The sequence below is a fragment of the Fimbriimonadaceae bacterium genome, from assembly GCA_023957775.1.
Taxonomy (GTDB): domain Bacteria; phylum Armatimonadota; class Fimbriimonadia; order Fimbriimonadales; family Fimbriimonadaceae; genus JAMLGR01.
The window spans coordinates 57,672-112,759 of record JAMLGR010000010.1; the positions used below are offsets into that span (position 1 = coordinate 57,672).

Annotated in this window: 59 protein-coding genes and 1 tRNA gene (1 of these 60 only partly in view); 28 read left to right on the forward strand and 32 right to left on the reverse strand. The window is 63.4% G+C overall.

The features are described 5' to 3' along the window. The 4 genes in view from M9921_09835 to M9921_09850 are tightly spaced (each overlapping or abutting the next) and all read right to left on the reverse strand, a layout consistent with a single transcriptional unit that may run on beyond the window. Positions 1 to 327 carry the 5' end (the start) of a hypothetical protein gene (locus tag M9921_09835; protein ID MCO5297144.1) on the reverse strand. 651 nt of this gene lie to the left of the window's left edge, so only the first 327 of its 978 coding nucleotides appear in the window; the start codon lies at positions 325 to 327; its stop codon lies off the left edge, out of view. Then, on the reverse strand, positions 327 to 1,235 hold the full coding sequence (locus tag M9921_09840; protein MCO5297145.1) for a hypothetical protein: 909 nt from the start codon (positions 1,233 to 1,235) through the stop codon (positions 327 to 329). The genes M9921_09835 and M9921_09840 overlap by 1 nt, the downstream gene beginning before the upstream one ends. Next, positions 1,232 to 2,164 carry a hypothetical protein gene (locus M9921_09845; GenBank protein ID MCO5297146.1) on the reverse strand — a complete coding sequence of 311 codons (933 nt, stop codon included), beginning with the start codon at positions 2,162 to 2,164 and terminating at the stop codon, positions 1,232 to 1,234. Before M9921_09845 ends, M9921_09840 begins: the two co-directional genes overlap by 4 nt. Continuing rightward, the gene (locus M9921_09850; protein ID MCO5297147.1) at positions 2,137 to 2,460 is read right to left on the reverse strand and encodes a hypothetical protein; all 324 of its coding nucleotides are present in this window, start codon (positions 2,458 to 2,460) and stop codon (positions 2,137 to 2,139) included. Before M9921_09850 ends, M9921_09845 begins: the two co-directional genes overlap by 28 nt. A gap of 170 nt (positions 2,461 to 2,630) precedes the next feature. On the opposite strand from M9921_09850, the gene M9921_09855 reads away from it, so the two are divergent. Then, positions 2,631 to 2,807: a hypothetical protein gene (locus M9921_09855; protein MCO5297148.1), complete on the forward strand. Its 177-nt coding sequence runs from the start codon at positions 2,631 to 2,633 to the stop codon at positions 2,805 to 2,807. A 57-nt stretch (positions 2,808 to 2,864) separates the two neighbouring features. On the opposite strand, the gene M9921_09860 is transcribed toward M9921_09855, so the two are convergent. From M9921_09860 to M9921_09870, 3 genes are all read right to left on the reverse strand, one after another. Next, entirely contained in the window at positions 2,865 to 3,806 is a 942-nt protein-coding gene (locus M9921_09860) for a ribose-phosphate pyrophosphokinase (protein ID MCO5297149.1), read from the reverse strand. Between the two features lie 17 nt (positions 3,807 to 3,823). After that, positions 3,824 to 5,206 carry a bifunctional UDP-N-acetylglucosamine diphosphorylase/glucosamine-1-phosphate N-acetyltransferase GlmU gene (gene glmU / locus M9921_09865; GenBank protein ID MCO5297150.1) on the reverse strand — a complete coding sequence of 461 codons (1,383 nt, stop codon included), beginning with the start codon at positions 5,204 to 5,206 and terminating at the stop codon, positions 3,824 to 3,826. Between the two features lie 100 nt (positions 5,207 to 5,306). Next, the gene (locus M9921_09870) at positions 5,307 to 8,492 is read right to left on the reverse strand and encodes a S41 family peptidase (protein MCO5297151.1); all 3,186 of its coding nucleotides are present in this window, start codon (positions 8,490 to 8,492) and stop codon (positions 5,307 to 5,309) included. Between the two features lie 111 nt (positions 8,493 to 8,603). Here M9921_09870 and M9921_09875 point away from each other — a divergent pair, with 111 nt between their 5' ends. Continuing rightward, the gene (locus M9921_09875; protein ID MCO5297152.1) at positions 8,604 to 8,819 is read left to right on the forward strand and encodes a hypothetical protein; all 216 of its coding nucleotides are present in this window, start codon (positions 8,604 to 8,606) and stop codon (positions 8,817 to 8,819) included. Further along, positions 8,816 to 9,658, forward strand: coding sequence for a hypothetical protein (locus M9921_09880; GenBank protein MCO5297153.1), 843 nt, complete (start codon positions 8,816 to 8,818; stop codon positions 9,656 to 9,658). The genes M9921_09875 and M9921_09880 overlap by 4 nt, the downstream gene beginning before the upstream one ends. Before the next feature lie 109 nt (positions 9,659 to 9,767). Here M9921_09880 and M9921_09885 read toward each other — a convergent pair whose 3' ends face one another. The 5 genes from M9921_09885 to M9921_09905 form a co-directional block, all read right to left on the reverse strand. After that, complete coding sequence (locus M9921_09885; GenBank protein ID MCO5297154.1) at positions 9,768 to 10,556, reverse strand: dihydrodipicolinate synthase family protein; 789 nt, start codon at positions 10,554 to 10,556, stop codon at positions 9,768 to 9,770. Between the two features lie 176 nt (positions 10,557 to 10,732). After that, entirely contained in the window at positions 10,733 to 11,482 is a 750-nt protein-coding gene (locus tag M9921_09890; GenBank protein ID MCO5297155.1) for a class I SAM-dependent methyltransferase, read from the reverse strand. 23 nt (positions 11,483 to 11,505) lie between these two features. Then, positions 11,506 to 12,741, reverse strand: a complete 1,236-nt coding sequence (locus M9921_09895; GenBank protein ID MCO5297156.1) for a hypothetical protein — start codon at positions 12,739 to 12,741, stop codon at positions 11,506 to 11,508. A gap of 55 nt (positions 12,742 to 12,796) precedes the next feature. Then, positions 12,797 to 14,008, reverse strand: a complete 1,212-nt coding sequence (locus M9921_09900; GenBank protein ID MCO5297157.1) for a DUF4349 domain-containing protein — start codon at positions 14,006 to 14,008, stop codon at positions 12,797 to 12,799. Beyond that, the gene (locus tag M9921_09905) at positions 14,005 to 14,484 is read right to left on the reverse strand and encodes an RNA polymerase sigma factor (protein ID MCO5297158.1); all 480 of its coding nucleotides are present in this window, start codon (positions 14,482 to 14,484) and stop codon (positions 14,005 to 14,007) included. The genes M9921_09900 and M9921_09905 overlap by 4 nt, the downstream gene beginning before the upstream one ends. A gap of 141 nt (positions 14,485 to 14,625) precedes the next feature. Between M9921_09905 and M9921_09910 the strand changes: the two genes are divergently transcribed. The 3 genes from M9921_09910 to trmFO are packed head-to-tail and all read left to right on the forward strand — an operon-like array spanning position 14,626 to position 16,813. Next, complete coding sequence (locus M9921_09910; GenBank protein MCO5297159.1) at positions 14,626 to 15,036, forward strand: secondary thiamine-phosphate synthase enzyme YjbQ; 411 nt, start codon at positions 14,626 to 14,628, stop codon at positions 15,034 to 15,036. Positions 15,037 to 15,042: 6 nt separating this feature from the next. Continuing rightward, complete coding sequence (locus M9921_09915; protein MCO5297160.1) at positions 15,043 to 15,453, forward strand: VanZ family protein; 411 nt, start codon at positions 15,043 to 15,045, stop codon at positions 15,451 to 15,453. Then, the gene (gene trmFO, locus M9921_09920; GenBank protein ID MCO5297161.1) at positions 15,446 to 16,813 is read left to right on the forward strand and encodes a methylenetetrahydrofolate--tRNA-(uracil(54)-C(5))-methyltransferase (FADH(2)-oxidizing) TrmFO; all 1,368 of its coding nucleotides are present in this window, start codon (positions 15,446 to 15,448) and stop codon (positions 16,811 to 16,813) included. Before M9921_09915 ends, trmFO begins: the two co-directional genes overlap by 8 nt. A 14-nt stretch (positions 16,814 to 16,827) precedes the next feature. Here trmFO and M9921_09925 read toward each other — a convergent pair whose 3' ends face one another. The 3 genes from M9921_09925 to M9921_09935 form a co-directional block, all read right to left on the reverse strand. Next, positions 16,828 to 17,526, reverse strand: a complete 699-nt coding sequence (locus tag M9921_09925) for a hypothetical protein (GenBank protein MCO5297162.1) — start codon at positions 17,524 to 17,526, stop codon at positions 16,828 to 16,830. A 4-nt stretch (positions 17,527 to 17,530) separates the two neighbouring features. After that, positions 17,531 to 18,331, reverse strand: coding sequence for a hypothetical protein (locus M9921_09930; protein ID MCO5297163.1), 801 nt, complete (start codon positions 18,329 to 18,331; stop codon positions 17,531 to 17,533). A gap of 100 nt (positions 18,332 to 18,431) precedes the next feature. Further along, positions 18,432 to 19,184: a DUF2071 domain-containing protein gene (locus tag M9921_09935; protein MCO5297164.1), complete on the reverse strand. Its 753-nt coding sequence runs from the start codon at positions 19,182 to 19,184 to the stop codon at positions 18,432 to 18,434. 36 nt (positions 19,185 to 19,220) lie between these two features. On the opposite strand from M9921_09935, the gene M9921_09940 reads away from it, so the two are divergent. Then, positions 19,221 to 19,778, forward strand: coding sequence for a superoxide dismutase family protein (locus M9921_09940; protein MCO5297165.1), 558 nt, complete (start codon positions 19,221 to 19,223; stop codon positions 19,776 to 19,778). 120 nt (positions 19,779 to 19,898) lie between these two features. Then, positions 19,899 to 20,111 (forward strand): hypothetical protein, encoded by a 213-nt coding sequence (locus M9921_09945; GenBank protein ID MCO5297166.1) that lies wholly within the window; start codon positions 19,899 to 19,901, stop codon positions 20,109 to 20,111. A 145-nt stretch (positions 20,112 to 20,256) separates the two neighbouring features. Here the strand turns inward: M9921_09945 and aat are convergent, their stop codons facing one another. Next, entirely contained in the window at positions 20,257 to 20,874 is a 618-nt protein-coding gene (aat, locus tag M9921_09950; protein ID MCO5297167.1) for a leucyl/phenylalanyl-tRNA--protein transferase, read from the reverse strand. Beyond that, complete coding sequence (locus M9921_09955; GenBank protein MCO5297168.1) at positions 20,871 to 21,593, reverse strand: class I SAM-dependent methyltransferase; 723 nt, start codon at positions 21,591 to 21,593, stop codon at positions 20,871 to 20,873. Before M9921_09955 ends, aat begins: the two co-directional genes overlap by 4 nt. A 58-nt stretch (positions 21,594 to 21,651) precedes the next feature. Between M9921_09955 and M9921_09960 the strand changes: the two genes are divergently transcribed. After that, a complete protein-coding gene (locus tag M9921_09960; GenBank protein ID MCO5297169.1) occupies positions 21,652 to 22,071 on the forward strand; it encodes a DinB family protein in 420 nt (139 codons plus the stop codon). Here the strand turns inward: M9921_09960 and M9921_09965 are convergent. Continuing rightward, positions 22,068 to 22,958 carry a hypothetical protein gene (locus tag M9921_09965; protein MCO5297170.1) on the reverse strand — a complete coding sequence of 297 codons (891 nt, stop codon included), beginning with the start codon at positions 22,956 to 22,958 and terminating at the stop codon, positions 22,068 to 22,070. The genes M9921_09960 and M9921_09965 overlap by 4 nt on opposite strands. Before the next feature lie 29 nt (positions 22,959 to 22,987). On the opposite strand from M9921_09965, the gene M9921_09970 reads away from it, so the two are divergent. Continuing rightward, positions 22,988 to 24,256, forward strand: a complete 1,269-nt coding sequence (locus M9921_09970; protein ID MCO5297171.1) for a dicarboxylate/amino acid:cation symporter — start codon at positions 22,988 to 22,990, stop codon at positions 24,254 to 24,256. Here M9921_09970 and M9921_09975 read toward each other — a convergent pair. Beyond that, positions 24,238 to 25,164 (reverse strand): hypothetical protein, encoded by a 927-nt coding sequence (locus tag M9921_09975; protein ID MCO5297172.1) that lies wholly within the window; start codon positions 25,162 to 25,164, stop codon positions 24,238 to 24,240. The genes M9921_09970 and M9921_09975 overlap by 19 nt on opposite strands. Positions 25,165 to 25,430: 266 nt before the next feature. Here M9921_09975 and M9921_09980 point away from each other — a divergent pair, with 266 nt between their 5' ends. The 6 genes from M9921_09980 (at position 25,431) to uppS (ending at position 29,683) form a co-directional block, all read left to right on the forward strand. Next, on the forward strand, positions 25,431 to 25,904 hold the full coding sequence (locus M9921_09980; GenBank protein MCO5297173.1) for a 2TM domain-containing protein: 474 nt from the start codon (positions 25,431 to 25,433) through the stop codon (positions 25,902 to 25,904). A 107-nt stretch (positions 25,905 to 26,011) separates the two neighbouring features. Next, positions 26,012 to 26,833 carry a 30S ribosomal protein S2 gene (rpsB, locus tag M9921_09985; protein MCO5297174.1) on the forward strand — a complete coding sequence of 274 codons (822 nt, stop codon included), beginning with the start codon at positions 26,012 to 26,014 and terminating at the stop codon, positions 26,831 to 26,833. Between the two features lie 23 nt (positions 26,834 to 26,856). Continuing rightward, on the forward strand, positions 26,857 to 27,681 hold the full coding sequence (gene tsf / locus M9921_09990) for a translation elongation factor Ts (GenBank protein MCO5297175.1): 825 nt from the start codon (positions 26,857 to 26,859) through the stop codon (positions 27,679 to 27,681). A 7-nt stretch (positions 27,682 to 27,688) separates the two neighbouring features. Continuing rightward, a complete protein-coding gene (gene pyrH, locus M9921_09995) occupies positions 27,689 to 28,414 on the forward strand; it encodes a UMP kinase (protein MCO5297176.1) in 726 nt (241 codons plus the stop codon). Next, positions 28,411 to 28,974 carry a ribosome recycling factor gene (gene frr / locus M9921_10000; protein MCO5297177.1) on the forward strand — a complete coding sequence of 188 codons (564 nt, stop codon included), beginning with the start codon at positions 28,411 to 28,413 and terminating at the stop codon, positions 28,972 to 28,974. The genes pyrH and frr overlap by 4 nt, the downstream gene beginning before the upstream one ends. A 4-nt stretch (positions 28,975 to 28,978) precedes the next feature. Then, positions 28,979 to 29,683, forward strand: a complete 705-nt coding sequence (gene uppS, locus M9921_10005) for a polyprenyl diphosphate synthase (GenBank protein ID MCO5297178.1) — start codon at positions 28,979 to 28,981, stop codon at positions 29,681 to 29,683. Between the two features lie 48 nt (positions 29,684 to 29,731). Here uppS and M9921_10010 read toward each other — a convergent pair whose 3' ends face one another. The 4 genes from M9921_10010 to M9921_10025 form a co-directional block, all read right to left on the reverse strand. Beyond that, positions 29,732 to 30,538, reverse strand: coding sequence for a hypothetical protein (locus tag M9921_10010; protein MCO5297179.1), 807 nt, complete (start codon positions 30,536 to 30,538; stop codon positions 29,732 to 29,734). 66 nt (positions 30,539 to 30,604) lie between these two features. Then, positions 30,605 to 31,183 (reverse strand): hypothetical protein, encoded by a 579-nt coding sequence (locus M9921_10015; protein MCO5297180.1) that lies wholly within the window; start codon positions 31,181 to 31,183, stop codon positions 30,605 to 30,607. An 83-nt stretch (positions 31,184 to 31,266) separates the two neighbouring features. Beyond that, positions 31,267 to 32,166, reverse strand: a complete 900-nt coding sequence (gene rfbD / locus M9921_10020) for a dTDP-4-dehydrorhamnose reductase (protein MCO5297181.1) — start codon at positions 32,164 to 32,166, stop codon at positions 31,267 to 31,269. 2 nt (positions 32,167 to 32,168) lie between these two features. Further along, positions 32,169 to 33,194 (reverse strand): isocitrate/isopropylmalate dehydrogenase family protein, encoded by a 1,026-nt coding sequence (locus M9921_10025; protein ID MCO5297182.1) that lies wholly within the window; start codon positions 33,192 to 33,194, stop codon positions 32,169 to 32,171. A gap of 119 nt (positions 33,195 to 33,313) precedes the next feature. On the opposite strand from M9921_10025, the gene M9921_10030 reads away from it, so the two are divergent. After that, positions 33,314 to 34,495, forward strand: coding sequence for a hypothetical protein (locus tag M9921_10030; protein ID MCO5297183.1), 1,182 nt, complete (start codon positions 33,314 to 33,316; stop codon positions 34,493 to 34,495). Between the two features lie 72 nt (positions 34,496 to 34,567). On the opposite strand, the gene M9921_10035 is transcribed toward M9921_10030, so the two are convergent. From M9921_10035 to M9921_10050, 4 genes are all read right to left on the reverse strand, one after another. Beyond that, on the reverse strand, positions 34,568 to 35,044 hold the full coding sequence (locus M9921_10035) for a hypothetical protein (GenBank protein ID MCO5297184.1): 477 nt from the start codon (positions 35,042 to 35,044) through the stop codon (positions 34,568 to 34,570). A 267-nt stretch (positions 35,045 to 35,311) separates the two neighbouring features. Continuing rightward, positions 35,312 to 36,154 carry a ParB/RepB/Spo0J family partition protein gene (locus M9921_10040; GenBank protein ID MCO5297185.1) on the reverse strand — a complete coding sequence of 281 codons (843 nt, stop codon included), beginning with the start codon at positions 36,152 to 36,154 and terminating at the stop codon, positions 35,312 to 35,314. Next, positions 36,139 to 36,924, reverse strand: coding sequence for a ParA family protein (locus M9921_10045; GenBank protein MCO5297186.1), 786 nt, complete (start codon positions 36,922 to 36,924; stop codon positions 36,139 to 36,141). The genes M9921_10040 and M9921_10045 overlap by 16 nt, the downstream gene beginning before the upstream one ends. Positions 36,925 to 37,062: 138 nt before the next feature. Further along, on the reverse strand, positions 37,063 to 38,478 hold the full coding sequence (locus M9921_10050) for a hypothetical protein (GenBank protein MCO5297187.1): 1,416 nt from the start codon (positions 38,476 to 38,478) through the stop codon (positions 37,063 to 37,065). 253 nt (positions 38,479 to 38,731) lie between these two features. Between M9921_10050 and M9921_10055 the strand changes: the two genes are divergently transcribed. After that, positions 38,732 to 39,430: a hypothetical protein gene (locus tag M9921_10055; protein ID MCO5297188.1), complete on the forward strand. Its 699-nt coding sequence runs from the start codon at positions 38,732 to 38,734 to the stop codon at positions 39,428 to 39,430. A gap of 8 nt (positions 39,431 to 39,438) precedes the next feature. On the opposite strand, the gene M9921_10060 is transcribed toward M9921_10055, so the two are convergent. Further along, on the reverse strand, positions 39,439 to 41,628 hold the full coding sequence (locus M9921_10060) for a hypothetical protein (GenBank protein MCO5297189.1): 2,190 nt from the start codon (positions 41,626 to 41,628) through the stop codon (positions 39,439 to 39,441). A gap of 60 nt (positions 41,629 to 41,688) precedes the next feature. Between M9921_10060 and M9921_10065 the strand changes: the two genes are divergently transcribed. Continuing rightward, positions 41,689 to 41,765, forward strand: a tRNA-Met gene (locus tag M9921_10065). A gap of 56 nt (positions 41,766 to 41,821) precedes the next feature. Then, positions 41,822 to 42,739 carry a tyrosine-type recombinase/integrase gene (locus M9921_10070; GenBank protein ID MCO5297190.1) on the forward strand — a complete coding sequence of 306 codons (918 nt, stop codon included), beginning with the start codon at positions 41,822 to 41,824 and terminating at the stop codon, positions 42,737 to 42,739. A 220-nt stretch (positions 42,740 to 42,959) separates the two neighbouring features. On the opposite strand, the gene M9921_10075 is transcribed toward M9921_10070, so the two are convergent. Continuing rightward, the gene (locus tag M9921_10075; protein MCO5297191.1) at positions 42,960 to 43,850 is read right to left on the reverse strand and encodes a DDE-type integrase/transposase/recombinase; all 891 of its coding nucleotides are present in this window, start codon (positions 43,848 to 43,850) and stop codon (positions 42,960 to 42,962) included. Positions 43,851 to 43,927: 77 nt separating this feature from the next. Then, positions 43,928 to 44,230: a transposase gene (locus tag M9921_10080; GenBank protein ID MCO5297192.1), complete on the reverse strand. Its 303-nt coding sequence runs from the start codon at positions 44,228 to 44,230 to the stop codon at positions 43,928 to 43,930. Between the two features lie 194 nt (positions 44,231 to 44,424). On the opposite strand from M9921_10080, the gene M9921_10085 reads away from it, so the two are divergent. The 3 genes from M9921_10085 to M9921_10095 all read left to right on the forward strand — a co-directional run bounded on the left by M9921_10085 (position 44,425) and on the right by M9921_10095 (position 46,838). After that, a complete protein-coding gene (locus tag M9921_10085) occupies positions 44,425 to 45,000 on the forward strand; it encodes a hypothetical protein (GenBank protein MCO5297193.1) in 576 nt (191 codons plus the stop codon). A 537-nt stretch (positions 45,001 to 45,537) separates the two neighbouring features. Next, positions 45,538 to 45,723 carry a hypothetical protein gene (locus M9921_10090; protein ID MCO5297194.1) on the forward strand — a complete coding sequence of 62 codons (186 nt, stop codon included), beginning with the start codon at positions 45,538 to 45,540 and terminating at the stop codon, positions 45,721 to 45,723. 17 nt (positions 45,724 to 45,740) lie between these two features. Next, complete coding sequence (locus M9921_10095) at positions 45,741 to 46,838, forward strand: radical SAM protein (GenBank protein ID MCO5297195.1); 1,098 nt, start codon at positions 45,741 to 45,743, stop codon at positions 46,836 to 46,838. Here the strand turns inward: M9921_10095 and M9921_10100 are convergent. Continuing rightward, entirely contained in the window at positions 46,810 to 47,367 is a 558-nt protein-coding gene (locus M9921_10100; GenBank protein MCO5297196.1) for a hypothetical protein, read from the reverse strand. The two genes, M9921_10095 and M9921_10100, sit on opposite strands and share 29 nt — an antisense overlap. 39 nt (positions 47,368 to 47,406) lie before the next feature. On the opposite strand from M9921_10100, the gene M9921_10105 reads away from it, so the two are divergent. Together M9921_10105 and M9921_10110 are read left to right on the forward strand one after the other, a co-directional pair. Continuing rightward, entirely contained in the window at positions 47,407 to 47,850 is a 444-nt protein-coding gene (locus M9921_10105; protein ID MCO5297197.1) for a hypothetical protein, read from the forward strand. A gap of 715 nt (positions 47,851 to 48,565) precedes the next feature. After that, positions 48,566 to 48,859 carry a hypothetical protein gene (locus M9921_10110; protein ID MCO5297198.1) on the forward strand — a complete coding sequence of 98 codons (294 nt, stop codon included), beginning with the start codon at positions 48,566 to 48,568 and terminating at the stop codon, positions 48,857 to 48,859. A 477-nt stretch (positions 48,860 to 49,336) separates the two neighbouring features. Here the strand turns inward: M9921_10110 and M9921_10115 are convergent, their stop codons facing one another. Continuing rightward, positions 49,337 to 49,546: a hypothetical protein gene (locus M9921_10115; GenBank protein ID MCO5297199.1), complete on the reverse strand. Its 210-nt coding sequence runs from the start codon at positions 49,544 to 49,546 to the stop codon at positions 49,337 to 49,339. A gap of 183 nt (positions 49,547 to 49,729) precedes the next feature. Between M9921_10115 and M9921_10120 the strand changes: the two genes are divergently transcribed. From M9921_10120 to M9921_10130, 3 genes are all read left to right on the forward strand, one after another. Continuing rightward, positions 49,730 to 51,376, forward strand: a complete 1,647-nt coding sequence (locus tag M9921_10120) for a recombinase family protein (protein MCO5297200.1) — start codon at positions 49,730 to 49,732, stop codon at positions 51,374 to 51,376. Beyond that, positions 51,373 to 51,759, forward strand: coding sequence for a hypothetical protein (locus tag M9921_10125; GenBank protein MCO5297201.1), 387 nt, complete (start codon positions 51,373 to 51,375; stop codon positions 51,757 to 51,759). The genes M9921_10120 and M9921_10125 overlap by 4 nt, the downstream gene beginning before the upstream one ends. A 1,969-nt stretch (positions 51,760 to 53,728) precedes the next feature. Then, the gene (locus M9921_10130; GenBank protein ID MCO5297202.1) at positions 53,729 to 54,418 is read left to right on the forward strand and encodes a hypothetical protein; all 690 of its coding nucleotides are present in this window, start codon (positions 53,729 to 53,731) and stop codon (positions 54,416 to 54,418) included. Positions 54,419 to 55,088: the final 670 nt, after the last annotated feature.

Genomic DNA, 55,088 nt, shown 5'->3' on the forward strand with positions numbered 1-55,088 from the left:
CGGGTCGGCGGTCGCGTACACCGCGAACTTGATGTTGCGGCGCATGAGGATCCGAAGCAACGCCTCCATCTCGCCCATGCTTTCGCCGCGCGTCGACTTCGTCCAGTCGCTCTCGATGAGGATCGTGCTCCCCTCGGGAATCGACATCACCATCCGGTAGAAGTCCATCGACGCCTGCACCGGCTTGTTGGGTACGGGCACCGAAACGAACGCCGGAATCGTCGTGCAGACGATCAGCAGCAGGTAAAGCCACTGTCGCTTGACCGACATCATCTTCGCGCCGAGCGACGCTTCCTTCGGGGGAGGAGTGGGATCTGGAATAGCCATCAGCTGCTCACCGCCGTTTTCTCAAGGCTCAGCCAGAGCCGCAGGCCCATCGCCAGCGCTCCGATACCGATGCCGAAGTCGATTCCCCGCAGACTCGGCGTCTGCAAGGTGTTGCTGATCCATTTCACGATCTCCGTCAACTTGAAGTTGTCGGCGAACCCGGGAGCGGTCGTGCCCTTCATCGAGTCGATCGCTCCGTTCCACGCGTACTCGAGAGCCCCCATCAGGCCGAGCATGATGATGAACGCCGTCGCCAGCATCAAGGTGGCTTCGATCGACCGGATGCGGAACGCCCGGTACGCCGCGGAAAGCACGTAGAACGCGATCAGCGAGAACATGCCCGCGTCCATCTCCTGCAGCAGACCGTCGAACAGCAGGTCCTTGAAGCGCGCCGCCCCCCACCCGGCCTCGACCGTGACCGCGGTGCTGTTCGGATTCTGGCTGAGAATCCAGTCCCAGTAGCCCGCGGCCGCCATGGCGAAGATGCTCACCAGAAGCACGGCGCTGAAGAACGCGTCCTTGTGGCCCTTGAACACCCGCTGGCCGTGGATGCGGAGCAGCGAGTAGATGCCGAGTCCCAATAGGAACGCGGTCAACACGTTCGAGAAGTTGCTGACCACCGTGTTGGCGTCTTCAAGCCAGAACCCGACGCCGTCGACCAGCCCCAGCGGCAGATCGCCCGGCTGCCGGTTCACGGGCTTGGGCCAGAGGTAGAAGAGGACCCAGTAGAGGCCCGCGACGAACGTGACCGTCGCGACGACCGGCTTGCGGACCCGCGACGGCGCGGCCATCAGCACGGCCAGTCCTGCAAAGCCGAGGACCAGCGCGATGCCGATCTTGGTCCAAAGCTCGGCCGAACCGTTCGGCGCGTTGAAGAAGGAGTCCGGAATCGCCTGGGCGAACATCATTGGCCTTCACCCTCGTCGCCACCCGGCGCCGGCACGAAGTTCGGGTCCTTCTCGCGCACGATCTGCTTGTCCGCCTCGGCATCGCGCTGCGGGTTGAACATGCGGGAGAAGAACGTGTCGGAGATCTTCATCGGCCGCTCCGGAACGTCCACCAATTTGCCATCCTTCATCTCCTTCGAAGTCATCCCCAACAGCTGCATGCTGTTGAAGAGGGTGCCGATCACGATGGCCACCATCACCAGCACCTTGCTCCAGTCCTGGCCCACGAGGCTGCCCACCAGCACGGGCTCGCGGCTCAGGTACGCGCTGGCCGCGTAGAACTCGTCGCCGATCAGCACGTAGTCGCAAGCGGCGATGAAGAAGGGCGTCTGCGTCTTCTCGGTCGAGCCGGCCACCTGGATCGCGCCGACCGAGTTGGCCGTCTCAGCGAAAATCATCGATTCGGCGAAGAACTCGCCGAGGAAGAACGCCGCCGCGGTCTGCTCGCGGAGGATGATGCCGGACACGCCGGCCGCCATCGCGAACTGGCGGTCCGAGATGAACCGGACCGAGTCCATGTCGTACCGGTCGGCAAGCCCTTCGGAGGCGTACACGTCGCGAATGATCTCCTGCGCGACCGTGTAGACCGCCGCATCGGCGCAGCACAGGCGGATGGGGTTCGCAAACTTCGCCGCGGTGCGCGTCACGTGCGCGAAGATCTGCAGCGCCTGCATCGAAATCGCGTTCAACGTCCCCAAGCCCGGCACCATCAGCACGGGCCGTCCCATCTCCGTCGCACGCCCGATCGCTTCGTCGATCGCGTTCAAACCCGCGATGCGCCGAATGTAGAGGTCCTTCCCTCCCTTCGCGCGAAAGATGTTGAATAGGATGAAGAACACGAGGGTCAGGGTGACCGCGATGCTCACCCATCCTGTGTCGCCGTATTGCATGATTCCTCCGTCTCGTCCGTCCTCCCCTGCGCGATCTGATCGAGCAGACGATCAATCAGCTCGCGCTTGGAAAGAAGCCGAGAATAGTTGTTCACAAAATCGAACCCTAAGAAGGGGACGGTGAATGGCGCGAAAACGATTGCCGCGTGTCCGCCAACGTTGGCCAGGGGTTTGTGCATCTCCAACATCACGGTTGCGGGCACCTCAAGCTTCCGCCTGCGGATCTCCTTCACTGCTTTCTGGATCAGCGCCTCGGATTCCTCCTCCGTCAGCTCGTTCTCCCACAGATTGAACATCTTTGCCCCAGTACGCGCTTATCTTAGCGAGAACCGCCTCTCGATGCGCGCCGAACCGCACAAATACGCCGCGAAAGGGCGCCATTCGCCCCGATTCCGCGAGCGGCGAGAGCTTCACGCCCTCGTCGTCGAGGATCGCGCGCCTCACCTGCTCCCACTCCAAAGACGTCGTGCTGAGCCCCACGGTCACATGCGCGCCCTTCGCGTCCAGCCGGTTTCGGATCGGCATCCAGTACTCGGCGGTCGAAGCCATCACCGCCACGAAGCCGATCAGCGCGAACAGCGCCTGCCCCATCCAGAACCAACCCGCCGCCGCGGCCACCATCGCCGCAGCCCAAACCACGTAACGCTTCCATGGCTCCTTGTCCGACAAACGTACGACCCATCGAAACGGTTCGTCCTCTTTAGCGCCAGTCATCGAACAACGTGCTGACCGATTGGTTCAGGTAGATGCGGCGGATCGCCTCGCCGACGAGCGGCGCGGACGGCAGGACCGTGAGCTTCGGAATCATCTTCTCGTTGCCGATGGGAATCGTGTCCATGGTGATGATCCGCGAGACGACGCTCTCTTGCAGCCGCTGGGGCGCGTTGCCGCTGAACACGGGGTGCGTGCAGCTCGCGATCACCTCGGTCGCGCCGCGTTTGAGCAACGCCTCCGCACCCTGGATGATCGAGCCTCCGGTGTCGATCATGTCGTCGATCATCACGCACTTCTTGCCGTCCACGTCGCCGATGATCTCGACGATGTCCACCTTGTTCGGCTCGGGACGGCGCTTGGCGATGATCGCAATGGGCGCCTTCAGCATCTCCGCCAGCGCCCGGGCCCGGCCGACCCCCGCAACGTCGGGGCTCACCACCACCACGTCCTCCTCCGCGTAGCCCTGCTCGAGCATGTAGCGTCCGATGATCGGCCCCGCATAAAGATGGTCCACCGGCACGTGGAAGAAGCCCATGATCTGCTCGGCGTGCAGGTCCACGGCCACCACGCGTCCCGCGCCGGCCTGCTGGATGAGATCCGCCACGAGCCGCGCCGTCACGGGCTCGCGCGGCTTGATCTTCTTGTCTTGGCGCGCGTAGCCGAAGTAGGGCATCACCACCGTGATGCGGCGCGCCGAGGCCCGCCGGAACGCGTCAAGCATGATCAGCAGCTCCATCAGGGTGTCGTTCGCCGGGAAGCACGTCGGCTGCAGCAGGAACACGTCGTTCCCACGGGCGCTCTCGTCGACCATGATCCGGATCTCGCCGTCGCTGAACTTCGTCGACGTCAAGCGTCCCAACGGAATGTTGAGGTAATCGGCCACGCGCACGGCGAGCTCGCGGTTCGCGTTGCCCGCGAACAGCTTCATGCCGGTCAAGCCGCCGTTTACGTGTTCTTCGCCTTCTTCTCTCGCCAATGTGCTGCCCACTCTTCCCGTACCTCTTGCCTGGATCGCCCCACGGCCAGCGCGTTGGCCGGCACCTCTTTGTTGATCACGCTCCCTGCGGCCACGAACGCCCCGTCGCCGATCTTCAGCGGCGCGATGAGCGTGGTGTTGGAGCCGATGAATGCGTCTTCGCCAATCACCGTTCGGTGCTTAGCGAAACCGTCGTAGTTGCAGGTGATCGTGCCCGCGCCGACGTTGGTGCGCGCCCCGACCTCCGCGTCCCCGATGTACGTGAGATGCGACACGCTCGACTTCGGCCCGAGCGTGGCGTTCTTGATCTCGACGAAGTTGCCGACCTTCACGTCCTCGCCGAGCACGGCGCCGGGACGCAGGTTCGCGTACGGGCCGCAGCGGGCGCGGTCCTTCAGCACCGCGCGGGCCAGATGGCTCATCAGTACCGTGCAGCCGCGTCCGATCGTCGAATCCTCCACGCGCGTGTTGGGCCCGATCTCGCACCCCTCCCCGATGACCGTGCTCCCCTCGATGTTCGTCATCGGCTGGATCGTCGTGTCGGTGCCGATCTCCACGTCGAACCCGATGTAGGTGTTCGTGGGGTCCACGATCGTGACCCCGTTGAGGGCGTGCTTGCGCAGGATGCGGCTTCGAAGGATCGCAGAAGCCTGGGCGAGCTGCCACCGGTCGTTGACCCCCAGCATGGTCTCCGCTTCCTCGAAGGCGTGCGTGGCCACACGTCCGCCGTCCTTGTACACGGCCCCGATCATGTCGGTGAGGTAGTACTCGCCCTGCGCGTTGTCCGTGCTCAGCGTGGGCAGCAGCCGAAACAGGGTCGGACCCGAGAAGCAGTAGACGCTGACGCACACCTCCTTGAGCCGCCGCTGCTCGGGTGTCGCGTCCTTCTCCTCGACGATCTGGCACGCCACGCCGTCGGAGTCGCGAAGGACGCGCCCGTATCCGGTGGGGTCCTCGAACGTGACGGTGGCCATGGTGCACTCCGCGCCCTCGCGCAGGTGCGTCTCGATCAGGCCGTTCAAGGCCTCCGCCGTCAGCAGCGGCGTGTCGCCGGGCGTGACCACCACGGGGCCCACGTGGTGGGCCAAAACGTCCCGCGCCATCATCGCCGCGTGGCCGGTGCCCATCTGTTGCTCTTGGACCGCGTACTCGTAACGGTCGCCGAAGGCCTCGCGAAGCAGTTCCCCGCGGTGACCCGTGATCACCACGGGACGGTCGATCCCCGCGCCGCGCATGGCCCGCCCGATCAGCTCGACCATCGGCACGCCGCAAGCCGCGAACAGCCCCTTGGGCAAATCCGATTTCATGCGGGTGCCCTTGCCCGCGGCGAGGATGATTCCGGCGACTTTCATGGCGAGAGAGAACGAAACCCCCAGCAACCCCGGGGCGCACTCATTCTGCCAGTTTTGGCGCACCCGGGGCAACCACCCTCAACACTCAGCACTCAACGCACTACTTGATCTTCCCGAGGAGGACCTCGATGGCTTTGTCGATCTGCGGGTCCTTCCCTGCGAAGAACTCCTCTGGCGTGATGTCCACCTTGAAGTCGGGCTCTTGCCCCATGTCCTCGAGCGGAGTCCCGTCCATCCGGTAGACGCCCGAGCCCGGCATGCGGGCGCTGGTGCCGTCCACCAGGCGGAAACCACCCGTCCAGATCACGTACCCGGGCGTGGGCATGCCGACGAGCGTCGCGAGCCCGCGCGACTTCATCGCGTACGGGAACATCTCGGCGTTGCTGTAGCTCGTCTCCGCCGCCATCACGACCGTGGGTTTGCCCCACGTCTGGCCGGGCGCCAACTGAGGTTGCTCGTCGCGCGGCACGTAGTAGCTGTGGGGCCGGCGTTCGATGATGTCGATCAACTGGTCGCTGATGTTCCCGCCGCCGTTGTCGCGCACGTCGATGATCACCCCGTCCTTGCCCTGCGTGAGCTGCCAGAACTCGCGCTGGAACTGGTCGAAGTTTCCGCCGCCCATGCCGGCGATGTGCACGTACGTCAGCTTGCCGTTCGATTTCTCCTCGACGTACTTGCGGCGGGCCTCCAGCAGGTTGCGGCGCACGATGCCCGCGAACTCGCCGCCCGACAGGGCGCGGTACTTCACCGTCCGGGCATTGGTCTTGTTGGGAGTCGAATTCACCAGCAGCGTCAGGTCGCGGCCGGTCTGGTTGTTGAGCACATCGCGGAACAGGCTCTCGTCGGGACGCACGTCCACGCCGTTCACCTGAAGCACGTACTCGCCGGGGCGGATCCGGGTCTTCTCGTAAGACCCCGGGGCACCGTCCGGCACGTCCTTGACCTTGATTCCCAATCCGCGATGGCTGTAGTCGATCGTGAAGCCCGGGTGCGCGGTGGTTTCGCCGCTGGGGTTCCCCGGCCCCGGACCCACCTCGGAGTGGCTGGACTCGAGTTCGCCCACCATCATGTTCAGCACGGTGGCCATCTCGTTGCGGTGGGCGACGCCGTCCAAAAGCGGCGCGTAGCGCTCGCGGATCGCGGCCCAGTCGCGGCCGTGGAAGTTGCCGTCGTAGAAACTCCGGTTGTACTCGCGCCAGAACTGATTGAACGCGGCCTTGCGCTCGAGCCGCACGTCGCGCCTCCAATCCGCGCGGAAGCTCACGCCCGTGACGGGCGTGTTGGGTTTGCGGATGTCGATCAGGCTCATCGCACCGCCCTTCACCATCGCGATCTGGTTGCCGTCGGCGGAGAAGTCGAACCTCGTGAGGCCGCCGCCGTTGGTGAGCCGCTTGACCTCGGAACCGTCGTAGCTCGCCTTCCAGAGATCGCCCTCGCTGATGAAGTACAGGTCGCCCTTCTCGACGTCCGCCTCGACGCCGCTCTGCGGATCCTGGCTGACGAAACGCCGCACGCGATCCTCGATCCGATCGAAGTCGATATCGACCTTCACCGGCCCCGTCGGCTTCTCGTACTTCAGCTCGGTGTCCTGACTACGGGCCTCCTCCTTCTGGAGGGGCACGACGAACAGTCCGCCGCCGCCCGCCTGGCGGCCCCGGCCGCCCCCGCCTCCCGAGCGGTCGCTCCGGAAGTAGAGGTACTTGCCGTCGGGCGACCAGCCCGGACTCGAGTTCGGGCCGTTCTCCTTCGTGATGTTCGTTCCGCGCTTCTCCACGGTGTCGTACACCCAGATGTTCGTGCCCGATTCCCAGTAGTAGTAGCCGCTGCGGTCCAACCGGTCCGTGTAGGCGATCCAGCGCCCGTCGGGACTCCACACCGCCTCGCGCGGCTCGCCTCCGGGCATCGCCATCACGAGTTCGGGCTTGGCATTCCCGTCGAGCGCCACCTTGTAAAGACCCCCCTGCGCGCCCGTCACCCAGAACGAGAGGGCCTTCTTGTCCGGCAGCAGTTGCAACTGGAACACGTCGCTGTCGGCCGTCGTGATCTGCTCCGCCTTCTTGCTCTCCAGGTCGAGCCGGTACAGGTGGCGCGCTCCCTTCCGGTCGCTCACGAAGAACACCGATTGCCCATCGGGAGCGTAGAGAGGCTGCTCGTCCAAGCCTTCCCACGTCGTGAGCTGCTCGGCGTCGTTCGCGTTGGGGCCCTTCTCCTTCTTGACCGGCACGCTCCAAAGCTCGCTTCGAACCTGGAACACGAACCGGTCGGCCCTCGGGCTGAGCGTCGCGTCTTCGACTCCGTCGGTCAGGATCAGCCGCTCTTCATTGGTGACCTTGTCGTCGATCGTCGCGGTCAGCGCGATCTTCTGGGGCGCCGAACCGGGCTTCATGGTGTACACCGATCCGTCGACTTCGAAGGCCACGAGGTCCGCCTTGGCGTCCGCGGTCAGGAACCGCACGCCGCCTCCCACGAAATCGGTCAGCCGCCGCGCGCCGCCGCGGCCGTCGACGCGCACCACGTTGGGCGTCCTCGCGGCGTTGTCCGTGTTGCGTCCGTTCGATTTGCCGAGATTCGAGCTGCTGGGCGTCTTCTCCGAGACGGTCACGCACAAGACCGCGTTGTCCGCCGCAGGCGTGATCCACAGGTGCTGGAACCCGTTGTTCCGGATGGCCGTCCGCTTGCCCGTCGCCTCGTCGAAGCGCCAGATCTGCGCGGCGCCCGAGCCTTGGTAGCGCGCCCGGAACCAGGGAAAGCCCATTCGGTTGTAAACGATCGCCTTGCCGCCCTCGGCATAGTGCGGATTCCCGATCGTCATCATGTCCTCGAAGAGGGGTTGGAACGCGAGCGAGCGCACGTCGAGTTCGAAGACGCCGTTGTACGCATCGTCGCGGGTGCTGCGAAAGAGGATCTTGCGTCCGTCCGGCGACCAGTCCGTCGGCACCTCGCTTCCGGAGAACCAGGTGAGCCGCCTCGCCGCGCCGCCCTCGGCGGGCACCGCGAAGATGCAGTTGCCGCCGAAGCGGTTGCTCGAGAAGGCGATCCACTTGCCGTCGGGCGACCAGACGGGGTTGTCGTCCATCTCCACGTGGTTCGTGACGGGCTCGGCCTTGCCCCCCGCGCTCGGGGCGACCCAGACGTCCCCGCGGTAGGTGAAGGCGAGCCGGCTCCCATCGGGACTCAAGGCGAGCGAGCGCGCCCCGATCAGAGGAAGCGGTTTGGGGTCTTCGAGCTGGGCGAACGCGGATCCCGCGCCCGCGAGGAGAACGAGGAGAAGGGGGAGGCGACGCATGATACTGTGAAGATACCGGGACGACGTCGCTTGCTGTGGTGAATGCGCCGACAAACGACAAACGACAAACCACATCGGGCGCGCCGCGCGCGCCCGATGTACACTCCCCCCGTGGAGCGTCTCAACGCCGAAGCCATCCCGCGAAGGTTGCTCATGCAGGCGCTTCTGGACAAGCGCCTGGTCCCGACGTTCCGCCGCATCGACCGGTGCCTGCTCTGCCGTCGCCCGGGGGTCAACGAAGCGGCCCTGTGTTCGGTGTGCTGGGCGCTCCTCGAGGACGACGAGATGCGGCAGGCGCAGCGGTGGCTGAACGGGGGCGCGCCTTGATCGACTTTCTGGTCGGATTCGCCGCCGCCATCGCCCTGATGTGGCTCTTGCGACGCTTCTTCGTGCGCCGCAAGTACCTCGCGGCGTGCGAGTACTGGGTCTACCTCCCCGGTGAGACGATGCCGCCTCAGGACGAGGTCATGCAGCGCCTCCTGGGCTCCTTTTGGCGCGAACGGGGGTCGCAACCCGCTGCGATCCCCATCTCCGCCGCCGAGGGCCGGCTGCTGTCCGACGTCCGCCTCCACGTGGCGCTCATCCTTCGGTCGAAGAACCCGCACGTCTTCCGCCCCGACCTGTTTGGCGATACGGTCGTGCCCACGCCTTCCCTGCTCCGCGCCTTGGCGAACGCGAAGGCGCTCGCCAAGGTGCGCTTCGTCTCGGAAACGCCGCTTCAGGACCGGGTGCAACTGGCCTTCATTCCGGCCATGGCCGGGACCGTGGCGCACCTCGGCGGGTCGGAAGCGGTCTTCGACGTCGTCGGCGAAACGCTGCAGCCCGTCGAGGCGTTGGAGGATGCCCTCCAGGACCGCGCCCTCCTCGATACGGCGGAGTGGAACGCCCGGGTCGTCTGGATCGAGGGGACGGACGGCGGCCACGCCGAGACTCGCGGACTGGTGAAGATCGGGCTTCCCGAAGTCTCGACGCACGACGCCCCCAACGACCATCGGGTGCTGGTGTGCCAGGTGATGGAAGCGGCCGTCCAGGAATTGTGGAAGGCGAGCGCGATCCCGCCCGAGCTCACGGTCGAAGCGTATGGGGACTCGTTTCGGCTCCTTTTCGCACAAGAGGCTCGCGGGCCGTGCCGGGTGCGGATCCAGCGGCTCCACGAGGCGGGGTAGGCAGCTCGCTACGCTCGCAGCCCCTCACCCCGGCCCTCTCCCCCGGAGGGGCGAGGGAGTGTTGTTTGAGTCACTCCGGCCCTCTCCCCCGGAGGGGCGAGGGAGTTTTTTACGCCTCGAAGTAGTTCCGGAGTGCCTGCATCGGGGCGCCGGTCAGCGCCATAACGGGTCCGCGCGTCGGTCCTTGCGAGAGGTTGCGGGACTCGAGCGCGGCCTTCACGAGTCGGGCTCGCGAGAACATGCGCCCGAACTTGGTGAGCAGGTCCAGCGACTCGTTCGAGCCGCCGACGATCTGGAGCATCTTCGCGGGCGCGATCGTCGCCAGCGGGGAGACCACCACCCCTTCGACCGCGAACTCGTCCGTTCCCGTTCGCCCCTCGAGTAAAGCGACCCTGCCCAGCCCCTTCTCCTCCAGGGGAACGGCCCACAGGAGGCTCGGGTTCTCCGCGCCTGCTGCGCGCACGTCCGGGGTGATCGAACCGAAGGGATCCACCACGACGACGGGAATGCCCGCATAACGCGACACCGCGGAGAACAAGCCCGAAACCTCCTCCTCGTCGTACCTGCCGTAGTAGGGCGGCATCAGCACCGCCGCGCGCGCCCCGTGCCGGCCCGCGTGCTGGGCCAGGTCCAGACTGACCGAAGTGCTGAGGCTGCTGACGTTCACCATCGCCTCGGCGCGCCCCCCGCACTCCCGCAGGACCAGCTCCAGCAGCGACTTGCGCTCCTGGATGCCGCACGCCCCGAATTCGCCCGTATCGGTCGCGACCACCACCCCCGCGATGCCTTCGGTCAGCAGCGAGCGGATCTGCCTGGCCAGCCGCACCTCGCTCACCTGGTGGCCGTCGTCCGTGAAGGGCGTAGCCAGCGGCGCAAACAGTCCGGAGATTTTGAGCATTGGAACCCCACCCCAAGAGACGCGCCAAGCCTGCGATAGGCGTCGCCCCGCTAGCGGGATGCCGAAGAACGACCTCGAAGTGGTCGCAGATGGTTGCCCGGGGTCGAACTGCAGCGAGACCCCGGGGCTCAAAGGACGCCCTGGCGCACCTGGAGCCGGGTGCTGAAATCGGCGCGCTAGCGGGCAAGCACGAGAAACTCGTGCAGATGGAACGTGAGGTGGGCGCCCTCGCCGTGCGGCCTGAGGTAGTCGCGCAGCCACCCCTCGGAGCCCGTGATCGTGCGGAGGACGTCCGCCTGCGCCGCGGCCCCGGCGCGCATCCGCTCGAGCCAGTCCACCGCGTTGATCGGTTTGGGAAGGCGGTCGATGGTCGCCAACTCGAATCCGGACTCGACGAGCCATCCGCGCCACTGCGTCTCGGTCCAGTTCCGGACGTGGGAGGGATCCCTCAGCCGCTCGATCCGGTCCAGCTCGTCGTCTGCCGCCGGGTCTTCGATGCCCACATTGTCCACGACGAGGAGCCATCCGCCGCGCCGAACGACCCTGCGGGCCTCGGCCACGAACCGGGCGGGGTTCTCGAAATGGTGGGCCGCCAGCCTGCACACCAGACCATCGAACGAGCCCGTTCCAAACGGCAGGTTCTCCGCATCGGCGTAGCATGGGGCGACGTTTCCGAGCGAACGCGCGGCGGCTTCGGCCTCGACGATCTCCAGCATGGACGGCGTGATGTCCGACGCGACGACGCGATCGACGTGGCGGGCGAAGGTGAAGGCCGCGTGCCCGGCGCCGGTGCCCACGTCCAGCACCAAGCCGCCGGACGGTTTGGCGACCTCCACGAGCCGCCGCAGGGAGGCCTCGTTCGAATGGACGCCGCTCGTGAGATAGGCCGACGCCACGGGTCCGAATTGGCTCTGCGCTGTTCTCACCGCTTGGCAGGGTACCTCCCGCTCTACGAGATGTGGATCCAGATCGTGTCCTTGACGTCGAGCAGACCGATCCTCGCCGATACCTTGATCGGGAACGACCCCTTGGCACCGGCCGGCGCGATCAGTTCGAGCGAGCGGCGGGAGCTGCCGCGCGAGTTGTAGATCAAAAACGAGCCACCCGAACCCGAGGCGATCGTCCACCCCGAGGGTGGCTCCGCCAAGAAGATGCCGTCGATCCGTTTGGCGGTGTGCGACTTCACATAGAGCGTGACGCGGATCTTCTGCTCTTCCGGTTTCGACTTCACTCCCTTGAGCGGAACCACGTCGAACGACACAGGCTCCGACACCTGGTAGCTGCACTGGATCTGCGACACGCGGCCGTTGGCGTCGGTGAGGGTGCCGCGCACAAGTCGGTAGCCCAGAGGCGCTTTGTCGTCGATCTTCGTGTCGTAATCGACGAACGCGCGCCCCTTGTTGTCGAAGTCGGGAAACGGCTGCTGCATGCCGAGCGCGTACTCCCGGCCAAGGCCCTCCGTGCGCACTTCGATGCGCCGCAGGTTGAGGTCGTTCGACCCCGTGAACGTCAGGCGGATGCGGTTGGCGTCCCCCGGCACGACCGAGCGCGCCTGCAGCTCGGGTTTCCACTTCAGCCCCTCCGGCAGCCCGGAGTCGCGCTCCCACCCGAAGGCCACCTTGAACAGAGCCCTTGCCGTCAAGGGATCGACGGACGGGGAGGTCGCTGGCACCCCGTTGAGCCGCAGGGCGAAGGCCGGAACCGAACCCTCCGGAAACAGGTCGTGGCCGGCGTCGCCCAGGGTCAGCTCGACGGTCCAGTCTCCCCCGCTGGAGGCCGCTCCCACCAGCGCGGCGCCCTCCATGGCGGGGTCCTCCACCCATCGAGGCCCGGCGGCGTCCGTCGCGTCGAGAACCCGAACGTGGACCTTGGGCGAGCCTCCGTTCCAAGAAACGCGCGCCTCGATGTTGTCTTTGCCCACCAGCCAGCCGTCGCCCGAGACGTCGAAGCTCGCCACGAAATCCTGGCCCACCGGGAGTTTCGCTGCGGCGTGCAGCTCGCGAGGCTCCCACTGGAAGTAGGTCTGCACCCCGTCCACGACCGCGAACCGATCCCACTCCTCTTCCGAAGTGCGCCCGTCCAGCCGCGGCGTCAGGGGCATCCGCACCGTTTCCTGAACTCGGAGCGGCGAGGTGAACGCGGACGAACCCTGGAGGGCGACGAGGAGGGCAAGGCTGGTGAGCATCTCACCAAAGAAGACGGACCACGCCCTCCGTCCGGATGTGGAAAACCCCCAAACGCTACCGCCGCCAGCGATGGACCAACCATCCGCCCAGCAGCACGATCGGCAGCCAGATCGGCGCGTAAACGAATACGAAGATCGCCGCGCGTCCCAAGGCGGTGAGGGCCGCGCCCAGTCCGTTGACCGCAGAGGACCACGTGTCGCCCGCCCAGCTCTTCGAGGGGGCGGGCTGGCCGACCGATTCCCGCTGTTCGAACGTGGCGACGATCGTCGACAACGCGGCCTGGTCGCGCATGACCTTGCGCTGGGCCTCGAGGCTCTCGATCTGCTGACGCACGTCCGAAAGGCGCTCCTTCACGGCCAGCACGTCCCCGATCTTCCTCGTCTCGCCTAGGATGGTCACGTACTGCTCCTCCTCGCCGCGCAGCACCCGGAGCCTCGCCTCGGTGTCGGCGACCACGCCGGTGACGTCGTCCCCGCTCGTGTGGCTCGAAAGCTCCTCGGCCCCCTCCTCGATGTGCCGGAGCCGGTCGAGCGCGGTTTCAAACTGCCGCGCGGGGACGCGCAGCGTCACCATCGCCACGGGCAACCCCCCGCGTCGCGTCGATTGACCGCTCGACTCCACGTAGCCTCCGAGCGCGGCGGCCATGTCGACGGCCCGCGCCTTGGCCTCGAGCGCATCGTCGACCCGGAGCGTCATGTCGCCGTTCTTGACCACGAGACGCTCGGCCTCGGGAGGGACCGGGGGTTGGGCCGCCTTGGCCCAATCGGCGTCCGCCGGGAGACGGCTCCCTTCGGCTGCCGCCGCTTTCTCGGCGTTCATCCCGTTGGACGGTGCGCCCGCCGCTGGAGCCGCCGGTTGTGCGCCATTCTCGTACGATAGGCCCGAACTGTCCCGCAGCGCGCCCGCCGGCGCCTCTGCGGGAGCCACCATCGCCACCGTCGCCGCCGTGTCGCCTTCTTCGCGCATTTGCGCATAGAAGGGCGTGACGACCGCGACGACCACGATTGCCGCCCCGAGCGTTGCCGCCACGGGAAGCGCGCGGCGCCACCAGGGGGTCCTCCTCCTCACGGCCGAGAGGGTCTTCTCGTACCCCTGCACGGCCGGATTCAGCGCGACTTCGCGGATGCCCTCGCCGATGGCGCGCAACGCCTCCAACTCTTCTCGAAGGGTGGGGTCCGACTCCAGGGCAGCGGCCACGATGGCGGCCCGCACCTCGGAGAGTTCGCCGTCCAGGTAAGCCTTCAGATCTTCGCGCACGTCGTTCACGCCGTCCCCTCCTGGAGCGTTCGCCGCAGGTTCGCAAAGGCGTGGTGCAAACGCGATTTGATGGTTCCTGCGGGTACGCCGGCGACCATGCCTGCCTCCTCGTAGCTGAGTCCCTCCACCTCGTGGAGCAACACCGCCTCCCTATGTTCCGGGCTGAGCTTCGCCAAGGCCGTTCGCAGCGCTTGGCGGTCGATCAACTGGCCCTCTCGGTTCGGTTCGTGGTTCATCGCTTCCCCGCCCAACCACGCCTCGTCGAGACAGACCTCGCGCCGGTGCTTTCGCGACAGGTTCCGGCAATGGTTGTGGGCGATTCCAAAGAGCCAGGTGGAGAGGCACGATCGGCCGTCGAACTTGCGCATCGAGCGCTGGGCGGTCACGAAGGTTTCCTGCGCCGCGTCCTGGGCCAGTTCGGGGCCCACGCGCCTTGCGCAGAAGCGGTACACCGCGGCGTAGTGCTCGCGCACGATCGCCTCCATCGCTTCGCCGTCTTGTCTCAGCCGATTCGCCTCCTTGGTGGCTCTTCGCAGGTATGTGTCGTCAGGGGTGGCGGGCGTTCACTCCTGGTTTGTGGTTTGTGGTTTGTGGTTTGTGGTTTGTCGGGGAGCATACTCATCGCCATGAAGTCGATCACCGAATACCTCTGGTTCCAGACCGACCAGCGCGAGGAGTTTGTGTGCATCACCGACGAGGTGGCCCGCATCGTCGCGGCGTCGGGCATCGAGGAGGGGTTTTGCCTGGTCAGCGCGATGCACATCACAGCCGCTGTCTACGTGAATGACCTCGAGTACGGGCTCATCGAGGACATCAAGGAGTGGTTGCGCGGTCTGGCGCCCACCAAGAACAGCCGCCACCACCAAACCGGCGAGGACAACGGCGAGGCGCACCTGAAGAACCTGGTGATGCACCACCAGGTGATCCTCCCAATCACCGCGGGTGCGCTCGATCTCGGACCCTGGCAGCAGGTGTTCTATGCGGAGTTCGACGGCCGACGGCGCAAGCGCGTGGTGGTCAAGGCGATCGGAGAGTGAGATTCGATGTCCAAGCGCGCCTGGATTCCACCGGTTCTCTGCGCCGCGGTGATCACCGCGATGTCCAACGCGTTCATCAGCGCGACGTCGTTCAAGGGTGCCGTGGGCAAGCGGTTGCCCGTGCCCAACGGCCAGCAGTGGTTCGACGAGTTCTGGAGCCATTACTGGTGGCTCTTCGTCAAGGGCTTCCACTTCCTGGAGTTCGCGCTGCTGTTCTTCCTCTTGTGGGGCGCCCTGCGGCCGAGGCTGGGAATCGCGGCGCTGCTGGCGGCGCTCTTCGCGATGGTGGACGAATACCACCAGTCGTTCATCTCCTTCCGTGGCGGGCGTTGGACCGATGTGCTGATCGACTGGGCGGGCGTCGCCACCTGCGCCGTGCTGGTGGCCGCTCTGGCGCGGAGGCATCGCGATGCCTGAGGCGATGATCACCGTCGTTGGCGCGGGGTTTGCGGGTGTGGAAGCCGCTTGGGCGGCGGCTTCGAAGGGTGTGCGCGTCCGCCTCTACGAGATGCGGCCCGGCAAACAGACCCCGGCGCACACCACGGGCTGGTTTGCCGAGTTGGTGTGCTCGAACTCCCTGAAGTCGAAGGCGCCCGACTCGCCCGCGGGACAGCTCAAGGCGGAGATGGAGGCCCTGGGCTCCATCGTCTTGAGGACGGCGCGGGCGCACGAGGTTCCGGGCGGGCAGGCGCTCGCCGTGGACCGGGACAAGTTTGGGCAGGCCATTACCGACGAGGTGGAGGCGCACCCCCTCATCGACGTGGTGCGGGAGGAGTTCCTGCCCGAGCACGCCAACCCCTCGCCCGCGCAGCCTCTTGTCGTGGCCACCGGCCCCCTGTCGAGCGACCCCGTCTCGCAGTGGCTAGCCGAGCTCACCGGCCGCAAACACCTCTACTTCTACGATGCGGTGAGCCCCACCGTGGAAGCGTCGAGCATCGACACGACCGTCGCGTTCGCGCAGAGCCGCTACGACAAGGGCGGCGACGATTACCTGAACTGCCCGTTCGACCGCGACGAATACCAGGCCTTCGTTCAAGCGCTTGTGGGCGCCGAACGCGTGCCGATCCACGCGTTCGAATCGGGAGGAGTCAGAAAGGAGGGGGACTCCGGGGAGGGCGCCTTCCTCGAGAAGATCAAGTACTTCTCCGGCTGCACGCCCATCGAGGCGATCGCGGAAAAAGGCGAGCGCTCGCTGGCGTTCGGCAACTTCAAGCCCGTGGGCCTCACCGATCCCCGGACCGGGCGTCGCCCCCATGCGGCCCTGCAACTGAGGCCGGAAAACGCCGAGAAAACGCTCTACTCGCTCGTCGCGTGCCAGAACCGGCTGAAGTGGGGCGAGCAAAAGCGCGTGTTCCGCATGGTGCCGGGACTGGAGCGGGCCGAGTTCGTTCGGTACGGGGTCATCCACCGGAACACCTACCTCGAGGCGCCGAGGTGCCTCCTGCCCGATCTTCAGCTTCGGGGCTACGCCGGGCTGTTCGTGGCGGGGCAGCTCACCGGGGTCGAAGGGTACGTGGAGTCCGCTGCCATGGGCATCCTTGCGGGTCTCCACGCGGCCGCGATGGTCCAGGGAACCAACCTCCCCCATCCGCCCCGGGCCACGGCCTACGGGGGCCTCCTCGCCCACCTGCAGGACGCCACTCCCCGCGAGTTCGCCCCGATGAACATCAACTGGGGCCTGTTCCCCGAGCCCGAAGAGCCGATGCGGGACAAGGGTCGGGTGCGGGCGTTCAAGATCGAACAGGCGCGCACCGCCTTGAACGCCTGGATGGCCTAGCGATGGGCGGCTGCCTATAAACCCAGACTTGTCATCACATGGCGGGCGACCATCTCGTAGGCGTTCCCCCAGGCCTCGTGGCGGAAGAAGGTCGTCGGCTCAGCGGGGTTGCCGATGAACGGTCTCAGCACCCAGCCCATCTGGATTCCCACGAACGCGAAGATCCCCAACCATGCGCGCATCATCGCCCGATGCCGCGGATCACGCCGGATCAAGGGCCTGTACAGCCGCCTCAGCACCTGCTGGACGGAGAGGCTGGCCACTCCGAACATCGCGGCGTTCAGCAGAAGCGATCCGCTGTAGTCCGCGCTGGACGCATACCAGAGCAGCGTGAGCGGAGCGAACGAGGCGAGCACGATCGCGAGCGCCGCTTGCGTGGCCATCAACGCCCGAAGACAAACGGCGAAGTCGTTGCGCAGTCCCATCAGCGTCATCGTCACAAAGAACGTCGGAACGCTGAGGGCGAAGGTCACCCCCAGCAGCAGCGGCACCTTCAACGCGGAGTAGAGCATCTGCTGGACCCTTGGACCCGCGTCCCCGCCGAAGGAGCCCATCACCGCCCCATAAAACGCGCCGAACACCACGAGGATCGCGACGAGGCGCCGAAGGGTAAACGACCCCAGGGTCTCGGGACCGACGGCGAGCAAGCCTTCGACGCCCGAGAGCAGACGCTTCGCCCGAGCCAAGGGTCCCGACGCGGTGTGCGATGTCAACGGCTCAACCGCCTCCCAACACCGTCTGGATCATGTGGAAGACGGCCACGAAGAAGTTGTCCTCCTTGGGGCGGAACCACTCGAATGGGAGGTTGGGGCTTCCGACAAACGGACGCAAAACCCAACTCATCTGTGCGCCTACGAGCGAAAAGACCAACACCCAGATTCGAAACACGCTCCGGGCATCGGCCCGTTCGGCAAGGCCGTCGGCTTCCAGTGCACCAGGCTTGGCCGGGATGGCGACCTTCGGGAGCGGTGGCGGCCGGTCTCCGACCGGTTCCGGTTCGCGCTCGGTCCTTGCGTGCGCCAGGCGGTTAAGCGTCCGGAACAGGAACTTGAGACCCAACGTGCCTGCCACCGTCGCCGCCACCACGTTGAGAAGCACCATGAACGGATGACTCGTGGTGCTCAGCGAGAAGAAGACGACGATCGGTCCCAGGGAAGCCAGCACCGCGACGATGACGGCAAGGCTCGCCACCAGGAGATTCACCACCGAGAGAAGGCTCAAGCGCGCGCCGACCAGGGTGTTGAACACGTACAGAGACGGCAGGGTCACCACCAAAGTGAGGAAGAACAGCAGGGGCAGCTTGATCGTCGAGGCAAGCATCTGCAGCCAGCCGTCCACGCTTCCGCCCGACCGCATCACGGCAAAGAGGCTCATGCAGATGCCATAGGCTCCGGCAAGGAGCACTGAGGCCGTGAGAATCCCCCTTGCGGGAAACTCGATCTTCCCGGTCTGAAGGGCGTCCGGTTGGGTCGCCTCTCCACGGAGCAGCTTGTCGAGCTGCCGCATCCATCGCATCATCAGCGTGACTCCCGGCCCGTCGGAGGGCCTCTTGTGCTAAGGACGCTTCTACGCGCCCGTTACGGATCGCAACATTGGCTTGTCGAGAACCGTTCCCCGTTCACTCCTCCACGCGGGCCACCGGATAGACCCGAACGTCCACTCCTTCGCTGAAACAGACGTGCTCCCAGGGGCCCGCCGCGATTCCCGCCCGTGCCAAGAGCTGCTCGGAGCAGGAAGCCACGGAGGCGGACCTCAGCGCGTAAGGCTCGTGGGCCACGCGTCCGGTCACCATCGAACCACGGTGCATCGAATAGAGCAGGTAGCGCTCGACGAGAAAGAACTCGAACGATCCGGGTTCTGGTTGCGGCAGACGAGGGCCAAGGACCGCTTCGATGGCGAGCTCCGCCGGCTTGGGCGCCTCCAGGCGGCGTCCGCGGTAAGTGATGCGATCCCCCTCTCTCGACACCTGCATCCGGGCGTGCCTGTAGTTCAACCCGAACGTGGCCCGCGCGAAGCGGCACGCCAGCCACCGGGCGGCTTCGAGGGAGAAGAACCAGACCCCGGGGTCTCGGCCGTTCCGGTGGACATAGGTGCGCACATTCGTTTCGGGAAAGGCGCTGAGCCACGGCAGCGCGGGCAGGCCGCGCGGCCGAATCCCGCTCATTCGAAACGGAACCAAACCCACCCACGCCTTCTCGCGCCCCTCCGCATCGGGATACGTGTCCAAATCCAACCCCGCGGGAAGCAACGGGCGCACGACCTCGGGCTCGAGCGACGCATGCAGAAACAACAGGTCGGTCCACCGTTGGTGCATCAACGGAGGACCCGCGGGAGTCTCGCGCATCCTCAGGTACTCGTCCGGCGCGACCATGCGACGATTCTGACTGGAATCGGCATACTGGGGGCTATGGAAGTCACCAAAGCAGTCTCGACATCGATCGCCGTCCTCGCGGTCGCCGTCATCGGATGGCAGGCCCACGCCCAGAACCCCGCTGCGGCGCCCACCCCGCAAATCGGGCGCGCCGTCGCCGTCGTGCAGCCGACCGCCGGAAACCAAGTGAAGGGCATCGTCACCTTTACCGTGGGCGCGCACGGCGTGCTCGTCCATGCGGAAGTGACGGGGCTCCCACCCAACTCCACCCACGGTTTCCACATCCACGAGTTCGGGGATCTCCGCTCGGACGATGGGAAGAGTCTGGGCGGGCACTACAATCCCGGGGGGCACATGCACGCGCTTCCCACGACCTCCATGCGGCACGCGGGCGATCTGGGCAACCTCAAGGCCGACGCGAAGGGGGTCGCCACACTCAACCAGGAGTTCGACACCTTCACGATCGACGGTGAAAAGGCGCCCATCCTCGGTCGCGGCCTCGTGATCCACGCCCTTCCCGACGACGGCGGGCAGCCCACCGGCAACGCTGGAGGCCGCATCGCGGTCGGCGTGATCGGAGTCGCGGGAAGCTAATCCTCGCGAATCCGGTATTCCTAACGTAGCGCCCCCCTGCTCGGCGATCCGACATGAGAACTAGCTCGGCAGATTGCCAGCCCGCACGGAAGCGGGCCTTGTGCCGGGCAGGGGCAAAGGATGGCAAAGCGACAGTTGAAGATCGTGCGTCTGCTCGAACCGGAGATGTGTTTGGATTGCCGGTTCGCCAAGATGGCAGACGTGGAGAACGCGGAAGGGGTCGTGCAACGCATGATCTACTGTCGCCGGCTCGACTGCGACAACTGGGACTTCTCCTCCGCCGAAACCGCGAAGAGCGTCCACACGGACGACGAGGACACGGAGGCGGCGTAGGGTTGGGCCTTGGGCCTTGGGCCTTGGGCCTTGGGCCTTGGGCCTTGGGCTTTGGGCTTTGGGCCTTGGGCCTTGGGCTTTGGGCTTTGGGCCTTGGGCCTTGGGCTTCTGGTCCCCCTTTGCGTCCTTTGCGTTCTTTGCGTGACTAACCCCCAAACTTCCGCGGCTTGCACTCTTGCCACGAACGGTGCGGCAGGGGCTTCTTCAGGGCCTTTCGCAGCCGCTCCATGTACGCCCCGTGCGGGACCTCGAAGGCGCCTAGAGACGCGAGGTGCGGGTTCATCACCTGCGCGTCGAAGAGGGTGAACCCCTCCTCCCGGCAACGCTCGACCAGCGCCCACAATGCCGCTTTCGACGCGTCGGTCACCCGGTGGAACATCGACTCGGCGCAGAAGCACGAGCCCACTTGCAGGCCGTACACCCCGCCCACGAGTTTCCCATCGAGCCACGCCTCGGAGCAGTGCGCCCAACCGAGGCGGTGGACCTCGCCGTAAACCCTGATGAACGCCTCGCTGATCCAGTTGTCGTCCGGCCGGAGGCACCCCCGCATCACGCTCTCGAAAGACGTGTCGAAACGGAACTCGAATCGCCCGGAGCGCAACGTCCGCTTGAGCGAGCGAGACACGTGGATTCCCTCGATGGCGAAGAGCGCGCGCCGGATGGGCTGAAACCAACCCACCGATCCATCGTCCAGCGTCATCGGAAATGCGCCCTGCTCGTACGCGTGCCGCAGGAGGAAGGGCGTCAGCTCGTCGCTGTTCACGGAGCCTTCTCCCACTCCAACACATGGAAGTAGGGGACTCGCCAAAAGTGGTCCCACTCCGGGTGCGCGGCCCGCAGGTCGTCGGGCGGCGCGGGTTCGAGATACTGCTTGAGCGTCAGGCCGCAAGTCAAGAACGCGCCCATCGTCGCACTCATCGGCCGGTGCCAGTTCTCGACGGAGATTCCTTTCCACGCGACGCGGTTGGGGCGCTCCTCAAGGTAGCGATCGACGGGAAAGTGCAGCTTGTTCCCCGCCTCGTCGTGGAGCCAACCTCGCGGATCGGCCGTGCAGAACGCGTTGATGTTCGCGACGACCAGCCGCCCCCCCTTCCGCAGCGCGCGCGCCATCTCCGCGATCGCGGCCCGGAAATCCGGAATATCGATCAGGGTGAGATACGAGACGACCAGATCGAACGCTCCATCGCACACCGGAAGCTGTTCTCCGCTGCCTCGGAGGTAGAAGCCGGCCCGATCCCTGGCCGAGGCCTCTTGGACGAGCCGCGGGATCGGATCGACGCCGAGCACCCACGCGCCCCGTTCGCGCAGCATCCTCGCGAAACGCCCCTCGCCGCAACCGACATCGAGCACTCTCCGCCCCTCCAGCGAGCCGCAAACGTCCAGCATGACGCGGTCGAGCAGGACCGTTCGGCTCGGGTCCCCCTCATCGACCGAGGCTATCCACGCATCGGCCGAATCGCTCCAGCCGCCATCTCCCCTCACCCCAAGAGTCTAACCCTCTTGCCCAAAACGCGTATCGTCGGGAGGCTAGAATCGGGACATGACCGCTTCCGAGCTCCTCGCCTGGCAAATCGACGACGTGGGAAACCAAATTCTGAAGACGCTCGAGAACCTTCCCGCCGAGCATCGGGACGCGCGGGTCGTGCCCGGTGCGATGAGTCCCAACGACGTGATCGAGCATCTTTGCGAATGCTATGAGGCGGCAGCCGCCGTGGCGGAGGGACGCAAGCACCCGTGGGGCAGGTTCGCCTTCTCCGGGGAGACCTGGGAGGAGCGTCTCGCGCGGTGGAGGGAACTTCGATCGCGAGCGAAGGCGCTGGTCACCGGAGGCGACGACCCGAAGCGGCTCACGGAAGGGTACGAGTACATCGTCGGCCACGATGCGTACCACGTGGGCCAATTGTGCCAGCTCCGCCTGCACCTCGATCCCAAGTGGGACTCGATGAGCATCTACGGCTAGGTGCGTCCGTGGACGGACTCCCAGACGTCGGCAAGGTGCCGCGCGTGCGTCATGTGCGCCTGGGCGTCCTCGCCGCCGTATCCCCACAGATGCGCCCCGCCCGCATCGGCGCGCTCGAGCAGCGGAAACTGCGCATCCAGCGTCGCGGACAGGGTCCCCCGCTCCACCGGCTCCATCGCCATCCCGGCCGCGCGGGCAAGCGCGCGCGCACATGCGGTGCTGTTCGCATACGTGTCGGTCGGCACCTGGGAGTAGGTGAACACGAACGTTCGCTCGCCCGCCATGGCCGAGTGCACAAAGGGCAGCCAGACGTCGATTTGGCTGGGTTCCGGTACCTTCTCGTCCGCCGCGTAGGATGCGTACATCGAGTCGAGGAGCAGGATGCAGCGCACGCGTTTCCACTGCTCCGGGTCCCGCACGATCTCACGCACCGCGCCGTACCCGGCGCTGAAGCTGGTGATCGAGACGGTTCGCACCCGGTAGTCGCGGCGCCCGCGCGCCCGCACCGCCTCCTCGACCAGGCGTATCCAACGCGCCAGCCGCGTCCGATCCTCGAACGGAGCGCGGTAGACGCTCGAGCCTTGCCCGTTGTTGAACACGATCAGCGGCCCGCGCAACTCTCGCGCGACGTGCTCGTCGATCGCGAACCAGGCCGCGCCGTGGAAGTGGATGGCCAGATCTTCGTCCGGTTCGCCATCGGGGATCAGCAGTTGGAACGAGACCTCTCGATCTTGGATCGTGAGCGTCTTCGCCGCGACATCCCAACCTGGCCCGATGTCCCGGTGGAACATCGGCGGAGGAATGGGCGGCGCGAGCAACAAGAGACAGGCGAGGGCCGTGACCATGCGTTTCCGTTCGACCCCGATGGCGCGTTTCCCTGCGGACACCGGGCGGACCGAGCGGTATAACGAGCGTCATGGCAGACGCCCGCCCACCGGCGCGAACGTCCCGCTGGATCCTCATCGGGGGGCCGCTCGGGTTGGCGCTCGGATTCGCGATCGGCTCCTTCGCGGACACCTCCTCCCTGCTGCCGATCTTCCAGCCGATCGGCGCGCTCTGGATGAACGCGATGCGGGTCGCCGTGGTGCCGCTCACCGTGTGCCTGCTGGTCCTCGGCGTCTGCTCGCTGCCGCGCGGAAAGGACCTCGGCCGGTGGGGGAGCGCGATGTTCGCCTGCTTCCTCGCCTTGCTCGTCGCCGGCGCCGCGATCACGCTCCTGATCGGAGTTCCCTACCTCGCCGCCTACGGTCCCGCTCCCATCGATCTGCCGCAGATCGCGGGCAGGGTTCCCGCGGAGACGCCGCCCGCGAAGCCCTGGACCGACATCCTGCTTCCGTCCAACCTCTTCGCCGCGGCGGCGAGCGGCGAGCTGCTCTCGCTCTGCGTTCTTGCGATCCTGTTCGGGTTCGCGGTCAGGTCGCTCCCTTTGGAGAGCCGCAGACCGCTCGAGCTCCTGTTCGCCTCGCTGCGGGACGCGACCCTGACGTTCGTGCGGTGGACCGTCGCCCTGCTGCCCATCGGCGCCTTCTCGCTCGCGCTGGCCTTCGGTGCGAGCTCGGGCTTCCGGGTAGCGCGCGAGATCGTGCATTTCACTGTCTTCGCCACCGCGCTGATGCTCCTTCTGTGCCTTTTGGTGATGATCGCGACGCGATTGGCGGGACGGCTGCGATGGGCCGACTACTTCCGGGTGATCCTCCCCATTCAGGCCGTCGCCGTCGGAACGCGATCGTCGATCGCGACCCTGCCTTCGGTCATCGAAGGAGCCCAGCGACTCGGCTTGCCGGAGCCGGCCATCGACCTGGTCGTGCCCGGCTCCTCGAGTCTGTTCAAGGCCAACCGCATCGTCTCGTCGACCGCGAAAGTGCTGTTCATGGCCGCCCTGTTTCACGTGACCCTCGACCCCGCCACGATCGCCGTGTTTCTCGGAACGATCGCGATTCTCGCGTTCGCCTCCCCCGGGATTCCCAGCGTCGCCACGGGCTCGACGTTCGGCGCGTACCTCGCCGCGGGTATTCCGGCCGAGGGCATCGTGATGTTCGAGGTCGCCAACTCGCTGACCGATTTCGCCAAGACCGCGCTCAACGTGACCGCCAACCTGGCCGTAGCGGTGCTCGCGTCCCGGTGGGTCGCGCGAAGCGAAGCGAAGGCCGCGTCGGGACGCCCCCTTCAGTCCAGCCCGATCTGAAACGCGAGGGGAGCGCCCGCAAGGTCGAGCCCGGCGAGGAGATCTTGAAACGCGGCCTTTCGCCTCGGCCTCATGATGCGGCGCGCGCGCGTCCGAGAGAACCAGCGGCGCTTGAAGAAGGTGGTCCCCATCGACGGATTGTCGTTGATCTCCCACACCTGGACCCGACCCTCCTTGAGGGCATAGTCCATCCGGCCGTACTCCAAACGCGCGACTTGGAACGCGGCCAGGACCTGGTCGCGCTCGGCAAAGCTCTGGAGCCACTCGACTTCGCGACTTCCGACCAGATCGCGCCGATCCGATTCGCGCTTGGCGTTCCAACCGACCGAAGCGAACATGTGGCCCGCCACCACGTGGGGGCCGAAGCGGAACGCCCCATACTTGGCGAACACGCCCTCAGGGTCGGACGTGTCGAGGTACTCGACGGCCAGGAGGCGGTCGATCGGATGGCCCGCTTCCACGAGCTCCGACAGTGCCGCGTCCAGCTCGGCACGGGAGTGCAATAGGGACGTCAACGGACCGATGTGTCGATCCGTGTAGCGAAGGAACGCGGGATAGCGCATCTCCTCGCCAACCTCCGACGCCCGATAGACGTTGAAGTCGTTCACACCTGCCTCGTAGAGGGTTCGCAGCAGTTCGAACCGCTTGAGGTGGTCCGTGGGGTGGTTCAAGGTGCGGACCGCCCCTTCGTGGGCTTGGAGCACGCCGTGCAGTTTGACGGCGAGGCGCGTCTCCTCCGACGTGGCCCGCTCCATGTCGGTGAACAGGTAGAGTCCCCGAGGCCACGACGATCGCTCGGGAATCTGACGGTACTGGACGACTTCGATCGCGCTCCCCAGGGGTTGGGAGCGGTCCGAGACGTGCGCGAGCGTCCTGCGCCCCGCCTCCGTAGCCAAGTGCACGATCACGAGGGAAGTCTACTTGGCGGGCCTCGGCAGCAAAAAAAAGCCCCGCCTTTGGCGGGGCAGGCGGAGGCGCCTGGCCTCCCTTATTGAGCTCCTTGCGGTTGTCCGCTCGTTGGCGGACGGGTTCTTCCGTGCCTTCTCATTCAAGGCACTTAGTGGAAGATACGCTATCTTGGACGCAAGAAGTTTCCCAAAGATTCGACTGATTCGAAAGACCTAGCAAGAAGTGCCCCGAAACCTGTCCGCCCGCTGCCCCGTCGTTCATGGGGATGGGTGATTTGCGCAACGATTACCAGGAGGAGGATGTCGAGGAGATCCTCAGGCGCGCGGCACGCATCGAGTCTGCGGGAGCGCGCCGCGAGCGCGAGACGCTCGTCCGCACGGCGGCCGAAATCGGAATCAGCGAAGAGTCCCTGGCTCTGGCCGAGGCGGAGTACGCCAAGGATCGGTCCCACCTCGGGCTGGAGGACGCGTATCGCACCGAGCAGCGGCGCGAGTTCTTCGAGCACTTGTCGGCCTATGTGGGCGTCAACGCCTTCCTCATCGCGATCAACCTGCTCCGGTTTCACGGCTCGTTCTGGGCGATCTGGCCCTTGCTCGGATGGGGCCTCGGGCTCTATTTCCACGCGATGCGTGCGCTCAACCCCAACAACAGCGAATACCAGGCTGGATTGAGGCGGTACCTCAAGCGAAAGGGCCGCAAGGCGCGCGAGGCGCCGCATCCAGAGTCCCCACAGGTATAATTCCCTCCGTTACGAACGACGCACGGGCTCGGCAGCGCAGCCAGGTCCCCGGAAACGGGGTTGCCGCGCAAATCCAACCGGCCCGGAGGAACAACCTGGAGGAAACCATGGCTCAGCTCAGCATGAAGGAGCTGCTTGAATCCGGCGTGCATTTCGGGCACCAGACCCGACGCTGGAATCCGAAGATGAAGCGCTATATCTATGGCGCGCGGAACGGCATCTACATCGTCGACCTGCACCAGACGATCAAGCTCTTCGAAGAGGCGCTCGACTACGTCAAGAAGGTCGCCGAGGACGGCGGCACGGTACTGTTCGTCGGCACGAAGAAGCAGGCGCAGGCGGCGGTGAAGGAAGCCGCGCAGCGCTCGGGACAGTTCTTCGTCTGCGAGCGCTGGCTCGGCGGCACGCTGACCAACTGGAAGACGATCCAGCAGCGCATCGGCCGGCTCAAGGAGCTCGACCGGATGGAAGCAGACGGCTATTTCGACCGGCTCCCCAAGAAGGAGATGCTCAAGCGACGCGAAGAGCGCGAGAAGCTGAACCGCTATCTCGAAGGGATCCGCGATCTGCCGGGGATGCCCGCGGCGATGTTCGTCGTGGACCTCAACAAGGAGGCCATCGCGGTCGCCGAGGCGCGCAAGATGAACATCCCGATCGTCGCGATCGTGGACACGAACTGCGACCCCGACATGGCGGAGTACGTGATCCCCGGCAACGACGACGCGATCCGCGCGATCCGGCTGGTCACCAGCAAGATGGCCGAGGCGATCCTCGAGGCGCGCCCGTTGGACGAGTCCGTCACGGAAGGCACGCTCACCGAAGAGGGCGAGATCGCCGAGGATGGAGCGGAGTCGTACGGCGCGGTGGACGAAGAGCTGCTGCGCGCGTTCTCGGTCGATGACGAGTTGGATACGGAGGAGAAAGTCTAATGGCGTTCAGCGCATCTGACGTAATGAGGCTTCGCAACGAGACCGATGCCCCGATGATGGAGTGCAAGGCCGCGCTGGCCGAAGCCGGCGGCGATTTCGAGAAGGCGAAGGCGCTCCTGCGCGAAAAGGGGAAAGCCGCGGCCGCCAAGCGCGCCGACCGGTCCACCGCGGCGGGCGTCGTCGCGTTCGCCTCGAGCCCCGACGGGAAGACCGTGGGCGGCTTGGTCCTTGAGTCCGAGACGGACTTCGTGGCCAAGAACGAGATGTTCATCGAGGCGGCCCAGAAGCTTGCCGAGATGTTCCGCGACAACGATCCCGGGCAGGACCCCTACGCCGTGTCCGCCCAGGGCACCACGGTGCGGGACATCGTGGACGAGCTGGTCGGCAAGATCCGAGAGAACATCCAGGTCACCCGGGCCATCCGCCTGACGGGCTCCAACCCCATCGCGACCTACGTGCATCACGACAAGACCAAGGGCGCAGCCGTCGAGCTGGCCGGCGATGCCTCCAACGCGCTGGACGCGGGCTTCAAGGTCGCGGTCCAGACCGTGTCGAACCCGCCGCAGTTCATCGCGAAGGACGAGGTGCCGCAGGAGAAGATCGATCGCGAGATGGAGATCGAGGTTCAACGCGCGCTCAACGAGGGCAAGCCCGAGAACATTGCAAAGAACATCGCCATGGGCCGCATCAACAAGGAGTACCTCAAACAGGTGGTCCTGCTCGAACAGCCGTTCTATGCGGACGCCGCCAAATCGGTCGCGCAGTACCTCCAGGAGGAGGCCAAGGCCGGCGGCGGATCGTTGAGTGTGAAGTCGTTCACCTATCTCGCCGTCGGCGGAGGGTCTTAATCCTCCGATGATCGAGCGTCGCCCCTTCAAGCGCGTGCTCGTCAAGCTCAGCGGCGAAGCCCTCGCGGGCGGTCTGGGCGCGGGTCTCGACTCGGAGACCCTGGCCTACATCGCCCGCGAACTGGCCTCCGTCCACTCGAAGGGCGTGGAGGTGGCGGTCGTGGTCGGGGGCGGCAACTTCATCCGTGGAGACGTGTTCTCCTCGGAGGGAGGCATCGACCGCACCGTCGCCGACCAGATGGGCATGCTCGGCACCCTGATCAACGCCCTGGCCCTCCAATCGGCGATCGAGAGCGCGGGGGTCCCCACGCGGGTCCAGTCGGCGATCGAGGTGAGCCAGGTCGCGGAGAGCTTCATCCGCAGGCGCGCGATCCGCCACCTCGAAAAGGGCCGCGTCGTCGTGTTCGCGGCCGGAACGGGCAACCCATACTTCACCACGGATACCGCGGCGGTCCTGCGGGCCCTCGAGATCGAGGCGGGTTGCCTCATCAAGGCCACGAAGGTGGACGGCGTGTACGACAAGGACCCGAACAAGCACGAGGGGGCGACCCGGTTCGAGACCGTGCAGTTCACCGAGGCGATCAGCCGCCGCCTGGCGGTGATGGACCAGACCGCTTTCACGATGTGCCGGGAGCACCGCCTTCCGATCATCGTGTTAGACTTCAACACTCCCGGATCCATGGTCCGGGCCGTCCAGGGAGAGCCTGTGGGCACTCTCGTAGGGGGTGAATGATGACGCCAGATCAGATGCTGAAAGATGGAGACCACCGCATGCAGCAAGCCATCGAGGCGATGCTGCACGACTTCGCGAGCTACCGCACCGGACGGGCGAATCCCGCCGTCCTCGAGCGCGTTCACGTCGAGTACTACGGCGTCGAGACGCCGATGAACCAGATCGCCAACATCAGCATCCCCGAGCCGCGCCAACTGATGATCACGCCGTACGACAAGTCGTCGCTCGCCAACATCGAGCGGGCGATCCTCAAGAGCGATCTCGGCATCAACCCGACCAACGACGGCCAGAACATCCGCCTCAACTTCCCCGCAATGACCGAGGAGCGGCGCAAGGAGATGGTCAAACAGGTCAACACGCGCTCGGAACAGGCGTGCGTCGCCATCCGCAACGTCCGCCGCGACGTCATCGAGCACCTCAAAGCCGCTGAGAAGGAGAAGGAGCTCAGCGAGGACCAGCTCCGCTCGTACGAACACAAGGTCCAAGAACTCACCGACAAGCACGTCGCCCACGTCCACGAGCTTCAAAAGCAGAAGGACGCGGAATTGATGGAAGTTTAGGGGAGTGTCGACACTCGACACTCTCCCCAAGCATGTTGGGATCATCATGGACGGCAACGGCCGATGGGCGCGGTCGCGCGGCCTCGGGAGGCTGTTGGGCCATCGAGAAGGCTACAAGACGCTGCGAGGCGTGCTGCTCGACGCCTCCGAGCTGGGCATCCGCTACTTGACCGTGTACGCCTTCTCCGCCGAAAACTGGCGCCGCCCAGAGGAGGAGGTGTCCGGCCTCATGAAGCTGATCGAACGCGCCGCGCGCGACGAGCTGCGCATGATGCACCAGAACGGGGTTCGGGTCGAGGCGACCGGGCGGATCCACGAGCTGCCGTCCGGACTCCAGGAGGCGCTTCGCGAAGGCATCGAGACCACCCGCCACAACACAGGGATCACCTTCACCCTCGCGGTGAACTACGGCGGACGCGCGGAGATCGTCGATGCGGTGCGCACGTTGATCCACGACGGCGTGGAGGAAGAGGACGTCGACGAGGGCGCGATCTCCGAACGCCTCTACCACCCCGAACATCCGGAGCCCGACCTGATCATCCGCACGGCGGGCGAGATGCGCACGAGCAACTTCCTGCTCTGGCAGGCCGCCTACGCCGAACTCTACGTGACCGACACCCCGTGGCCCGAGTTCGGCAGAAAGGAGCTGGAAGCCGCTCTCGAGGCCTACGCCAAACGCACGCGCAAGTTCGGCGCCGTCGTGGAGTAACCGATTCCCGATTCCCGGGTGCCACGCCCGCCAGACGGGCGTGCCATCCTACCCCCCGAACACCATGGCCGATCCGAAGTGGCCGGTCGCTCCCACCAGAAACGAAGCCAGGGCCAGCAACAGCCAATAGCCCCGGCTCGACAACGGACCGCGACGTCGCCACAGCACCACACCCGCCATCGTGGCCGTCGCGGCCAAGGCCAGCGTCACGTGGACGCGAACGAAGTCGAAGCTGAACCCGAGTCGAAGGAATGCCGCCAATCCGGTGGGCACCACGACCGCCGTGGCCAACGATCCGCCCACCATGTTCCAGAAGCCGGCTTGTCGCAGCGTCGGGTTCCGTCGACCGGCGCCGAGCGCATCGAGGAGCGCTCCGAACAGGAAGAGGGCGATCGGAAAGTGCACCAGCGCCGGGTGGAACGAGTGCGGCGGAATGAGAGGCGGCGGAGCGCTGGGAGTGGCCCTTGGGGCCGGAGTCGGCGGGGCGACCGTCGTCGAATCGGCGGGAGGGTCCCAAGGGGGCGTTTCCGGATGGCTCTCAGGATCGCCGGGAAGGGTGCCCTGACGAATCTCGTCCCCGTTCAACCAGCCATCCTGATCCGAGTCCTTCGACTCGATCGACGCGAGCATCGCGACGGTCAGCTCTCTCGTGTTGTTCGCGCGAAGTGCCGCCTTGAGGTCGAGCCCATAGCTGTTGTGCTGAGGAGGCGTCGTGTGGCAGATGCGGCACGCCGCCGCGCCGGTGGCACTATCCGCCGAGACCTTGTAATGCTCGACGAAAAGCGCGAGAAACTTCGGGCGGGCGTGAACCTGGCCAAACGCGGCAAGCAACGCGATGGTGAGAAAGACCCGCATGGTGCCGCCCGGATTGGAGGGTGAGCGGGGTGCAACGTCGAGGCACCCCGCTCGGGACCCGGGAGGCTATTTGCCGCCGGCGCGAATCGCGGCGGGCGTCTTCACCGACTTGGCGACGCCCTTGGCGTACTCGGCTTCCTTCCCTTTGAAGGAGCCTTCGCAATCGGCGCAGCAGATGTAGTAGCGCACCCCGTTGAAATCCGCGTAGAGACCCGCCTTGTCATAGTTGGCGATCGTCTCGTGGGACACCGGGCAGACCAAGGACTCCTTGGCCGGTACGGCCGCATACTTCTTCATGTTCTTGTCGAAGGTGGCCTTGTTGGCTGCGGTCTCGAAGTAGTAGCGCTGGCCGCCGAACTCGCTCATCCCCTTCGCCTTCATCGCCTCGATGCGGTGGTGGGACACGGGGTCGAACAGGAACACCCCGACCGTCTTGCCTTGGATCTTCTCCGCTTTAAGGGCGCCTGCCGGGTCCTTCTGGAACGTCGCATCGCAACCCGCGCAGCAGAACTCGTACTTGGATCCCGCGAATTCGACCACCGGTCCCTCTTTCGCAGCGGGTCCTCCCATGATCGGGCACATCGTCGGTTTGGCGTCTTGCCCGGGCGCAAGCATGATGAGCGTGGCAAATAATGTGGTTAGCATTCCTCGTCTCCCTCGGCACAAGTCCGTGCCAATGCCTATTCTAACCCTCTCCGAGCGCGGATTGTTCCGGCGGCCTTCAAGAGTCACCCGACTTGCATCGTTGCGGCGAGCCTGCGGCAGAACTCCTCGAGCGACTCGCGAACCGGTCGCATCGGAGCGATCCCAAGCTCGATGAGCTTCTCCGTGGACAACACGCTGTACGCCGGTCTGGGTGCAGCCGTGGGCCACTCCGACGATTCGATGGGCTCGATCGCGACCTCGACTTCGCGCTGTTGGAGCATCTTCGCGTAGGCGGCCACGGTGAGGACCGCGAACTGGTGCCAGCTCAGTTCCTCCGGTCCCACCGCGTGGAGAACCCCTCCTTCGGGGTCCCGCTCGAGAAGATCGGCCAGCACGCGCGCAAGATCCACGGTCGAGGTCGGCGAGCCGATCTGATCGGCCACGACGCGAAGGGACTTGCCGCCCAACCAAGCCCGGAGGATCGCTTTGGGGAACGAGTGGCCTCCGGTCCCGTACAGCCAGGCCGTCCGCACGACGAGATGACGGGGGTCGGCGGCAAGCACCGCCTCTTCGCCCAGCCGCTTCGATCGGCCGTACACGCCCAGGGGATGCGTGGGCGCGTCTTCGTCGTACGGGACGCTCGACCGACCGTCGAACACGAAGTCGGTGCTCACGTGCAGCAGGCGCATTCCGGCGAGCGTGCACGCCCGCGCCAAGTAGCTGGGAGCGAGGGCGTTGAGCTCCATCGCGAGGTCCGTCTCCTGCTCGGCGCGATCGACCTGCGTGTAGGCCGCGCAGTTCACGCACCAAGTTCCCTTCCAGCGCCCGGTCGCGATCTGCGCCACCGATTCGGGGTTGCGAAGATCGAGCTGCGTGGGCGTGGGCGCCTCGACCCGGTAGCCCCTGGCTTCGAACTCTCGAGCGACATCTTGCCCCAACATGCCGGAGGCGCCGACGAGCACGACCGCGAGGGGATTCTCCATCGTCAGCTCGTCACCGCTTCCCCGGCGTAGGCGATGACCGCCTGGGCGAATTCAAGCGTCGTCGCCTGGCCGCCCAAGTCGACGGTCAGGGTTTTGGACTCCCTGCACACCCGCAGTACGGCCGCCGAGATCCGGTCCGCCATGTCGGCCTCCCCCAGGTGGCGCAACATGAGAACGGCGCTCAGCAGCAGGGCCGTCGGGTTGGCGATTCCCTTCCCGGCGATGTCGGGGGCCGACCCGTGCACGGCCTCGAACACCGCGCAGTCGGTTCCGATGTTCGCCCCCGGCGCGAGGCCCAGGCCGCCGACCAGGCCCGCGCACAAATCGCTGACGATGTCGCCGTAGAGGTTCTCGGTCACCAGCACGTCGAAGCGCTCGGGGCGGATGACCAGTTGCATGCAGCAGTTGTCGACGATGACGTCGTCCACCTGAAGGTTCGAATAATCGCGCGCCACATCATAGAACTCCTGGAGGAACATGCCGTCCGTGAGCTTCATGATGTTGGCCTTGTGCACGGCCGTGACGCGTTTGCGGCCCTGTCGGATCGCCATGTCGAAGCTGTACTTGGCGAGGCGCCGGCATCCCGGCCGCGTCACCACCTTGACGGCCTGCGCCATGTCGGGATGGGGCTGGAACTCGATGCCCGAATAGAGCCCCTCCGTGTTCTCGCGGACGATGACGAGGTCGATCTCTTTGTTCTCGAACGGGCCCTTGACTCCCGGGATCGTGCGCGCGGGACGAACGTTGGCGAAGAGGTCGAGCGCCCGGCGCAGGGTCACATTGGCGCTGGAGTGGCCGCCTCCGCTGGGCGTGGTGGTCGGGCCCTTGAGCGCCACGCCGATTTCGCGAATCGCATCGATGGTCTCGGGCGGGACGGGAGGTTTCCCCTTCTCGATGGCCGCCAAACCCGCATCGAGGCGGACCCAATCCGCCTGGAAACCGACCGCCTCGAGGATCTCCACCGTCGCCGCGGTGATCTCGGGTCCGATGCCGTCTCCGGGAAGCAGGGCGATACGCCGTTTGGTCATCGTGTGATTCTGGCGGATTTCCCCATTTCCAAGCGATGAGCGGGCACGATGGCTTGGGCGAAACCGCGGGAATTCCGGCGCGTCCCTTATAATGAACGTATCGCAACGAGGCGAAGACCATGAAACTACTTCGAACAACCGCCATTATCGGGTGCCTGGCCATGCTGTGCTCGGGTTCCATGGCCCAGGGTGGGCTTCTCGGCAAAGACAAGGGGAAGGGGAATCCGCCTCAGAAGTCTTCGCCCCCCCAGAAGTCGCCTCCGCAGAGATCTTCGCCCCCTGAGAAGGCCCCGCCGCAGCGCTCCTCGCCACCGCAGAAAGCGCCGCCCCGCAACGATCCGCCGCCAAGAGGCAACCCTCCTCAGCGCAACGATCCGCCGATCCAGGTCGGCAATTCGGGCCGGGGCGATCGGGGCAACCCGCCGCTGGGACGCATCGATCGCGGCCAAGCCGACACGACTCCGCCCCGAAACATCGGGAACGACGACCTCCTTGGACGGCGCAACGACGATTCGCGAAGCGGCCGGGTCAGCTATGGCACGGTGAACAACGTCAACGTCCGCAATGCGAACCCGCAGTCGTACCGTGGCGGCAGCAGCACGATCATCGACGTCCGCTCGGGTTCGCTCGAGTTCCAGGTTCGGCGGGAAGACAACGTCCGCTACGCCCACCGGTATCGCTCCGGGTACGTCCAGTACGACTCGCGCTGGTGCGACGACTTCTTCTACTACCCGTACTACTCGTTCAACCCGATTCCCAACCAGTGCGTCATCTCGCCCTGGTACTACTATCCGCAGTTGCCGGGCTACCTGTCGTACAACCGGATCATGGTCATCAACACGAGGCCGTGCGTGTTCATCGGCAACGTCTACAACTGGTCGCGTCCGGCGCGATACGGCGACAACTACGGATACGGATACGGCTCGACCCGCTCCGACCTCGACTACGCGTTGGATGACCTGGTGAGCGCCTTCGAGCGCAGCGACCGGCGCGCCATCGGACGCCTGGTGCCCTATCGCGGTCGGATCGACATCGCCCTCGAGGGTCAGTTCGCCTACTCGTTGAACGCCGACGACTTCTACGACATGTATCTCGACCTCGTGCTGTCCACGAGGACCCTCAGCTACGATATCCTCGACGTGCGAACCTATCGCGACGAGGTGACGGTGCTGGCTCGGCACGACTACGTGGATCCGTGGGGACGCAACGACCGCGTGTACCACTACTACCGGCTCCGGCGGGATCGAAACGCCTACTTCATCAGCGAGTTCGGCACCAGCCAGAACCGGTTCAACTACTAACGTCGTTTGTCGTTGATCGTTGGTCGTTTGTCGTTCCGGACGATGGACGACAAACGATCAACGATAAACGACTCAGTGCATTTCCTTGTCGCCGTACAGCGTCTGGACGTACGCGATCTGGCCTTGGTGGTACACGAAGTTCCACCGCGGATAATCCATCATCTCGGGCATCGTGAAGTCCCGGCCGCCATCGTAGGGCAGCCACTTCGTCTCCGCCAACTTTGAATCCGGCATCGACCGGAACATCGCGAAGAGACTCTCGAGGCGGCGGTCACACTCTGCCTTGCAGTCGGCCACGGTCTTCCACTGCTCCTGCTCGCGCTTGATCGCCGCGAACGTCTCCTCGTTCCACTCCGGTTGCTCTTTCCCTTCGATGATGTCTTGGCACCACGTGGGGCACATCGCAAGCTCGCGCGCCTGGTCCAGCACCGAGCGGCCGACTTCCAACGGCGCCCAATCCACCTTGTCCTCGGGGACGGCGGCGGCGTAGCGGAAGGCCTCATCGGCCGCCTTCCGCGTCGCATCGATCATATAGTCTTGAAGTCTCAAGGGATTCCCTCCTTCACGTGCATAGACGTGTGTCTACTATCATAGAGGAACGCCGCCAAGGGAGTCAAGGCCCTGTTGGTCCTTCGTCCTTCGTCCTTAGGCCTTGGGCCTTGGGCCTTGGGCCTTGGGCCTTGGGCCTTGGAAGGGCCCCACTCCGCGCCTCTGCGCCTCTGCGTGAAACCCCTCCCCTTGCGCCCTTTGCGTTCCTTGCGTGAAACTCCCCCGCGCCTCAGCGTGTGCGTGAAACCCACTCCGCGGGCGGCCCCCCTAGAGCTCGATGCCCAGCACGTCGCAGAGCCTCGACAGATCCTCTTCCGAGTAGAACGGAACGACGATCGAGCCTCCGCGCTCGTCGCCGGTGAGGCGCACGGGGGTTCCGAGCCGCTCGGAGAGCGCTTCCCTTACCGCGCGCCAACTTGGATCCACATCCGCAAGCTCCGCGGCCTTCTTGCGCGGCTTGGTGGCCGTCTTGGGGCGAGACGCTTCCTCGGTCTGCCGCACGGAGAGCCCGCGGCTCACCACCTGGTCGAACACCGCCAGGCGCTGGGCGTCGTTGTCGAGCTGGAGCAGCGCTCGGGCGTGACCCTCGGAGATCGTTCCCTTCTCCAGTCCCTCGAGGATCCGCTTGGGGAGGCGCAGGAGGCGCAGGGTGTTGGCGATGGCGGGCCGGGACTTGCCCACCCGGTCCGCAATCTGCTCCTGGGTGAGACCAAACTCCGCGACCAGCTGCTGGTACGCCTTCGCGCACTCCAGCGCGGAGATGTCTTCCCGCTGGACGTTCTCGATGAGCGCGAGTTCGAGGCTGGTCTTGGCTCCCGCCGAGCGCACCACGATCGGCACGGTCTTGAGGCCCGCCATCTGCGCGGCGCGCAACCTTCGCTCGCCCGCGATCAGCTCGTAGCGTCCCTCGGACAAGGGGCGCACCAACAGCGGCTGCAGGACACCCACTTCGCGGATCGAGGCGGCCAGCTCCTCGAGCGCCGTGTCGTCGAAGTGCGTTCGCGGTTGGCGCGAGTTCGGCACGATCGCGTCCAGGGGCGCCTCGGCCGTCGTGGGATCGGTCTGCTCGCCGATCAGTTGTGAGAGTCCCTTCCCTAACGCGCGACGCATGCTTCCAACACCTCGTCCACCAATGCTTGGTACGCCTCCGCACCCTTCGAATCCGGAAATCGAGTCAGCGCCGGTTCGCCGAAACTGGGCGATTCGCTGATCCGAACGTTGCGCGGAATCACTGCCGCCGCCACCTTCTCCCCAAAATACTCCCGAACCTCTTGCGACACCTGCTGCGAGAGCCGGTTCCGGGAATCGTGCATCGTCAGCAGCACCGGCCCGACTTCGAGGGCGGGGTTGATCCGACGCCGTACCATCTCCACGGTCTTCAAGAGTTGGCTGAGGCCCTCCAACGCGTAGAACTCGCACTGCACCGGCACCAGCACCCGCTCCACGGCGGCGAGAATGTTGATCGTCAGCAACCCCAAACTCGGGGGCGCGTCGATCACGATCCACTCGTAACGATCGCGCAAGGGCGAAAGGGCGTCGCGGAGGATCAGCTCTTTGCCGACGGCGCCCAGAAGGACGGGCTCGGCGCCCGCGAGGTCGAGCGTCGCGGGAATGAGGTCCAGATTCTCCGACACGTGCACCAGCGCCTTCTCGGCTGCATCGGTGCCATCGGGCTCTTCCACCGAAGCGCACAGCACCTCGTAAAGCGTCGACTCGACGGCCTGCTTGTCCACCCCGAGACCCGTGGTGGCGTTTCCCTGGGGATCGGCGTCGACGAGGAGCGTCTTGCGGCCGCGACCGGCGAGCCCGGCGGCGAGATTGACCGCCGTCGTCGTCTTCCCGACGCCCCCTTTCTGATTGACCACACCCCACACCGGCACAAGGTCTTCATTATGGCCGGTCAAGCCCCGATTCCCGATTCCCGATTCCCGATTCCCGATTCCCGGCTCCCGTCACGAAAAAGAGCCCCCGCGAGAATCGCGAGGGCGAGTATTTGGAGAGGGTTGGGGTGAAAAGCGTTAACCCCGGAGCAAATTCAGCACGTTCTGGGGCTGCTGGTTGGCCTGCGCCAACACGGACATACCCGTCTGCTGGAGAATCTGAAGCCGGGTCATCTGGGTGACCTCGGACGCCACGTCCGCATCGCGGATCTGGCTCTCGGAAGCGGTCAGGTTCTCCTGGGCGACCCCGAGCGACCTCAGGTTCGACTCGAGGAAGTTCTTCTGGAACGACCCTAGTTCGCCGCGATGCTGCGCCAACTGCCGGACCGCCTCGTCGATGATCTGCATCGCCTCTTGCGCGCCGGTGGACGTGGTGATATCGATGTCGGCCAACGACTTGCCGGTGACGGCCCCGGTCCCCAGTCGGTTGGCGAACACGATCGGCATCGAGTACTGCACGGACTGGTTGCTGTTGCCCCCGATCTGGAACCGCACCGCCGACGCGGTGAGAACGCCGACCTGCGAAGTCGCGGCCGAGTTGTTTCCGTTTTCCGTGAGGAGCAGGCTGTTGCCGTAGTTGTCCGACAGGCGAAGGCCCGACTCGCCGGGTCCGCGGCCGCCGGTGAACGTCACCGTCTGCACGCCCCCCGTGGTCGTCAGCGCCACGTCGAACACCGCATCCACACCCGTGCTCGAAGCGCTCGAGGCGTTGTGCAGGATGTTCAGCGGATCGAAATAGGTGATCGAGTGCTGCGCGCCGAACGTGTTCTGGTTGAGCACCACGGAAACCGGGCCGCTGCCGCTGAGCTGCGCGGTCACACCGGTCGTCGAGGACATCTCGTTGATCTTCGACACGAGCGTCTGCACGGTCTCGGTTCCGTTGGAGTTGAACGAGTAACCGTTGATCACGAACGAACCCGTCGTCGTCACGATCGCGTTCCCGTCTGCGAAGGAGTTGCCAAGCGTGGTGCTGGCGCGCGTGCCCTGGGTGACACGGGTCATCGTGATCGGGCCGCTCACCACAGGCTGGTTGTTGAACGTGCCGCCCACGTAGATGCTCGAAACGAGGTTGGGCGCGGTCACGTTGGCCAGCGCGCCGGCGGTCCCGTCGAGCAGCTTCTTCGTGCCGAACTGGGTCTGGTTCGCGATGCGGTCGATGGACTGGAGCGACGATCGGATCTGCGTCTGGTTCGCCTGGAGGGTCGCCGTATCGACGACCGCCGTGTTCGCGGAGTAGACCGCGAGGCCGCGCATGTCGCGAATCAGGCGCTGGATCTCTTCGAGGGCCCCTTCCGCGGTCTTGGACATGTTGACGGCGTCCTGCGAATTGCGGACGGCCTGCTCGATGCCCTTGATCTGCGTGCGCATGCCTTCGCTGACGATCAGACCCGCGGGGTCGTCGGCCGCGCTGTTGATGCGCAAGCCCGTCGCAAGGCGACCCACGACGCCGGCCATCTCATCCGACGTGTTCTGCAGATGGCGCAAGGCGTTCATCGCAGAAATGTTGGTGTTGATTCTCAGACTCAAGGGTTCGTCTCCATCCTTCCCAGACTGGCGCAACCTCTTGTCGCGCGCTCTGTGTGGAATCTTCGGCGGAATGTGGAACAAACCTCAGGAAGAGTCTCTGCACGGTTGTTGGTTGGTGGTTGGTGGGAGCAAGAAACCGGCAATTGCCCGCATGCGATTCCGGAGCAAGGCGTGGAACGCACCCTTTGGACGGACGTTGCGGCGCGCCCCGGAGAGAACCATGAAACGTCATCAGCCCCCCTTCTTCCTCGCCTTGCTCGCGGCCCTTTCCCTTGGGGGGGTCGCTTCGGCGCAAGGACCCGTACCCGTACCGTTGGCGGGCCCTTCCTCGATTCGCCCCGTCTCCCTGTCTGGAACCTGGAAGCTCCTGCTCACCGACGACTTGCAACGAATCGCGGACCAAGTCAACCTAGGCTCGGTGACGGCTGAGATTTCGTTCCAACCCGAAGGGACCTTCCGCTACGTGGCCCAAGGGTCGCGCAAGGCCGTCTTCCAGGGCAAGTACGAGATCCGAGGCAACGAGTTCCTGCTTGAGCGCCTTCGCCCCAACGACCCTTGGCCGGAAGGGTGGCCCGCCGCCGCCCGCGGCACGATCGACGGAGTCGGACGACTGACGCTCGAAGGACTCGGGTTCGAACGGTCGTTGACGGAGTTGTTTGTAGGGAGTTGGGTTCTGGACGGCGACAAGGGCACCCGATTCGAGCTGAAGAAGGATGGGACCTTCCTCTTCCGCTCCATCGGCTCCCGGGCCGAATCCCGCGGCAAGTGGGAGGTGCACGGCACTTCGCTCAATATCCGCTACACCGAGATCGACGGCGAGAAGGTCACGTTTGACATGCGGAACACCGCGTCGGTGTCCGACGCTGGGGACTCGTTCCTGGTCGCCGGGAGGTTTCGATATGTCCGCATCGTGGGCTGACGTCCGGCTCACAACCTCGCCGTCAAGAACCCGCCCGTCTTCGGCTCGGTCACACCCGCCAGAAACCGGCCGTTCTCGTCGAACAGCGCGAGACGGGCCCGCCCAGTCTCCGGGGCCAGACGCGTCTTGCCCAGGGCGATCGTGCACGTCTTCCCGCTGCCAAGGTCCACGACGGCCATCGCGCCGCCGCGATCGAGGTCCACGGTCGTCCCGTTCCACGTGAGCTTGTTCCCCGCCACGACGAAACCCGCCTTGGCGCAGAGGGCGCCCATCGCGGGCAACGATTCCGGCGAACCGATGATCAGGGTGTCCGAGAGGTCCTCGGGGAGTTCCTTGAGCCCCGGACCGCTTCGCCGTCCGCCAAGCTCGGCCATCCAATCGGGGTGCGCCGGATCGCGATACCGCTTGTTGGGCATGTGGTTGCGGAGCTGGACCGGTGTCTCGTCCGCTTCGGCCCGCCGCAGCAGCCGCTGCCAGGGGTCGAACGAGACGAGCGCCGGCTTGTCTGCAGCCGGGATGCGGATCGTTCCGCCCGCGGCCGGGACGACGACCCGCGTGAACCTCCGCGCGCCGAGGGGGGACTCCAGCATTGTCTCGAGCGTCAGCCGGTATCCCGGACCCTTGAACACCACGTTTCCGACAACCGCCGAGCCGTCCCAGCGCACATCGGTCACGTCGAAATCGGCCCATCCGGTGCGGCGAATCCACTGGTCGAAGAACCATTTGTGGTCGCCTGCAACCTGGGCGACCACCTTCTCGAAATCCTCCCACTCGCCGACTTGCGGCCGCTTGTGCCGGGCCACCCAAGTGCGGCACGCCTCGACCATCTTGTCGGTGCCGATCTCGTTCTCGAGCATCTGGAGCACCATGCCGCCCTTGCCGTAGCCCAGCGCACTCGCCGCGGGGCCGACCGAAGCGCCCCCATCGGCGCAGGAGGCGGTCAAGTAGGCGGGATTGGGCTCCGCGTCCTGAACAAAGGCGAGGCGTTTCGCCTCGCGATCGCCCGCACCACCTTCCCGATGGAACAGTCCGTCGCTGAACACGGCGAAGCTCTCGTTCCACAGCGAGCGCAGGTACGTGTTGGGGATCATCCCGCCCCACCATGTGTGGGCGGGCTCGTGCGCGTCCTGGTCCGGCAACCAGCCGGTGCCGTACGTGGCATAGCTGTAGGCCTCCAGCGCCCCGCCGCCGTAGACGTCGCTCACCACGGCCCCGTAGCCGTTGAATGGCGACTTCCCAAAGGAGCGTTCGTAGAACTCGAACACCGGCGCGAACAGCTCGGTCTGGAGCTTCATCTCCTCGGGCTCCATCACCATGCTCCAGACGCTGTACACGTGGCCTCGGATCGTCTGGCGATACTCTTTGAAGGGGGCCGCCGAAAGGCTGAAGTAGACGATGGGAAGGTCCATGCGCCACTTCGTGACCTTCTCGTTCGCGCCCTCGACGATGGAGACCCGTTCGCCCTGCGCCACGGCTATCCAATCTTTGGGGTGATGCACGGTGACGGAGTACGGCGAGGCCTGCCTGGCGATCATGGGGTACCAGTAGTCGTTGGCCAACAGGACCTCTTTGTCGCTCACGCTGCCCGCGTAGCGGGGCAGGTCCACCACGCCCGCATAGCGCAGGGTGTAGGTAAAGGGCGCGTTTCCTGTGGGCGCGGGCAGCGACACCACGCCGCCGGCTTGGGCGAACCGCACGGGCTTCCCCTTGGCATCCGCGACCGCGCCGACGCGGAACCACGGACACATGCGGACGAGGAAGCTGCCTCCGCTTCCCTTCTCCCTGCGGAAGGTGGCCGTATCGGTGACGATCGCCTTCTTCGCAGGCAGATCGAACCGGACGTCCAGGTCGTGGCGTTCGACCCGGAATCCAAGGGAATCGAGCTCGGGGACGGAGGCGTCGAGCTTCCCGTTGCGCCACCGGAACACCTGTTCGCCGATGTCCTCGCTGGTGAGCTTGGTGGAGAACACCACGAACACGCCCGGCCCCGCCGCATCCTTCAGTTCGATCGCACGCCACCCGAAGCGGCCGGTGTCGTACGCGCCGTTGTGCTTGAGGAAGTCGAGCGCCTTGGACGCGACCACCGCCGGCGAACTCCACTTTGCCAACCCGGCAACATCGCGCTTCTGCGCCAAAGCGTCCAGTTGGGCGATGGGTGCCTGCGGCTGCAGGAGAAGGAGCGTGACCAGAGCGAGCATGCGTTGAGTATGAACGCCCATTGCACCACCCACGCAGACACAGCCATAATAGGCCCGTTCGGCGGAGTAGCTCAGTTGGTTAGAGCACACGGTTCATACCCGTGGTGTCGGCGGTTCAAGTCCGCCCTCCGCTACCAGAACTCTCTCTTGAACTCAGATTCGGCCTCAAACAACCTTGAGAGGCAAATCTGAAATGGTATTTGACAACACGGTTCAGCACTCGGCTGAACTCAATCTCGATCTCCAGATCGAAGACTTCATCCTGCATCACGAAAGCTGCAGGCACTCTCCCCACACGATCCTTCATTACAGGACCTCGCTCAACCACTTGGCGACCTTCACGAAGGGGTTGGGTAAGGCCAACGTGGACGAACTCGATGCTAGATCCATCCGGATCTTCCTCGGAGATCTCCAACAGAGGTTCAAGCCCAAGACCGTCCACGGCATTGCTTCGGACATCCGGGCCTTCCTGCACTTCCTCGTTTCTGAGGGTTCCTTGGCGAAGAGCCCGATGGACAACGTCCCGATGCCGAAGTTGGACAAGACGATCCTCCCGGCGTTCACCTTGGACGAGATCAAGACCTTGCTCAAGGCCACTTCGGGCAAGAGCCCGGTCCAAGTGAGGGACCGAGCCATCATCTTGACGCTACTCGATTCCGGTTTGCGCGTCAGCGAACTGTTAGGAATGAAGGTGGGTGACCTCGATCAGGCTACAGGGAGATTCAAGGTGACGGGCAAGGGCCATAAGGAGCGTGTCTGCCAACTCTCGCCCACGAGCCTGAGGTCGTTTCTCCAGTACTCCCGCTTGCGACGCGGTCAAGCTGGAGAGCCCCTCTGGTGCGGAGCTCGTGGAGCGCTCACGCGTAATGGCGTGAGTCAGATCCTCGGGAGAATCGGAGAACGCACCGGTCTCCACGTGCATCCGCACAAGTTCCGGAGGACGTGTGCGTTGATGATGCTTCGAAATGGGGCCGACGTCTTCAGCGTCCAGTATCTCCTCGGGCACTCCGACCTCACGGTCTTGAAGCGGTACCTCCAGCAAACCCAGGTCGATTACCTCGAGTCCCACAGGCTCAACAGCCCCGTATCGGGGATCTCAACCTCGAACTGAGCCTGATTCTCAAGGAACCGTCCCGACGCCTGGAAATCGGGTGTATCATAGGGACGAAACGAGGGCTGGAGAAGCCAGGAAACGACGCCACTTCAAGTGGGGTTTATCCTGGATTTCTCCAGCCCCTCATTGTTTGTACGGATACCCACACGGATTGGCAAGGACGGAAGAACGAACATGTGTATTGCCCAGAACGAAGTGAGACAAACGCCCCTCGCTTCTAACTGACACCTGCCGTCTCGTTCCGCCGCCAGTAGTCCGCACGCGCTTCGGCGGATGCGCGCACGTAGGCTTCCCGTTGCGCCAGGGCCGCTTCGGGATCGCCGTAGTGGTAGACGGCCGGCGGAAGTCCTTGGAGGCTCCCATGCGGCCGTTCCCAGTTGTAGATTCGCGCCCAGTCCTGCATCTCCTGGTTGGCGCGCTCGACGCTCCAATCGTCGGTGCTCACGAGAGCCTCGCGACGATGGCTACGGTGAAGCCGCTCGATCAGGCCGTTGGATTCTGGGTGCGCCACGCGCGTTCGCACGTCGCGGATCTCGTGGTATCGCACAAACGCCGCCCACTCCTTGCTCTGGAACTGGGAGCCGCGGTCGCGCACGATCGCGACCTTCGGAAAGCCCTGCATCTCCAGGGCCTCGAGCGTGGTCATCGTCACGGTGAAGTCCTCCATCGTCGGGTTGAGCGTCCAGTGCACCAAGAAGCGGCTGTATGCGTCGATGATGTCCACCAGATACATCCAGCGCCCCGACAGCCTCACGTACATGAGGTCGATGTGCCAGATCTGGTTGGGGCGGTCCGCAGGAGCGGGCCGGTTCAGCGTCGGATCGCGCGGAGGATCGGGTTTCACCAAACCTTCCTCGCGAAGGACGTCCAGAACCTGGTACCGCTTGAGGCCGACGATCTCGTCGTTTGCCAGGCGGTCGCCCAGCCGTTTGTAGCCTGTGAACGGCTCCTTGGAGGCGTGCTCGCACACCAGCCGCTTCTCGTCCGGAGTGGGTGCCGGCACCCGCTTGCCGCGCGGTCCCCGCGGAGCCGGTTCGGCCTTGCGCCGATAGCGATAGTAGCTGGCGGCGGGAACCCCGATCTGCTCCAAGATCTTGCGCACAGGCATATGAGTGCGCTTCCTCGCGAGCTGGACCGCCTCGACGATGCGGGAGCGCTGCTCGGCGGTTTTGCAGCTTCCAGGAGCTAGGGCCAGAGCCCCTTTTTTAGCTTCAGGTTCTCCTCCGCAATCTCCGCGATGATCCCCTTGAGTCGCTGGATCTCCGCCTCCGCATTCGTTGGATCCTTCGATTGGGGGCGGCGTTGCTTCTGGGGAGTCAGGGCCTCCACCGCCGCCTGTTTGATCTTGTTCTCCCACTCGTAGAACAGCGTCGGGGCAATGTCGTGCTTGCGGCACACGCCGCTCACCGACGCGCCCCCCTTGCGCACCTCGTCCACGATCGCCAATTTCTGCTGCGCCGTCCAGCGCCGCCTCGAGTCCTTCGACATCCTTGCACCTGCCTTGCTTCATTTTGCCCTCTCGGGCGTCAGTTAGCTGGGAAGGCAAACTGTCTCATCTCGACTTGGGCAATACAAGGGCTGTCTTCTTTGGAGCGCAGCCTGTATAGGCGTGGAAGGCAAAGAACGTATGATCAACCGAACGTGAATTGCGCACCGACCTCGCTGCATGTACGAGAGAAGAAATGAGGATCAGTCTTTCGGGCAGGCAGTTCGCGTTTCCCCCTTCGTGCGCCTGTTGCGGCGGCTTTCCCCTCACCTACGTGACGGTTAGCGGTGCCGAGAAGAACAAGCTGGCAAGGACTGCTGGTTGGACATGGGACATCCCACACTGTAAGGCCTGCAAGCGCCACATCAAGGCTGCGGACCGCCTTTACTTGTTTGGCATCATCATGCTTGCGCTCTCCGTCGCCGGTGGGGCATTCGGGTTCATCACCAGTCAGCGACCGAGTTTCGGGTGGGAAGTAACCCTTTCTCTAATTGCCTCTAGCGCCGCTGTGTTCTGGCTTCTTGACCTGGTGGTCCGCCGAGGCACCTCTCCTCGTTGCCACGGCGTGACCCGATCGGTTCGGTATCTGGGATCCAATGGCAGCTGCCACACCTTCGATTTCCGATCCGGTGTCTATGCCGCCGAGTTCGCAAGGGCCAACGAGCGCAAACTCGTCAATGTCAGCCCCATCGTCGCATCATTGGTCCGCAACGCGCTTTCCAGCAAGCAACAACTACCTCGACGGATCGTCAAGAGGCGGAACCCACGTTGACCAGCGCAGAGGGGAACTCGGTCAGACCGTTGCCTTTGAGGATGCCTTCTTACTGGGTTCGCGTCGGACTTCCACCAACTGACAATTCTTGTCATAGACGAAGGTGGCCCAAACTCCTTCCCCACCCTGCTTGGTAGGTGGAGAAACCTTGTCTCGATTCAACAGCAGGCCAAGGACAGCCGCCGGTGCGAGGATCAGGGCCCCGAGGAGACCCCTCCGGCTGACCTTATTTTGTACGCGTTCAGAATTCAGGTCCATCTTCATCACCCTCTCCGGTCGGCAAGATTCCGTTTGGACCAACTCACCACACTTCAGGCTAGTCCGTTCTCGTTGCTGATACAACTCTACGGCAGAAGAGCCCGGTAATGCAAGAGCTGGTTATGCAGGGGGACCCGGGAGCTTGGACGGAGTCGTCTGGCACGGGTCGGCCACGTTCCCGGCAAACGGAGAGTCTCTGTGCCCCAGCAAGGGAACGCACCTAAGAAACAAACCCTTGGTTCTTGCGACAACGCGCCGTACCATGTCTCTGGAGGCACCATGGATCGACACAAGTCTTCAAAAGCCGTCACTCCCGATCGCGATGGCGACCAGATCAAGGTCGGTGAGGAAGCGATTCAGGGCGTCATTGCCCGCAGGCTCAAGCGCAGCGGATCGTCAACCGCCTGGGACGACTGGCTCGACAGCGACGACCATGAGGACACAGACGATGACGATCACGACTAGGAGCAACTGAGCACCCCATGCGGATCGTCCCGATTATCAAGGCGGTCGGTATAGCGTGTAACCTCAAGTGCCGCTATTGCTGGTTCAATCCGCTCGATCAGACAAAGATCGAGGTGATGACCCTCGACTTGCTTGAGAAACTTGTCCGGGACTATGCCATAGCAGACGACTCGGGCTCGTACCAGTTCATCTGGCACGGGGGCGAACCCCTTCTGGCCGGCGTCGAGTTCTTCCAATCCGCTCTCAAGCTCCAAAAGCTGTTCATGGCTGAGAACAGGGTCAAGAACGTCATCCAAACGAATGGAACCCTCCTCTCACCCGCCTGGGTCCGGTTCTTCTTTGAGAACGACTTCAAGGTCGGCATCAGTCTGGATGGTCAAAAAGAGTTGCACGACGCGTTCCGTGTCAATCGAAGAGGCCGAGGCTCCCATGATCGGATCATGGCAAACCTGGTCCAAGCTCGAGAGCTGGGCCTCAAGTTCTCCGTCATCGCCACGATCAGCAGCGCCAACGTCCATGCAGCCGACGAGATCTTTCGGTTCTTCGTCGACAACGGCATCACGAGCTTCGGCTTCAACATGGTGTTCGAGCGTGGGCCAGACGGCAAGCCGCTCCCCTTCTCGATCACGAACGAGCAGTACGCCGAGTTCCAATGTCGGATCTTCGACCTCTGGCTTGAGCGAAATGACCGAGGCTTAAGGATTCGCGAATTCGACATCTTGGTTCAGGGCTTGCTCGGCCTGCCGGTCAGGAGCTGCCACCATGCCGGCACCTGCGAGCGGTTTATCAATGTCGGCAGCAACGGCGATGTCTTTCCGTGCGAGCGCTTGACGGATGCGCCAAGGCTTGGCAACCTGCGCGACTCACCACTTGGCGAGATCCTCGAGCAAGAGCCATACACTCGGCATTGCCAAACAACCCAGAGTCTTCCGCAAGATTGTAGGGAGTGTCGGTTCCTCCAAGTCTGTCACAACGGCTGCACCCACCATCGCGTGGATGGCAAGCTCCACTTTTGCGAAGCGAGAAAGACCGTGTTTCGGCACGTCGAGTCGAGGCTCGAAGCGATCCTCGGCGCAAATCCTGGTCTTAGGCCGCTGCGAGTAGTTTCAGCTTGACGCCATCGCCAATCAGGCCATCGAGATCCTGGCCGCTGGCGAAGACGACCGCAAGAGGCTCGATGGGCACATTGGCAATCCATTCCATGGGGTCCTTCTGCTCAAAGTCGTTCTTCTTGAGTAGATAGATGTTGGTCGGCTGGCGCAAGGCCCTCATCGCCTCGAACAGGTTGGGTTCGGCCCGAAGCGTGATTCCGCCTTTGCCGACCGTGAAGCCATGTTTCTTACCTCTCTGGTTGCCATCCACTCGCTTGGCGGTCCTAGCCAGTGCGTGAAAGACGGCGATGATCGCGAACTCCGTGGCGAAGACGCGCTGGGGTCGCGCCCTTCCACCGTGATTGCGCGTGAAGGCAGGCTCGAGCAAATCGGTGATTGTGTCTGAGCCGTGGAAGAGATATTTGTTCTGACTTTGGAGCTCACGTAGGAGTTGGGCGGTGGGTGAGGCGATCCGGCCTCCTTTCAGATTGGCATTGTAGCAAGGTGACCAAGCTTGTAAAGGCCGGTCGCCGATCGGTCCTCCGAACTCCATTTGCCAGCGATCTTGGAAGCGCTTACGCTGCGGTCAGAGATGACAAGTCCCAACCGCAGCGCGAGCGCTGCCACGATATCCCACAACCGAATCGCCGCCATCATGGTGCACATCACCCGCTACAGTTTCCGCGGAACCTCCAGGCTTGCCCATGACGCTGGCGTCGCCAAGTCCACGATCAGTCACCTAATCCGCGGGCTGGGCAATCCCATGTATATCACGGCTCGCCGCGTCGTCAAGTGCCTTGAGCATCACCTGGGCCGCAGGCTCCACCCCGATGAGGTGTTTTCACCCGATGGAACTTATCCCACCCTCTCTGTTTGCAGGCTCTGCGGCTGCCACGGCTGCCTGCCGGACTGCATCTTTCGCGATGACGGCTCAAGACGAACCGAACACGACGACATCGTTCCGGGCCACTGGACCGGCGACGTCGAAGAGTTCCAAATCGCTTCGAAGACCGATGAAGAGGTTGGCACGCAATGAGAGCTCTCAGGCACGCTCGCAGGAGCGACAGCAGCAGCAGCAGCCGCAACAGCAACAGCGCATTATTAGATCTGGAAGCACAACTCGAGCATCTCCCCTTTGACCGGTTTCAGTGCCTCGCCTTGCTTTGGCTCGGCGCCCAAGGCTTTCGACACATCGAATCGCTCGGTCGCCGGTACCGCCGTGGCCGACGGTCCAGGGGCGGAGCAGACTTCATCGCCCAGATGCCTGGATCCCGTGTGAGGGTGGCGATCCAAGTTCGGCACTGGCGCTCTCCGATTCAACGACGGGTTGTCGACGAACTCTGGGGGTTCATGCTTCGCCAAAACTTACCGGCCGGCCTGATCTTGACGAACTCGACACTGTCAAGGAAGTCCATCACAGTGTCCGAAGAGTATCCCGGCCGCCCGATTCAGTTGGCATCTCGGTCCGATCTGGCCGATTCGATGATCGTCCATGGTTTGGGAGTCGAGGACTCGCCAGACGGACCCCGCCTTGACGAGTCGTTCTTTCGTTCACTGAACTCCCTCCGAGTTGCCCGCTCTCTCCAGCGAAACAACTTCGACGGCCTCGGCAAACAACGAAGGGTGCCCCGGCTCAGCACAGCTCCAAATGGCGAGTCAGCCTCTAGCCTGACTCAGGCAGCGCTCGTCGCTGTGGGCCTGGGCATCTTGTTCCTGATCCTGATCTGGCTAGCCGCCGGCGGAGGCCGACCATGAACGAGCTTCGCCCGATCTCGGAGATGCTACCCAGACCTCGCCGGCGCCGATCAACCAAAGGGCTCTCCCCAGACGATGCCTCTCTGAGCGAGCGAGACGAATTGGTGCTCGAACTGGTGCAGGTGGGAATTGGTGTCCGTAAGGCCGAGAGTCTTGTTTCCAGCTACCCGCACGACCAGATCCGCCAGCAGCTTCGTTGGCTGCCGTTTCGGGCCGCTCGAAGACGGGCTTCCCTACTCATTGCCTCGATCGAAAACAACTATGACGAACCGCCTTATGCTGCGGACTAGACTCAAGCTCGGTGCAACCCGTGGCGGAACGACCCCCTTTCCCAATCTGCTTCTCGACAGGCTCATGCCACGATTGACGGACACCCAGTGGCGGTTGCTCTGCGTCATTGTTCGGCAAACGTACGGTTGGAGCAATCCTGACGGAACGCGCAAGACTTCCGATTGGATGTCCCACTTCCAGCTCAAGCGAAGAACCGGACGTCAGAGTGCCGCGATCAGCAGAGCCATCGAGTCCCTGGTTCTCGGCCGATTGATCGTTGTTCGGGATTTGTACGGCAGGCCACTACTCTCAGCTTCGATCCGGCGACGTTCGCATCAGCACCTGTGCTTCAGCCTCCACCCGCGTCTGATGAGCACCTCCCTCATCGCACCTGAGAATGCTCGACCGCGAAATTCCAAAAGCGAAAACAACAAAAGAAAAGTTTACAAAACAAAACAACAACAGCTTGATCTGCAACATGAGGAAAGACACTCGGGTCAATGAGGTTTTGTCCTTTGGTCGGGTTCGATCAAGACACGCTTCTGGTAGCTCAGGGCGTACCAGACGCATTGAAAGAAGAGCTCTGGCTCATCGAAAGATCCCGACTTGATCAGGATGGGTTCGTCACCCGATTGCTGAACGAGATCGACGATCTCGGGCACGGTCTTCTCGACGGCTTGCGCCATTCCGACTGGGATTCGATTCATCTACCGAGCGTAACAAAGAGCCAACTCGCGGGCAAGGCTTAGTCATGTACTTGCCCGTTCCGAACGACAAGGAAGTTCAGCGTTTCAAGCTCTTGTACAAGGAGCGGTTTTCTGTCACGTTGACGGATGCAGAGGCGCTGGACACTGCCACGCGCCTACTTCAACTCTTCTATCTAACAAGTCATGCGATATATTCTCTACGCAAGGAAAAGTAGCGAGTCCGAGGACCGCCAGGTCCAGAGCATCGACGATCAGCTTCGAGTCCTTCGCGAGTTCGCGGTTCGGGCGAAACTGAATGTGGTCTGCGAGCTTATCGAAGCCAGGTCAGCCAAGGCTCCGGGGACACGCCCGGTCTTTGCCGATCTTCTGGGTCGAATCCAGCGTGGGGAGGCCGACGCCGTTCTATGTTGGAGCATCAACCGTTTGGCCAGAAACCCAGTTGATTCCGGACAACTAAGTTGGATGCTCCAGGAGGGAACCCTCAAGTCCATCCGGACCGTTGATCGTGAGTTCCTCCCCGAAGACAATGTTCTGCTGATGGCGGTCGAGTCCGGCGTCGCCAACCAATACATCCTGGATCTTCGCAAGGCCGTCATCCGGGGGATGGAGGGCAAGGCAGCCCGCGGCTGGTACCCCAACCGCCCGCCGCAGGGCTACCGGGTCAACCCGGAAACCAAGGAGATCGAGCCCGTCGAGCCTCAATTCGGCTTGCTCAGGCGAGCCTGGGACCTGCTTCTCTCGGGCGCATTCAACGTCACCCAGATCCGGCAGAAGCTGATCGACTGGGGCTACCCGTATCCGAAACGCGGCTCGCTCGGCAGCCGGCTCTTCTCCGAATCTCACCTCTACCGCATCTTCGACAACCGCTTCTATTGCGGGACGTTCACATTCCGAAACCAGACCTTCGAGGGCAGACATCAAGCGATGGTTGACCCAACCGAGTTCGAGAAGGCCCAGCTCATTTTGCACAAAGGCCTCACGAGACAGCCGAGGAAGCACGAGTTCGCCTTCACAGGACTGATTCGTTGTGGAGGCTGTGGCTGTTTCATCACGGCCGAGTGCAAGACCAAGCACTACAAGACGACCGATCGAACGGCTGCTTACGAATACTACCGATGCACCCGGCGCAGGGGCCCTTGCCACGAACCAAGCGTTACGGGAGCGTTTGTGGAAGCCAGTATCGCCGAGGAAGTCGACAAGCTCAGCATCGACGCTGACTTCGGTCGCTGGCTGCTCGATGCCCTTGAGCGAGATTGGTTTGAAACTCCCGAGCGAGAAGCAAACCACGTCGCCAAACTCGAGGCCCAGATTCAAGCCGGAGAGCAGCGCGTCGCCCGTCTCGTCGAACTCCGAGTCGCGGGTGAGCTGGAGTCCAGCGAGTTCGCAGAGCTGAGAGCTTCGGCACAGGAAGAACTTCTACGCTTGCGCACTCGGCTAAGCGCAATGACCGATCGTGAGGAGACAGTCCGAAAGGCATTGGTCAACGCAGTTCGGTTCAGTTTGGACTCCAAACGGCGTATTGCAGAGGATGATCCGCAGATCAAGCGTGCGGTCGCAACTACCTTTGGGATTCGCTACGTTCTCACTCTGGGACAGCTTCAAATCACGCCCCATCCGCTCTTAGCGCGCTTCTCTGAGTTAGAACCTCCAAAACCACCGCGTCAACGGGTTGGAGCGAGGGCTTTGCAGCCCGGCGCTCCCCTTCGGTGGGCCTTTCGGGACCAGATTCGAACTCTGATAGCAGGTTTGTCTGACGAGGATCTCAGTTTTCCGGATCAAACTCCATTTGCACCGAACGCTGACTTGCCCGAAGTTGGGAGGGCAGCATGACCGAGCAGAGCCAAGCCATGACGGAATACTTCCAATTTCTCTCAGCGAAGGGCAAGCACGCTCGACAGGCAAAGAAGGAACAAGGCGAGGCCACGAGTAAGCCTCCCTTTGGATTCAGGAACGTCAGAGCCGATGGAAAGCTAAGACTCTCTCCGGATCCAGTTACCTTCCCTCAGGCGATGATGGCTCTCCAGATGAGACGGGATGGCTCCACCCTCCGAGAGATCTGCACGTTCATGGGCAAGAGGGGCATGGTGTCCAGAAACGGCAAAATGATCCGCGAGAACGGTATGCACAAGATCCTGAAGACGTTCAGTCGAATTGTCGATACAGTTCTTGGAGATCAGGACTCGTCAGAACCACAAGTTGTAACAGGCGAGTAGCTCCGTCATGAGCTTCCGCGTCGGTCATTTCCAATCCCAGTAGCTCTTTGGCTAGCTTCTTGAGCCCTTCGACTTCCTTCCCATTAGGCGTTGGTAAGTACATATCGATTACGATATCTGCTCCGACTCCTACTTTAAACTCAACCCATTTCATGCAGCAATGACACTAATTGACGAGCCGACTTGAACCCGGTAAAATGGTTGCATCATCGGCGCGAACACTGCGCTTCGACAAATACTGAACTGCTAAACAGACGGCAGGTAGGTACCCCATAAGGGGAGTCGAGACCGTTAATAAGTCTGCCGATGGAGACAATAATGAATTCAAACATTATCTGTCGACCCTTCATTACATTACGTAATGGGGTAGTGCTATACGCACGAGACTGTGGGAAAACAGCTTTCTGTTTTCCAGCAGACCCATCGTATTGGAGAAGAAGGACACAAAAGGAAAAAGCGCCAACCCTCAAGGAAGACGCTTAGACCTTGACGGAAACGCCCGCAGCAATGCGGGTGTTTCTAATTCAAATCACAAAATGCAGGATAAAGAGTTCCGCCGGTTCCATCAACCCTTCCCACTGCATATTCTTAGACTATAGCATTGCAGTTTTGCGTCAAGTGGACAGTTTACACTATGGGTACATCAACTATTGTTACTTGACCAGTCGATCTTGAAAGGGCTTCTATCCTCAGAATGTTTTGAGGTCTTACGCGAACAACAAATCGCTTTCTAACCGATTTACCCAATAGGTCAATTCGTAAAAGGCACTTGTAGTTACCCGCCTTCAACGAAATCGGACTCCAACTGTCTCTTGGCTCAAGTTCGAGATTGTAGCGAACAATTTGCCCTCGTCTAATGGTTCTATCCTCGCGTGAAGGGAACCGATAAACGGCATCGTGTGACTCTTGAAAGAACTGACGAAATACGAAGCGTCCTACACCTGAAATCAGGATTGTTGAGTTATTGAATGTGGTATTCTCGCTGGTTTTAAGAATGACCTGTAAGTGGATCTTGTAAATCTTGCCATCACTAGAAACCACGAAGCCGAGGGCATTCATTGGAGATGCCAGAAATGAGACATTCCTAGTTGGGAAGAACTCTGCCTCTATCCAATCATAAAACCGAAGGTGTTTTACCTTAAGTAGAGTCAGGCAGTAGAGGAATACTAGCAGGACCACGAGTATGATAACGATCTCGATTAGCATGTCTCGATACTCGTATAAATCCTCCGAGATGTCTATACCGCAAAGGCACCCAGAGGAAATTTCACTTTATAGAAAGCAACTCCAACAGGTTGAAGTATTTCCCCTTGAGTGGACCTGCCGGGAATCTTGCAGGTGTTCAGTGCACGGCAAGTCCACCATCGCTCCGGATCCAGAAACCTTCCCCTAGTTGATGCTGGCTTCCAAATGCTACAGGACTGCTGCACATTGCGAGAGGTTTGTTCGCTCATGGCCAAAAAGAGCCTACTATCGAAACGGGGCAAACCACTTCAGCCGAACAGGATGGACAAGGCTCTCAAGACGTTTGCTCATGTTGTTGGAAGAGCTTGAGAATCTCTGGACTCGTGAGAACAAAGACGTGAAGCAGACGGGTCGCGCTTCTTTGTCCGTCACCTCCATCCCAAAGCGTTCATTGACAAGCTTCTTCATCTCCTGAACCTCTTTGTCGTTTGATGTAGGCAAACGCATGTAATATTAGTAACATGGCCTGCGATTAGCTGCCCAGATCCGTTGACTACCTCCTAGCTCTCTGCTACGATGCGCGTGTTCATTAACAAGTCTTTGAGACGAGCTTTTTGGGAGCAAGGATTGTTTCCAGGAAGCTCATCTCAATTTTAGGGATAGCTCGCATTCAGCGACACTGAACTCTCTTGAATTCCTAGGAGGGGATCAAGCAATGCTAAACTCAGATTTCAAACCCGTTCCGCTAGGTCGAGCCATCGAGCTCCTGGGAGCTAATAGGGTCGTGACCGCAGAGCAAGCCAGCAAGGCCTGGGGACGCAAGGTAGTTGAAGCCGACTCTGGCAATTTAAGGCTCAGCGAAGACGTCATTCGAGACGCCGCAGAATCGAACAGGGCCGGAGACAGCGATTATCTATTGATCTACTGCTTGGGCCTTTCTTTGCGCGAGCAACGAGAGTCCCTGGGGTCCGACAGAGAACGTCAACCGTGCTTTTTCGATCAAGGCGATTGGTGGATGGATCCGGAAGACGATGAGTGGGCAACCATTAAGCCGCAGCCAGGCTATCGACTTCTTGACTACAAGCTCAAATACCTCAACTTGAGCTGGCAAGCGCAGGAAAATGAGATCGCAAGGCTTGGGCAAGGATTCTCTCGGGCTCACGAAACCGATGTTGCTGGAGGATGTCTAAGCTACTATAAGGTTATGAGCGAGAATGTGTTGGAGAGGAGGCATCAAGATTCGGACTCGTTTCAACTTGAGCACTGCCTGAACATTGCGAGCGAGCTGAGAGAGGATTGGTATGTCCCACGTCTGTTGGAGGAGGGGCTTCATTGGGGATGTTCGCAATCCAGTTCGCAGGACCTCATTGTTCGTGTCGGGGTTGGACAGTTCCGGGAACCTGGCCTCGTAGTCGGTGGGGCTCACGAGAACACTTCCGGCCCCTACTGCGGAGTTGTCATTGAACGTACCTAACAGCCTTGTACCTTCTCATCTGGTACAACAGCGTCAAGACCGGCGTTTCAGCGTCGGTCTTTTTTAGTCCTATTCTGGTCCGTGTACACCTAACGAGAACGCTCTCCCTGTTAGAGGTTCTAACAACAGGTTTGGTGAGCGTTCTCTTTCAGTGGGCCTTTCGGGACCAGATTCGAACTCTGATAGCAGGTTTGACTGATGAAGAGCTCAGTTTTCCCGATCAAACTCCATTGCACCGAACGCTGACCTGCCCGAAGTTGGGAGGGCAGCATGACGGAGCAAAGCCAAGCCATGACGGAATACTTCCAATTCCTCTCAGCGAAGGGCAAGCACGCTCGACAAGCAAAGAAGGAACGAGGCGAGGCCACGTGTAAGCCTCCCTTTGGATTCCAGAACGTCAGAGGCGATGGAAAGCTAAGGCTCTCGCCTGATCCAGTTACCTTCCCTCAAGCGATGATGGCGCTCCACATGAGACGAGATGGCTCTACCCTCAAGGAGATTTGCAAGTTCATGGCCAAGCGAGGCATGCTGTCCAGAGGGAGCGGCATCGTAGCGATCGTCTGACATGTGAAGGCCAGGCACGTGTCCGATAAACCGTACTGGGGCAGGTTTTCGCCACAGTCGGCCATCAGCTGAACATCCCCAACCCATTCATCACTTAGACCGAGAT

What these genes read in the sequence shown, in the direction of transcription:
- M9921_09840 (MCO5297145.1), bottom strand. Translation starts at nt 1,235, where the DNA reads ATGATGTTCGCCCAGGCGATTCCGGACTCCTTCTTCAACGCGCCGAAC.
- M9921_09845 (MCO5297146.1), bottom strand. Translation starts at nt 2,164, where the DNA reads ATGCAATACGGCGACACAGGATGGGTGAGCATCGCGGTCACCCTGACC.
- M9921_09850 (MCO5297147.1), bottom strand. Translation starts at nt 2,460, where the DNA reads ATGTTCAATCTGTGGGAGAACGAGCTGACGGAGGAGGAATCCGAGGCG.
- M9921_09860 (MCO5297149.1), bottom strand. Translation starts at nt 3,806, where the DNA reads ATGAAGCTGTTCGCGGGCAACGCGAACCGCGAGCTCGCCGTGCGCGTG.
- glmU (MCO5297150.1), bottom strand. Translation starts at nt 5,206, where the DNA reads ATGAAAGTCGCCGGAATCATCCTCGCCGCGGGCAAGGGCACCCGCATG.
- M9921_09870 (MCO5297151.1), bottom strand. Translation starts at nt 8,492, where the DNA reads ATGCGTCGCCTCCCCCTTCTCCTCGTTCTCCTCGCGGGCGCGGGATCC.
- M9921_09885 (MCO5297154.1), bottom strand. Translation starts at nt 10,556, where the DNA reads ATGCTCAAAATCTCCGGACTGTTTGCGCCGCTGGCTACGCCCTTCACG.
- M9921_09895 (MCO5297156.1), bottom strand. Translation starts at nt 12,741, where the DNA reads ATGCTCACCAGCCTTGCCCTCCTCGTCGCCCTCCAGGGTTCGTCCGCG.
- M9921_09905 (MCO5297158.1), bottom strand. Translation starts at nt 14,484, where the DNA reads ATGGAGGCGATCGTGCGCGAGCACTACGCCGCGGTGTACCGCTTCTGC.
- M9921_09910 (MCO5297159.1), top strand. Translation starts at nt 14,626, where the DNA reads ATGAAGTCGATCACCGAATACCTCTGGTTCCAGACCGACCAGCGCGAG.
- M9921_09915 (MCO5297160.1), top strand. Translation starts at nt 15,043, where the DNA reads ATGTCCAAGCGCGCCTGGATTCCACCGGTTCTCTGCGCCGCGGTGATC.
- trmFO (MCO5297161.1), top strand. Translation starts at nt 15,446, where the DNA reads ATGCCTGAGGCGATGATCACCGTCGTTGGCGCGGGGTTTGCGGGTGTG.
- M9921_09930 (MCO5297163.1), bottom strand. Translation starts at nt 18,331, where the DNA reads ATGATGCGATGGATGCGGCAGCTCGACAAGCTGCTCCGTGGAGAGGCG.
- M9921_09935 (MCO5297164.1), bottom strand. Translation starts at nt 19,184, where the DNA reads ATGGTCGCGCCGGACGAGTACCTGAGGATGCGCGAGACTCCCGCGGGT.
- M9921_09940 (MCO5297165.1), top strand. Translation starts at nt 19,221, where the DNA reads ATGGAAGTCACCAAAGCAGTCTCGACATCGATCGCCGTCCTCGCGGTC.
- M9921_09945 (MCO5297166.1), top strand. Translation starts at nt 19,899, where the DNA reads ATGGCAAAGCGACAGTTGAAGATCGTGCGTCTGCTCGAACCGGAGATG.
- M9921_09960 (MCO5297169.1), top strand. Translation starts at nt 21,652, where the DNA reads ATGACCGCTTCCGAGCTCCTCGCCTGGCAAATCGACGACGTGGGAAAC.
- M9921_09970 (MCO5297171.1), top strand. Translation starts at nt 22,988, where the DNA reads ATGGCAGACGCCCGCCCACCGGCGCGAACGTCCCGCTGGATCCTCATC.
- M9921_09980 (MCO5297173.1), top strand. Translation starts at nt 25,431, where the DNA reads ATGGGTGATTTGCGCAACGATTACCAGGAGGAGGATGTCGAGGAGATC.
- rpsB (MCO5297174.1), top strand. Translation starts at nt 26,012, where the DNA reads ATGGCTCAGCTCAGCATGAAGGAGCTGCTTGAATCCGGCGTGCATTTC.
- tsf (MCO5297175.1), top strand. Translation starts at nt 26,857, where the DNA reads ATGAGGCTTCGCAACGAGACCGATGCCCCGATGATGGAGTGCAAGGCC.
- pyrH (MCO5297176.1), top strand. Translation starts at nt 27,689, where the DNA reads ATGATCGAGCGTCGCCCCTTCAAGCGCGTGCTCGTCAAGCTCAGCGGC.
- frr (MCO5297177.1), top strand. Translation starts at nt 28,411, where the DNA reads ATGATGACGCCAGATCAGATGCTGAAAGATGGAGACCACCGCATGCAG.
- M9921_10010 (MCO5297179.1), bottom strand. Translation starts at nt 30,538, where the DNA reads ATGCGGGTCTTTCTCACCATCGCGTTGCTTGCCGCGTTTGGCCAGGTT.
- M9921_10015 (MCO5297180.1), bottom strand. Translation starts at nt 31,183, where the DNA reads ATGCTAACCACATTATTTGCCACGCTCATCATGCTTGCGCCCGGGCAA.
- rfbD (MCO5297181.1), bottom strand. Translation starts at nt 32,166, where the DNA reads ATGGAGAATCCCCTCGCGGTCGTGCTCGTCGGCGCCTCCGGCATGTTG.
- M9921_10025 (MCO5297182.1), bottom strand. Translation starts at nt 33,194, where the DNA reads ATGACCAAACGGCGTATCGCCCTGCTTCCCGGAGACGGCATCGGACCC.
- M9921_10030 (MCO5297183.1), top strand. Translation starts at nt 33,314, where the DNA reads ATGAAACTACTTCGAACAACCGCCATTATCGGGTGCCTGGCCATGCTG.
- M9921_10040 (MCO5297185.1), bottom strand. Translation starts at nt 36,154, where the DNA reads ATGCGTCGCGCGTTAGGGAAGGGACTCTCACAACTGATCGGCGAGCAG.
- M9921_10050 (MCO5297187.1), bottom strand. Translation starts at nt 38,478, where the DNA reads ATGAACGCCTTGCGCCATCTGCAGAACACGTCGGATGAGATGGCCGGC.
- M9921_10055 (MCO5297188.1), top strand. Translation starts at nt 38,732, where the DNA reads ATGAAACGTCATCAGCCCCCCTTCTTCCTCGCCTTGCTCGCGGCCCTT.
- M9921_10060 (MCO5297189.1), bottom strand. Translation starts at nt 41,628, where the DNA reads ATGCTCGCTCTGGTCACGCTCCTTCTCCTGCAGCCGCAGGCACCCATC.
- M9921_10070 (MCO5297190.1), top strand. Translation starts at nt 41,822, where the DNA reads ATGGTATTTGACAACACGGTTCAGCACTCGGCTGAACTCAATCTCGAT.
- M9921_10075 (MCO5297191.1), bottom strand. Translation starts at nt 43,850, where the DNA reads ATGCCTGTGCGCAAGATCTTGGAGCAGATCGGGGTTCCCGCCGCCAGC.
- M9921_10080 (MCO5297192.1), bottom strand. Translation starts at nt 44,230, where the DNA reads ATGTCGAAGGACTCGAGGCGGCGCTGGACGGCGCAGCAGAAATTGGCG.
- M9921_10085 (MCO5297193.1), top strand. Translation starts at nt 44,425, where the DNA reads ATGAGGATCAGTCTTTCGGGCAGGCAGTTCGCGTTTCCCCCTTCGTGC.
- M9921_10090 (MCO5297194.1), top strand. Translation starts at nt 45,538, where the DNA reads ATGGATCGACACAAGTCTTCAAAAGCCGTCACTCCCGATCGCGATGGC.
- M9921_10095 (MCO5297195.1), top strand. Translation starts at nt 45,741, where the DNA reads ATGCGGATCGTCCCGATTATCAAGGCGGTCGGTATAGCGTGTAACCTC.
- M9921_10100 (MCO5297196.1), bottom strand. Translation starts at nt 47,367, where the DNA reads ATGGAGTTCGGAGGACCGATCGGCGACCGGCCTTTACAAGCTTGGTCA.
- M9921_10105 (MCO5297197.1), top strand. Translation starts at nt 47,407, where the DNA reads ATGACAAGTCCCAACCGCAGCGCGAGCGCTGCCACGATATCCCACAAC.
- M9921_10110 (MCO5297198.1), top strand. Translation starts at nt 48,566, where the DNA reads ATGAACGAGCTTCGCCCGATCTCGGAGATGCTACCCAGACCTCGCCGG.
- M9921_10115 (MCO5297199.1), bottom strand. Translation starts at nt 49,546, where the DNA reads ATGAATCGAATCCCAGTCGGAATGGCGCAAGCCGTCGAGAAGACCGTG.
- M9921_10120 (MCO5297200.1), top strand. Translation starts at nt 49,730, where the DNA reads ATGCGATATATTCTCTACGCAAGGAAAAGTAGCGAGTCCGAGGACCGC.
- M9921_10125 (MCO5297201.1), top strand. Translation starts at nt 51,373, where the DNA reads ATGACCGAGCAGAGCCAAGCCATGACGGAATACTTCCAATTTCTCTCA.